This window comes from Belliella calami, from assembly GCF_022549695.1.
Taxonomy (GTDB): domain Bacteria; phylum Bacteroidota; class Bacteroidia; order Cytophagales; family Cyclobacteriaceae; genus Belliella; species Belliella calami.
The window spans coordinates 263815-321485 of the sequence record NZ_JAKZGS010000001.1; the positions used below are offsets into that span (position 1 = coordinate 263815).

A 57671-nucleotide genomic window follows, 5' to 3' on the forward strand; every position below is an offset into this window, starting at 1 on the left:
CATAAGTCCAAAAAAAAACTATGTGCAACTATGTTACTATGTGGTTCAAATTTTAAAACCACATAGACACATAGATCACAGAGAAAAAAACATAAGTCAAAAAGAAAAAAAACTATGTGCAACTATGTCCCTATGTGGTTCAAATTTTAAAACCACATAGACACAGAGATCACAGAGAAAAACATAAGTCCAAAAAAAAACTATGTGCAACTATGTTACTATGTGGTTCAAATTTTAAAACCACATAGACACATAGATCACAGAGAAAAAAACATAAGTCAAAAAGAAAAAAAACTATGTGCAACTATGTTACTATGTGGTTCAAATTTTAAAACCACATAGTAACATAGATCACAGAGAAAAACATAAGTCAAAAAGAAAAAAAACTATGTGCAACTATGTAACTATGTGGTTCAAATTATAAAAACCACATAGACACATAGATCACAGAGAAAAAACATAAGTCCAAAAAAAAACTATGTGTAACTATGTCCCTATGTGGTTCAAAAAAAACAGATAATTACATTTGAAAATGTAACTTTGTTTACAAACTTCAACTTAATCAAAAATGTCACAATCCAAAAAATACATTTCGGAATTGGAAGAAATCACAAAAGGTGTAAAAAATTCATTTTCTACACTTGAATACGATCTTCTCTTTAAAAAACCAGATGCAAGAACTTGGAGTATTGCAGAAAACTTAGAGCACTTGATTATTTTGAACAGTAGTTATTTTCCAATCTTTGAAAAAGTAAAAAAAGGTACACTTCAAAGAGCCTTTATTTCCAAAATTGGATTTTTCACCAAAATGTTTGGCAACATGATCTACAAATCTGTTTCTGATGGAGGAAAGAAAAAAGTTAAAACTTTCCCTCTCTGGGAACCCAAGTTATATTCCGATCAAGATGAAGCTATTCTGGAGAAGTTTTATGACCATCAAAAATTACTCATTCAGAAAATCCGTGAAATGGAGCCTTTTTTGGGAAAAGGAATAATCATCCATTCTCCCGCCAATAAAATTGTCGTTTATTCCCTAGACAAAGCTCTGGAAATAATTGTTGCACATGAAAAAAGACATTTGGAGCAGGCTCAAAGATTGATTATATGATGGTTTTGAAACACCAAAAAAAATAAACTACAACTAAGTAAAGTCTAGAATTCATTATTTGATCTGATTTTTTTTTAACTTAAAGATTGATAGCTGATAAAAAACGTCAAATATTTTGTGTTTAATCGGTTTTTTTCCGATTATTATATAAATTTTTTACAATATGGAATTTAAAGACCTTCTAACAGACTATCAAGAGCAACCTCTCACTAGGCAGGTAATATTATCTCTATTGAAAGATTATAAGAGACCCAATGACAAGATTTCTGAGCTCATAAAAGATGGAATGCTGATTGGCTTGAAAAAAGGACTATATGTACCTGGTCCAAAGAGCAAAATCATCAGGCCAGAGTTATTTTTAATTGCCAATCACTTATGGGGGCCTAGCTATATTTCTATGGAGACTGCGCTTTCTTACTGGGGAATGATACCTGAACGAGTATTTGAAACAACTTCAGTTACAATAAAAAGTGCAAAAGTTTTCAAGACTGAATTAGGAAAATTTAGCTATAAGAAAAGTCAATTACCATATTATGCTTTTGGTATTAAAACAGAACAACTTTCACCTCGGCAAGCTGTAATGATAGCTTCACCTGAAAAAGCAATTTGTGACAAAATAGTAATGACATCAGGAGTAAATTTAAGAAGTTCCAAGCAGGTGATGGAATACTTGACCGAGGATTTGAGACTTGAAGAAGAAGTCTTACTAAAGTTAAATGTAGACATAATCGATTCATGGATTTCAAATGCTCAAAAACAAAGTACTTTACAAATGTTTATTAAAACTATTCAAAAGTTATGATAAAGGAATGGATAGAGGAGTATAACCCAAAAACACAAGAGGAAGTATTTGCTGCACTTCGTGAGGTAATGCAAGAAGTAACACTTGCAGGTTTACAGCGTGCAGGTTTCTTCGAAAGAGCAGCTTTCTATGGAGGAACAGCTTTACGGATCTTTTATGGCTTGGATAGATATTCTGAAGACCTTGACTTCTCCCTTCTTGAAGTCAATCCAAATTTTTCTTTAGAGGTATATTTCGATGCTATAATTTTAGAATTCGAGGCATTAGGAATGAAAGTTACCATTAGCGAAAAAAACAAAGCACATAATTCTAATATAGATTCGGCTTTTTTGAAGTCTTCAACGGCCTGGAAAGAATTGACACTAGATGGGATCATTCCTCAATCAGGAATCAAAATCCAACCAAGCATAAAAATAAAGATTGAGGTAGATAGACAACCGCCTTTAGGTTTTGAAACAGAGGAAAAATTACTCTTACGACCTTTTTCGTTTTATGTCAAATGTTTTACTTTACCTAGTCTATTTGCAGGGAAGATGCATGCCTTGCTTTTTAGAAAGTGGCTAAAAAGAGTCAAAGGAAGGGATTGGTATGATTTGGAATGGTATATCAAAAAGGGAGTCTCTTTAGACCTTAATCATTTTTTACTAAGGGCTAAAGACAGTGGAGATTGGGTTGATGATTCTATTTCTAAAGAACATATTACCAATCTATTGATAGCTAAAATTGAAAATGTCAATTTTGACCGTATTCGGGAAGATATTGTACGATTTATCCCAAATGATTCAGGATTGGAAATTTGGAGTTCTAAGTATTTTTTGGACTTGATTGAAAAATTAAGGTTTAAAGAAATCTAAACCTGAGAACCTTCAGAATATTCTGATTTCTAAATTTGATTATCCGCTATTTTGCCAGTAAAGAAGATATAAACCATCAGGTTGCGGATAATCGTCAACTGGCAACGGACGACAGTCAGTATTGAAAATCCGTTGTTGGAGAAACTTTGTTTGACTAGTTCTGAAGTAGCTTCTATACATATTACTAAATAAGCCATTTTAATTTTCAGTCTCAAAAAAAATCCTCAGCTCAAAAAAGAACTGAGGAATTGAAAATCTGATATTAGAAGTCGAAAATTAAAGCCCTTTCAAACCTTCTTTAGCCAATTCAAAGTTTGGTTCCAATGCCAATGCTTCTTCGAATGCTTTTCTAGCATCTTCCTTACTTCCCTGTTCTACAAAAACCAAAGCTTTAAGATTCAAAGCTGCCGCTTTCATACTCACTTCTTGTGTTTGATTGTTTTCTATTGGGAATCCCAATTTTTGTTCAGCAGATTTTGAATTTTTCACAATCATATTGATTGAATTCAATGCTTCTTCATGCTTCTTCAGTGAATACTGTAAATAAGCCGATTTGTATAGCGCAAAAACATCATCAGTCAAAAGATGTAATCTTTCAAACTGCGTCAGCGCCCTTTCCATTGCTCCAATTTGCTCTAAAGAGTATGCTGCAATTTCCAATGCTTCGACGCTTCTGTCATTTACTTGCAAAACATCCAAAGCTGCCAAAGCTGCACCGCTGAACTGATTGCTATCATAATATAAAGAAGCTAGCAATTCACCATACCTTGAATTCGTTGGATTTCTTTCCAACAATTCCATCAGTTTCATTCTTGCTACTGCAAAATCGTTGTACCTCAATGCCAACTGATAGACCCTCTGATCTGTCTCATTCTTTTGTCTAACTGTCTCTGTGACCGGTGCAGCGGTATCAGTTTCTTGTGCGAAAGCTGGCGAAGCCGCCATAGTTAGAATGACAAGGAGTAATTTAAATCTGTTCATAATTTTGATTCTATTTGCTTTTCAGTCCTCTTTTTTCTGCTAAACGGTATAATAACTGTAAAGCCTCTTCTTTATTGTTTTGAATTTGTCCTTCGAGAATTGCCTCTTTGATTTCTTCTTTCAATTCGCCAATGATTCTCGATGGTTCGATGCCAAAAATAGACATAATTTCTTCTCCTGAAACAGGTGGTTGAAAATTTCTTACATGATCCTTCTCTTCGACCTCCAAAATCTTCTGTTCTACCTTGTCAAAATTAGCCAAATACTTTTGGACTTTATTGTTATTCTTGGAAGTCACATCGGCCCTACAAAGCTTCATCAAATCATCTACGTCATCCCCTGCATCAAACAACAATCTTCTTATGGCAGAATCAGTCACTTTATCACTTACCAAAGCAATAGGACGCAAATGAAGTCTCACCAATTTTTGAACATATTTCATCCGTTCATCCATTGGTAATTTTAACCGTCGGAATATCGCTGGAGTCATTCTTGCACCTTTGTCTTCATGTCCATGAAATGTCCAGCCAACTTTCTGATTGAAACGCTTGGTAGCTGGCTTGGCTATGTCATGCATGATCGCTGCCCAACGTAACCAAAGGTCGTCTGTAAATACAGTAATATTGTCCAAGACTTGAAGTGTATGGTAAAAATTATCCTTATGCGATTTATCTCCCACTGAGTCAACTCCCTGTAATTCGACCATTTCCGGAAAAAACTGATGCAGCAATTTACTGGCAAAAAGCAGTTTGAATCCATAAGAAGGTGTCTTTGACAAGATGATTTTATTCAGTTCTTCGATAATCCTTTCACCCGAAATAATACTAAGCCTTTCAGCATTTTGCATCAGTCCGTCAAAAGTATCTGCATCAATATCAAAATTAAGCTGCGTTGCAAATCGAACAGCACGCATCATCCTCAAAGGATCATCCGAAAAAGTAACATTAGGATCTGTAGGAGTTTTGATGATTTTCCTTTTGAGATCCTTTAACCCATCGAATGGATCTATCAACTCCCCAAATCTAGATTCATTGAGGCAAATAGCCATTGCATTGATCGTGAAGTCTCTTCGCTCTTGATCTTCCTGTAGCGTCCCATCTTCCACTATTGGCTTTCTGGAATCCAATCTGTAGGATTCTTTTCTAGCACCTACAAACTCGAGTTCGTAGTCATCCATCTTGATCATTGCTGTACCAAAATTCTTGAATACAGACAATGGAACATGCTTATCAAAGCTTTCAGAAACTTTGGTAGCGAGTGCAATCCCAGAACCAACACATACAAAGTCTAGGTCTTTGCAGGGTCTTCCTAATATCAAATCTCGGACATAACCTCCTACCACATAGGTCTCCAAGTCCATTTCATCGGCTATCTCCCCTATTTGTTTGAATATGGGTAAAGCTTCTAGTTTTTCTCTGAAATTCATCCTTTTATAATCTTCACATCTCCATCTGGACTCAGAAACATTTCTTTCACATCCGGACCAAACAATGGAAATCTTTCATTTGTCTCGAAGTCTGCACTTGCTGTGACTTCCCTCTCTTGATAGATCACAGGCTGACCAAAAGCAAAAAGCACTTTATTCCAATAATCGTTTCTGATCAATGAAAATTTAACTCTCCCTTCTACTATTGGACCCTTTTGCAAAACTCTGTTGACTGGGCTATGATAGATGGTAGCTTTGGTGGCATACTCTACAATATCCAAAGACACTTCAGAAAACTGCTCTGTAATGGATCTAATTTGAAATAGGTCAAAAAATAAAAACGTGCCATCAGCAGAGTCTTTTTCTACATTCCACAGATGGGGAATGATCAATTCAATGGTTTTAGAATTCCCCTCTTTGATCTTGACCCGACCATTCGCTTTTATATGTTTTGCAACTGCTGTATTTTCCACTTTTATCAAATTTTGTCAAAAATACGGGAGATTATCGGGAATTATAGTGGTTTTGTTCAAAAATTGGAAAGCAAGCGAATTGTGAAGAAAGAATTTTCTTCCCCAAATTTCCCCAAATCATCAGCGTATCCAATTATTTGCTTACCTTTGTATCCCATATGTATTAATAGGATTTAAATGTATTTAAACAGGCTTATTGTACAACACTGTAATAAACTAAGTAATTTTTAGACTTAATAATCAATGCTTTTACACCCTTTAATAAAAAATCCTGCTACCATTGGCAACAGGATTTTCCTAAATGAAAAGTTTATGGAGATTATATTAATGCTCTTTAAAACTAACAATTAATTTTAAAAATCAAAAATATTACACTTTAAACTTTAATTGAATAGTGTTCTTATTTCTCCCATTCTCGTATCTGTTAGCTCTTAAAATCCTTTTCCGATATCATTACATCATTTACTTCAAAGTCTTCTGTAATAGCTTTATTTTGGCTCATTTCAATCACCATATCTAACAACTCATAAAACAATTCTTTTTTCATAATTGCATATTCACCTTTATGAGTAATCTTTGAAAGAAGTATGATTTTTTCATCTTTGTTTTTGGCTTGAATATCAGTTATCAACTTTTGATAGTTTACACATTTACCAGTGCATTTTAATTGGTATTGAAAATCTTTAGTACTTAAATCAATACCTCTATCATCTAAGGCTTTTGAATTGTATCTATTGGTTAATATTTTTTGATTGTATTTAACTGATAACTCATTTGCTATTAATCTTTCGTAGCTGTGACCTTTGGCACGAACATTCAATTTCTTTTTTGGTTCTGATTTTTCAATCACTTGTAATCTATTTAATCTAATTGTAATTTTAAATTACCCTGCAATTATGAACTACAGGGTAATTGATTAATAGGGAGATTTAATTTTTTCTTTCTTCAATAACATCTGGTATGTCAGTAATTTTCTTTAATTTCTTGATTTCTTCTTCAGTAAGGTTTGGAATTACTGTTTCTGGTTCACTTGCTTTGATATTTTCTTCGTTCATAATTTTTATATTTTTTGTTTATTTGTTTATAAATACTTTACTTTTTTTATTTTATTTACTTTTTAATTTTTCCCATAAAATCTTCCCAAGAAATCCATCCTTTATCTTTATAATAATCTTCAGGGTTAGATGGAATGTGAATAGGTTTTTTTCCAGACTTACAGTAATTAATCCAAATTTGTTTCAATTCAAATTCTGTACAATATTGTTTTTTCTGCTCCATAATTTTTATCTTTTCTGTTTTTCTGTTTTTAATTGTTTCTACAAATTTTTAATCTAATGCCGTATTCGAGTCCTTTAATATATCTTTGATGATAATGATTTATACTTGAACATACATAATTAGGACTAATATCATATGAATCATTTTCATATAAAATATAATTTTGATTATCACTTAATAAATCATAAACAATACTTCCTGCACTTTCAGTATCTATTGATTTACTTGTTATGTATTTGTTAATTGAATTAGTCATTTTATTTATTTATATATAAATACTATTGTTTTTGTTTTTTACTCAATTTTCACAATAAATATTTTACTTATCTTAATTAATAGTACTACTTTAAACCAAAAGAAGATAACAGCTTTTACACCGTTATCTTCCGCATTTTAACATACATAGTATGTGGATGGAGTTACTAATCAATAATAAATTATTTACAGTTTCACTCCCAACGTAAATTAATTTACGTTGTTGATTATGTTATACCATACAAGTATTCACAACACACCGTCATCTTCTAAACATAACATCAGCAAAGGTAATTGATTATATATATACAAAGCAAATTTATATGTAATTAATTTTCAAGTATTTATATATAATATATAACTTCATTAATTACGCCACTTCCAACGCTGGAATATGTATATTGTATAGTTCTATTTCTTCTTTTGCTTTCTTCTTTAAAAGTTCAAATACTTTGATATGTCTTGCATCACCTTTTTCTAATTCTGTAAAATCAACTAACTTTTCACGGCTAATTATTAATTTATGTCCATCAATTTTTGTTATAATTGAAAGAAGATTAAAGTTGAAAAATGTTAATGGTATTTTTTTAATATATTCATTCAATAAATAATATTCATCAACCTTTGTAAAATCAACCAACCTAACCAATTCTTTAATAATATCAGTTGTTATTGGCTTACCTATTATGTTATCTACAGCACTAAAAAAAGCTTTATTTGCATACCCATCTAAGTAATTAATAGAAGTATCACTATTACTTGCAGAATCAGCCGTTTTTAAAGAGATTTCTTCAATTTCATCTACTTGTATCACTTCTGGTAAAGTCTCCTGTATGGGCTTTATTAAAGCTTGTTGAATAGGGTTAATTTCAGCTGTATTGATAGCATATTGATTATTAATATTAATTGTTGCTGTAATACCAAAATCATTAAAAGTTGAAATTAAAGCATCTTTAATCAAATCTAGGTTTGATTCATTACTATAAAGTGAATCGTGAATTGAAAGTACATCAATTTGGTAATCAATCTTATTTAAAGCTGTAAAAATTAAATTTGCTTCTTCCTGTTGCATTGAATGTGCTAATGCTTTATAATCATCTTTTTTTAATTCTTTAACAATCAAAAATACTTGGTTGAAATTCTTTTCAAATTTCTTACTGATTAGTGATTTAGATGATTTACTAAAAAAACATTTAAATACAGATTTTTTAATTTTTGTTCTATCATCAGATTTTTTCCATTTCATAAAAGTTTCATATAATTTACCATTTCCAACTAATCTAAAAAATTCATTAGTTCTTTTTGTTGGTTGAATATTATAATTAACTATATATTTTTTAATTACTTCTGAAATAAAAATCATTTGGCTGTTAACTATGTCAACAAATACCAAATTTTCATTATTCAATCTTAATTTACTTCTTAATGATGTAGGTAGGTTACAAAAATTATTGTAAATTCTTTTTCCCTTATTTCCTACTTTTTGAAAAGGATTATTAATTAATTCATCTAAAAATAATTTTTCAATATCAGTTAAACTATCTTGATTAATATGATTATGTTGAAGATTTGACATACATCTAAACAATCTTGATAATGTTTGTGAATCCTTTTGTACTCTAATATCTTTTTCTTGCTCTTTTTGCTGGATTAATTTACTTATAAATCTACTATCAGTAAATTCATATTGTTTGATATTTGATTTATCAATTAGTATATAACCATTGCTTCTAATTCCAACAAAGTATTTTGATGATTTTTCAATGATACCTAGGTTGATTAAATTATTAATGATTTGAATGTAGTAATCAACACCAATTATTTTACATAATAATTCTTTAGATAATCTACATTCAACATCTTGTTTATTTATTGTTTGATGAACGTAAATTTTATTGATTACCCAAAAATATTTTGGTAAATGATTCTTAATATGTTTTTTTGTAATACCTATTTCAAGAAGTCTTTCTGTTAGTTCTTCAGGTGTTGAAGGGGAATAAAATTTTAAGGTTTTCATTATGGTGTTTGTATTGATAAAAATAATTTATTTGAAAAAGTGTTTAAAAATAGTGATAGATACTAGCTACATATCTATCACTTAAATTACAATCAAACACCACATCAAATTGTATTATGTAATTAACCTTATGTCAATCACTTTCTTATTTATAAATACTTTAAAAAAATAAATAATATTAATTTCAATGTTAATTAATTGTTAATATTTCTTACATTATATTTATAATATTACAAAGCTAAATTATTGATAAACATTAAGCAAATAATATTACAATTATTATAAATATATTTATATAACATATATATTTTAATTAATTACTGATATGTTACATATCTAAAAAATAAAAAAAAAATAATAATATATATAATATACCTTATGTGTACGAAACTGGAAAAGGTATTTTGAGTTTCCATATTTTCTTTATATGTGTACGGAGTTTAAAATAATATTATCTTATATGTGTACGTAGTTTTATTTCTTTATATGTGTACGGAGTTTACTCTATATAGGGTAACATACAATCTTATATGTGTACTGACTTTTATTTTCTTTATATGTGTACGGAACTAATAATATTAAAATGAGTTTCCTTTATATATCTATACAGTTTTAAACATAAAAAAAAGGATACCTATTATGATATCCTTAATATTTACTGATAAATTAACTTATCGTTTATTTTGATGATTTTTTTAAATCAAGTGTAAACCATCTCATAAAAGTTTGATAATTAATATCATTTTCTTTTGCAAATTGTGTTTTACTCTTACCAGACTTTTCATAAGCATTTAAATAAGCAATAATATCACCATCTTCATATGTTTTTCTCTTTGATGATTTCTTTGAATTATCAGTTGGCGTTTTTTTAAGTTTAATACCAGAAAACTTTTCACCTCTTAATTGATTTAAAACAACTCTTAAGTCTTCTATTAACTCATCATCATCAACATCAACACCAGCTTCTTTTAATTTCCTCTTAGCCTCTATCTTTGGATTGATAGGTTTAACCATTATACCTTTTTCAGCAGCTTCTTCAGGCTTAATTTGATTCCCTTTGTCATCAATATAATAGATGTCTTGTTTAATTGTTGATAGTATTTCTTTCAATAAATCTTTCATATTTATATATTTTAATTGATATGATTTTAATTATATGTAAATGTAGATAAATAAATAATATACAATATATATAAGTAAAAAATAATTTACCTCATATTCAATACATTATAAAAAAAGTTATATTATTTTATTAAAAAATCTAAATTTTTAAAATTATGTAGTATTTATAATTGTTAAACAAATATTAATGAAAACTAATAATGATTTCAAATATGATTTAAAAGTAGGACAACAAAAAGAAAATGAATTAGCTTCTATATTATCTGATTCAACACTAGAAGTTAAATATGATAGATATTCTAACAATCTATTTTTTATTGAATTCTATAAAAAATTAAAGAACGGTAAATATAAAAGAACTGGATTAAGTAAAACAGAAGCAAATTATTATGCCTTATGCAAATCCAATTCATTTTTAATCATTCCAACATCAACTTTAAAGAACTTTTTGAAATCAATTTTTGAAGAAAAAAAGAAAGTAGGATTTAAATTAAAAGATATGGTAATGATAACTGGTACATATGCAGTTGGAATTATCATTGACTTAACAGAACTAAACAATTATTTATTAAAAGAAAGAGAAACAAACATATGAACAACAAAATTAAAACACCCTCACAGAAGCTAATATATACGCTTGTAGCCATTTATTATTTATCTGCATCATTTGCCATAGCAGGATTATTCAACCTCTTAGATACGCTAATACCGATTGAAATAAGTCAATTCTTGGTAAAGTATCTACCTGTTTTTTTGCTAGTATTTATCATACTACAATTGATAATAATTTTAGGTAATCACTTTAAAAAAAATGCAAAATGATTTGATTGAATTCGTACAAAAACTTGCCCATAAAGTAGTACAGAAAAATAATAGACATTATGAAGATGTAATTCAAGACACATTGATAACACTTTTTGAAGAAAACATAAATGAAGTTGATGGTAATGAATTAAGGGTTAACCACCTTCTAACCTACCATTTTAACAGATACCACCGTAAAGACCGTAAAGAGTTGCGTTATGGCAATATAAGTAAGTTTGATAGTGTTGAAGTATCAGTTGATAATATAGATGCAAACAAGCTAAATGATATCTATCTAGTGTATAAGAATCAAACAAAAATGAAAGCTGAAAATCTTGAACTATTTTTTAAGATTAAATTTTTGAAACTTAAATATAAAGATATCAATGCAGATACAGCAACAAATAGAAAGATTGTAAATAGGGTATTTTCTGATTTTAAAAAGTATCTAATCAAAAATAACATTGAATTAAACCACTTTTTTGATGAACAAAAATAAGTATAGTAGTGGTTTTGAAAATGAATTTTATCACACATCAGAATGGATTAAAATAAGAAACTATTATTTCCAAATAAACCCATTATGTGAATTATGCAATCAATATAATATAGTTACACCTGCCAAAGTTGTTGACCATATTTTGCCAAGAAGAATTTGCAAACAACATGAATTGAATATTGATAATTTTCAATCATTATGTCAAAAATGTCATAACCAAAAAACTATGATTGAAATTAAAGTAAATGATTTAGATACTTTTATTATTGAGCTGGATGAGGGTAAATTACAGCATATAACTAGACCCGAAAAGAAGCTGGTATTATTGAAGTTGTTAAAAAAATAAGGGGTTAATTTAACCCTTTATTTTTTTCATTGATTCTAAATATTTATCAATTATCAAAATCAATATATAATCCTGTTCATTTTTAATATTATCATCATATTTATCTAAAAATTCTTTTAAATTTTTTGTCCTTTCACCCATCACTTGATTATTCTTAAAAAGAACTTTTATTAAATCTAAACTTATTAAATTATCAATATAATTTGTTTTTTCTTGAAGTTGATAATCATTAACATTTATTAAATCTATCCACTCCTTTATTAAATCTCGAACATTATCATTAATAAGTTTTTCATTCATCAATTGATTTTGAACGCTTGTATTTGCAGTTGTCAACTGACTAATTTTAGTTTTATTGGTATTATTCTCTTCTTGTAAATTGGTACTAAAAGTCCTTATTCTTTCAATTTCAGCATCCTTTATATCAATATTTCTCCTTAAATCTTCAATTTCACTATTAAGTTGGTCAACTTTAATTGCTTTAGTTTTTAATAAATTATATTTAAATTCTGCTTCTGCAACTTTTTCTTTTTCCTTGAATTGTTTGGCTAATCTTTCATACAATCTTTCTTTACGTTTTAATATTAATTTATCAGGAAAATATTCAACTAAAAGAAAAAAACCATTTGATACAATAATTACTATAATGGCAACGCCTAATGGGTTTAATAAATTTGTCCAAATGTCAATATAATTTTCATTTATGTGTTTTAGCCTATAACTAACTTCTTGATTGGAGTAAACAAAGTACGCTATACCTTGCCAGTTCCAAACTAACCACAAAAATAAAAATGTGAAAAAGAATGGGTTTGATAATCTTTCCTTAAAGAATTCATTCAAATCTTTTAGCCAAGTCATGAGATACTATTTAGTTGAATTTTATATATTATTTTTTACTTACTTTCTAAATTTTTCTTGAGGTAAGTATCAATTATGAGTAACGCAATCACATGATTAGGTAAATTTTCACCATAATAATTCTTAATTGAATTCACCAAATTTATAATTTCAATCTCAAAACTAGAAGCATTGGAAGGTGTAAAAGCCTTTTCTATCAATTCATCAATCTTATTATCCTTAAAGAAATTTATACTTTTTAAACTTGTAATTTCCTCCCAAGTAAATTTCATCTCACTTGGCATTTCTTTAATATAAAATCGATTTACATAAAATTTTATAAAATTGATTATTTCTCTTTTGAAACTTTCACTTTGTGCTTCTAAATTGTTGAATTCTTCATTTTTGAGTTTTAGCTTTTCAATCAAATCAACCTCTCTATTGGTGATTTCTTTTATCTCTGTGGATTTTTCGTTGACGTTAGCATTTAAATTTAAAATAGTTGAATTTAATGTTTTTATTTCTTCTTGATGAAACTCAACTTGCTCTTTCAATTCATCAATTGTTTTAACACCTTTCAATGCTAATTCAAATTGAGCTTGTTCAACTGCATAATCTTTTCTAAATGTATATTCTTCTTTTAATTTATCACTGTTCTTTTTGATTCTCTTTAAAGAAAAATAATTTGTTGAATACTCTAATGCAAAGTAGATTATATCCGAAATTAATATTGAAACAATTGTAAATACTATAGGATATATAAGGTTATAGTTCCAATCTTTATAATTTAATACTATGTAGTTTAATGTGTCCTTAATATCATCCTTTGAATAGATAAAATATGCAATTCCTTTCCAGTTCCAAATAATCCAGAAAAATAAGAATGTTGTGAAAAAGGGATTTGAAACCCTTTCTTTTAAAAATTTCAAAATATCATTAACCCAACTCATATATTTTAGATTTTTTCTAAAAATAGTAAAATCTACTTAAATAATAAGGGTTAATTTAAACCCCTCCTATAATGCAGTTGTAGAAAGGTTTCCAGAATCATCTACAGATAATAACCACCTTGAATTATTTGGTGATTGTAATATGATACCATTTACTTCAATATTTTCATCTCTTTTTAAATATCTCTCATCACCCCAATCAACATCAAATTCTAAAATACCATCTAATGTAATTTCACCAGTCAACCCAACACCAGTATTTACATTTGTGACTGTTCCAACATTCCAAACCCTATCAGCATTCAAATCTTGGTCAATACCATTAATAGTTAAAGTTCTGCTATTGGGTACTAAATCCAACCTGTTTACAGCACCAAGATTTCCTGTTTTAATAGTGGTGTTTTTTTCAGCTCTATTGTATTTGAGTTTCTTGTTTATATTTATGTTAATCATATCAAAAAATTTTATTCAATCCAATTTCTACCCATTAACCAATGTCCTTTGGCATAATTAACCCCATCGCTCCAAACCTCTAATTTATTTGGAAAAGTTGGGTATGGTCTTCCATCCCAAGTCCAAGCAAATAACATATCAGTATCAATCATCTTATTTTGATAAACACTACTAATCGGATTATTTGTTGAATCATTCCAATACTCTAAAAATGCTTGATAATATCTTTCCTGTATCAAATCATCTCTTTCACTATTTGAGTACCTTGGTGCAGTGGATTCACTTGATTTTGGGTCTAAGAACTTATTAGGTTCATTCGTACCTTTATCTATTGCACTACACCCAAATTCAGTATATACAATTCTTTTACTTTGAGGTTTCCAAGATGTTCGTGTACCAGGAAATTCAAAAGCCAATCTATTAAAGTGATTATTCAACCACCAATTTTTATTGTCTTTAACCCTATAATTGAAATCATCTATTGGGGTTCTAATTTGATTCTCTCTATCACTATCATTGGCATAGAAATAATCATATAATTCACCACCCTCAATTTGAGATTTTAGATAATCAACATTATATATACTACCCCAAACATCTTTATCAAGGTGTTCACCATCTCGCCAATCACTTAATGGAATATAGTTATCAATACCAATAAAGTCACAATTTGGATTCATCCAAAGACTATCCAAATGATGCAATAAATCCCCTGTTCCGTCTTGTGGTTGATATGGTGTTACCTCAGTCCAATCACTTGCATAAGTCAACTCAACACTATCACCCATTATTAACCTACAATCATCTAACAGTTTATTAAATTCAGTAACGGCTGGGAATGTAGTCCTAGCACTCCTTAACCAAGTCAAACCCCTCATTTCCGTACCTACTGCAAAAGCATCAACACCACCAGCTACTACACAAAGATTTGCATAATGTAGAATCATTTTTCTATAACTGTCTTGTGGTGTTCCTGAATATTGAACTGTATCACCTACTATTTCAAAATCATCTACAGTACAATCACCAAAGAAATTAGATACCGCTGTATTGACAAAACTTGTGTTATCCAATTCAGGCATAACAGATATCCTACCTCTCCAAGGAAAAATAGGTTGTTCAAACTCTCCAGTTGGTGAAGGTAAACCATTGCCTTCTTTGATATCCATCAATATAAATGGATAGAATAGTACCTTATAACCTTGTCTTTTCAATTCCTGAATACCTTCAATTATACTTTTGTCGCTTGGTGTACCACCGTATGCCAATCCTTCAAAAGTGTTTTCATTGTCTTCACTTATAAATATTGAATCAATATCAATTAAGATATCACTTACAATTGGTGGTGTTAACCAACTATCACCAATGGACATTTGTAAATCTATTTGGGAATGAATACCACTATTAAATCTAAATTCAACCGTAAACCATTCATCAAGTTTGGCTGTATATATTTTTTGGTCAAGTTCAACAAAACCATTACCACCCTCAACCCTTGCCCATACTGTTTGATTATCAGTATTCAATGCCTTGACATTATATTTAATAATGTAATCAGTATTGGTTGATACGGTGAAATTGGTTGCAAACTTATTGAATCCTGTATTAACATGTTGAACCCTTATTGCAGTCATTTCACCCCTTAAACCTTCTGCAAAGTTTGGTGTAAGTGTAACATTAGAATCTGCATAGTATGAACCATTATAAAATGAAGTGTTAAAATATGATGGTACTTTTCCGTTTTCTCGGTTGTAATCCGATACTATCCAATCATTAGGTGTACTAGCACCTTCTTTATGTTCTGTCTTTGGTAGTATTTTACAAAAGTCTGCCCTTAAATCAGTACCAAACCAAGATACAATTAATGATACATATTTAGTTGCAGGAATATCCCTTTTTAGATTAGATACTGCAATTTCAAAATCACTTGTATTTGGTGAATCATCAACATTTTGGTTTTGGAACTTTGAAAAATCAGAATCATCAGTATAAGTTGTAATTGTAGTACTATAAACAGACTCGCCAGTACTTGGCAACATACACATACCAGTGATATAATCCTTTAACCTCCTTACATTCTGTTTATTCTCTATCAATTCAATTGAATATGTACCCTGTTTATCATTGTAATTGAATTTATGGATTGCATAATCTTTGCCACCAATATTTAAACTAGACAATACATTAAATTCAGGGTTGTCATATACTTTCAATTCACCAGTAATATATTCTTGTTGGAATCCCAATTGTTCCAAAGATTGTGTTAAAAGAAAATCATAGATATCTAAATTTTCAAGTTGTAAACCAGTGTAATCCCTTTTTCTCCTAACAAATGATTTAATCATAAATGGTGTACCATTACTTTTCAATAGAGAATATTTATAATTAGCTTCTTCAAGATTAATGTAAAAAAATTCTTTATCCCGATTCAAATTATAGTTAAAAACATTCCTATTTGTACCCCCTTCATATCTTAATTCTTCAAGACCAATATTATCAATTTTTACCATATCCAACTTGGATATTATCATCTTAACACCTTGAATTCTTATTTCATTTGAACTTGGTAAAGCGGATTCATTTGTTACTAAATATGGATGAAAGAACCTAAAAGTAAATTCATTTACCCCCACCAAAACAGGCATATCCAATGAATAATCAAGACCGTCAATTAATGTTCCCACACTTAATAAATCAAACCCTTGACTACTATTTACTTCAATATTAACAGGTCTTGTAATATATGTTGGTGGCACGTTCAAACCTTGGTTTACATTGTATTCAACATCATTATTAATTGCTCTTATGTTGTAATAGATTCTTATATCTGTGTTTTCTTCAACCTGCTTAATCTTGTTTTCAAGTATTAATTTATCATTGTCAGGCAATAAATTAAAGTCCTCATCACTAATCCCATAATCAATATCAAACCTAACATTGAAACTCAATCTATAATCAAATGAATTTGAGTTTGATGAAATCACAAAAGGTATAGAATTTTCAATGTAAACATCCCTATAATCTCTATCAGCTCTTGGTGATGTTCTGCTTCCTTGCATATCCGCTATAGTATAAAAATAGATTTCATCGTTAATAACTTCAATGGGTATTTGGATGAAAACATAGTGATTCATTTTAACTATGTTATCAAATTTATTGGCATCTAAATAATTTGGTGCAGAATCAAAATTGTGAAACACTTCCATTTTTTTCAGTGAATCCCAAAAGGTTGAAAACTTACTTTTATTTATAAATCTATGGTTTTCATCAATTTCAAAAGATTGGTTTACATTTATAGACTCTGAATCATTTTCAAAATCTACTAGTTTTGGGTTCTTGTTAAATTCAAAATTTGTTATCAATAATCTATCAATGTATAATAGATAGGTAAAATTGAAAGTACTTGCCAACCTTTCCAAAAACTCATATAAACTCAATGGGTTATTATCAGCATCAAATAACGAATTTCTATTAATATGTACCAAGTCCAAAAGGTTTGAATCAACATCAGTTGTATTTGCCAAAAAATCATTAAACAGAATATCACTTTCACTATTGATATTATGATAAAGTAACCTATTTACATTTGAATAGATTGAATATAAACTATAGACTTGATTGAAAGGTAAACCCAAATCATTTACATTATATACCTTTAATCTACTAATAGCATCATAAAATTTAAGTGTTAAAAATGGATTGTTATTATCATCCCCTTCGCTGTATTGCTCCGCCAAAATATAACCATTCCAAAGATTAACACCATTTCTATAGTATTTTAAAATGAAATCATCTTCATCCTGTATCTCTTTGAAATCATTAATCAATTCCAAAGATTCTTTCAATTCCAATTGAATGTAAGAACTTTTGAAGGTTGCAAATTGATATTCATCACTAGACTCATAAGCGTATTGAACAGGGTTTGCACTACCAACCAATTCAATAATATCACCCGAATAGTTCTTTTTTAGAATATCAATGATTGTTGTGTAATTACCCCTACTTGTATATTCCAGCCTATATTTTACATTATAATCCATATACTTTATTTATTTTAATTGTGCTGTATTGTGTCATAAAAAAAGAGGTGATAAAACCACCCCTTTTAAACAAATAATAAACTATATAATTATTTTTAAAATCTACTTCTGAAGCGTGAATTGTTATTTAATACACCAACCAGTGCATCACCCTTGATTTTAAATTCAACTTCATTTGAATCAGCACCAATATTTCTTTTATTGAAAAAATCACTTGAATAACTTCCACCGCTACCTACAGAACCACCACCGCTATTAATGCTTGATTGTGCTTTACCTGCCAAAGCTGTCATTGCTCCACCAATTGCAACTAATGCAGCACCAGCCGCTATTGTGGTAACAGGATTGAAACCGCTTATTATTGCTTTCTGCATAACACCATAAGCTATTGCCATTGAACCCATTTGGACTAAGAATTTACCAAATGAACCTAATATTTTTGCACCCATTCCTTCCAATGCACTTTTACCATTTACCAGTAAATTACCAAATCCTTCACCTAATTGGGCAACTGAACTTGAAATGAAATTTGCCATTTGCATTGTCCATTGGTTTTGATATTCCGATAAAAATTGTGCTTGTTGTTCCTTCATAAGTTTATAAGGTTCATTCAACTTTTGGGCAACTTTCATTGATGCATTAAATGCTTTATCACCACTGATTTGAATTCTTTTTGCAAACTCATCACCATCAATACCATCAAGATTAAAGTTTTGCATTTTACCCCCAAAATCAATTCTTACTATATGGTCTTTTAAAGTAAGTTCCTGTAATTTTTTTGAAAACTCAATCAACGCATTAGAGTTGAAAGCCTTCTTATATTGTTTCTCAACATTGATATACTCATCACTTAGTTTTGAAACACCATTCATTCTTAACTCAATCATTGCATTACTTAAAGCGTTAACCCTTGCAGTAATATTGTCATAACTTTTACCAAGTACATCAGAAGAAATTCCAATCTTTTTCAACTCATTATTCAAACTTGTTACTATATCTTTTGTCTTCTTTAATTGGGCTTCTAACGCTTCTGCATTGGTTGTAGTTGGTGTAAATATTTTACCCTCATTGGCTATTATATTTTGAAGCTCTGACACTAGATTATTAAGGTTACTTTCAGTTTCTTCAATTATTGGGTTTGGCAATTCCAAAGCATCTTTATATTTAGTTGCACTTTTCAAACCTATATTCATTACTGTTTGGGTAGTGTTCCCAAAAGCTTTTACACCTTCGATAAGTGCTTCCCAATAGGTTATTTCACTTGCCATTTGAGCTTGTTTTTTATGCTCCATTTTCAAGATTTCCAAATCCAATTTTACATTGGCAATCCTTTGGTTATATAACTTTACAAGCTCCTTTCTTTCTGCTTCTGTCATCTTTGATGCACCTTTAGAAGCTTCAGATAAGTCTTTTGTAATTGTCTCTGAATCCTGTTTAATCTTGTTTAGTTTGGTGGTAGATTCATTCAATCTATCTGCGTATTCTTTGTTTTTACCATAGTTTTTATTGAGGTATTCACCAGCCATATATAAAGCACCCAATACAGCAATAACGGCTGTAACAGGTGCAATTACTGCACTAAGCGCAACCCCAAAAGCTGTAGTAGCACCAGTAGCACCAACCATACCTACAGATAGTACTTTTAATTTTGCTATTGTAGCAACTCCCATTGTAATCATCTTACCCAATCCAAATAATATTGGTGGAATAGCACCAGCAAACAATCCAAATGTTACAATATTTTTTTGTGTAGATGCATCCAATCCAGTAAACCAATTGGTAATACTTTGTACACCATTAGCCAATGAATCAATTGTTGGTGCTAGATTATCACCTATTACAATCTGAATAGCTTCAAGATTACTTTTCATTCTTCTTAAAGAACCACCCAAACCGCTTTCCATTTCTTCACTCATTCTTTCTGCGCTTCCAGTAGCTTCACCCATCAAACCTTGGTATCTTCTTAATTCAGAAGTACCAGCATTAAGCATTATATTAACAGCTTTAATTGAACGTTCTTCAAACAATTTAGAAAGTGCAAAATCTTTACTTTGTTGGGTCATTCCTCTGGTAGCACCTTCAATATCTTGCATTATATCTACAGCTGACCTCATAGCACCATTGGCATCATAGATTTTAACACTTTGATTACCTATTGCAATTGCCCCATCAACACTATTCTTTGTTAAGTCCTTCAACATTGCATTCATTGCAGTACCAGCCATACTACCTTTAAAACCGTTGTTTGCCAATACAGATAATAAAGAAGCTGTATCTTCTATAGATTGTCCTGCACTAGCAAAATTAGGTGCGACATATTTAAAAGCTTCACCAAGTTGTAAAACATTGGTATTGGCTTTGGCTTGTGTAGTCGCAAAAACATCTGCTACGCTAGAAGCCTTATTTGCTTCAATTGAATATGCAGACATTGTATCTGTAAGTATATCGGATGTAGTTGCTAAATCTGTACTGGATGCACTAGCCAAAGCAAGTACAGAAGATGTTGATTGTAGTATTTGATTGGTGTTATAACCTGCCAAAGCCATATAACCCATTGCATCTGCTACTTCACCACCACTAAATCTTGTGGTTGCTCCTAATTCCTTTGCCTTGTTTTCAAGCTTTAAAAATTCTGCTCCAGTTGCACCGCTAAGTGCTTTAACCTTAAGCATTGAATCACTAAAAATTGAAGCTGTATTAACAGAAGCACCACCAATTAAAGCTAATGGTGCAGTAATTTTCATGCTTAAATCCTTACCTACATTTGAAAGATTTTGCCCAAATCTTTTTACGTCTTTTTCAGCAGTTGATAATGCTTTATTTAATTGACTTGAATTTGCACCTAAAAGGACATTTAGATAGGCTATTGTTTTACCTGCCATATATATCAAAAAATTTTACTCTTATTATTAATTAAAAAATAAGGGGTTAATATATAACCATATACTAACCCCTTTATACTATAACTTCAATACCTTTTGGAATACCAATTATTGAAACATACTTATCAAATAATTCTGGTGTAAGTTTGAAATCTGATTTTTCCCATTCAAATTTATATAGCTTTTTAGGGTTTTTAATTTTACCGTTATGTACTGCAACTGAATAAAAACTTGATAATCTATTTTGCTCTAAATCAAACTTTAATCTTTGTTCATTATTAGTTTCATATTCTTCAATAATTGCTAATAATTCTTTATCATCTAAATTCCAAAAATCATTTACACCCAAACCAATTACACCTACTACATAACCAAACAATTTATATATATAAACTATTTCAGCTTTTTTTTTGATGTTGAAGTTTCTTCTTTTTGTTCCTCAATTTTATTCAATTCAATACCTAAAAGTTCTTTGAAAACTTCTTTGTTTTGGTCAAATAACATTGAAGGGTTTTCATTTTCCATCTCATCAATTGAGATATAAAAATCAACAATATCGATTGGACAATCTTGTTTAATATAGAAGTAACCAGCGACAATACAACTGTATATGTATTCTAATATATCACTTGATAATGAAGGGTTATAAGCTCTGTTATTCCTATCTTCAAAATTCTTATAAGCGTATGCAGATTTTCTAAATTCAAAAGATTTACTAAGTAATTTAATTTTTTTGTTCATATAGTTTATTAGTTTAAAAATATGGGTACATATTAATCTATGTACCCTTTAAAAATTATTAGGCAACAGTCACAATTTTTAAACCGCCTGTACCTTGAATTTCAGCACTGTATGTAACTGCATCATTCTTAGGACTATCAATGTCAACAGACATAATATAACCATCACCTTCATATACTGTTTGTGTAGTTGCATTGTAACCAAACCTGTATTTAACTTTAGTGCCATTCATTAACATTTCTATCTTATCAGAAACATTACTTGATGCTGTTTGAATACCTTCAACAGAAAAAGTATAAGAATACTCACCTCTACCATCAAACTCTTTGCAGAAGTTATCTAATTCGTCCACGCTGTCTTTAGTGGTTATCTCTATTGCATCTTTGGAGATGGAAAAGCTACTAGAAACTTCAGCACCATAAGCTTGATAAGTAGTACCTGAAACTTGCATATATAAGGAAATAAAATTTCCAATCGATTGACTCATATTATTATTATTTTAAAAAATTCTTTAATTATTATATACATTATTTATTTATTATTCTTAAAAATGTGCTATAATCCTAACTGTTTTATTATAAACTTTTGCATCACTTTTATAACTTGTTTTGAAATTCAAAAAATCAATACTAAATTCTTTATTATCAATTATTGCTTTATGTGCTTCAAATAAATCCCTTAAAAGATTACATATATTTTCTAATTGAAAAAACCTATCTGAAAAAACATCAAATTCAATTATATATTCATCTACTTCAGCTTTTTCCAATTTATTAGATATTGGGGTTTCATCACTAACTATATATGTTACTAAGGGTAGATTGTCGTATTGATTTTGGTTTACCAAGGGCAAAAAATTATTATTGATAATTGATTGTAACCCACTATCATTATTAACCCTTAAAACTATGTATTCAATTAAATTCATATACTATTGATTATATTTTTAATCTCATTTGAAAAAACTTTAACAGCTTCATCTTTAGTATTCTCATACCCTCTATTGAAAAAATCATTTGTTGGCATCTTTCCAGTATTGGTTAGTTTCAAAAATTTACCCCCAATGTTTACAATGGATGGTTTGTTTAGGGTTCTTTCATCACTACCAAATTCAACTAAATGAGCGTGGGGTGCTAGTTTCCTATCAGCTCCCACCCTTATCAATGCACCGTTTTTTGAACCATAAGAGTTATCATTAAATACTTTGATTGACTTTTTTAAATTTCCTGTTTCAACTGGTGCAGTTTGTTTAACACCTGATTTAATTTTGTGTCCTGCTTTCCTTAATGCTTTCTTTATGGCATTGATGGAAACTTTATTATCAAGTTTTTTTAACTTTTTGATTAAATCACTTTCACCCCTTAAATCAATTTCAAAATCATTCATAAAGCTTAAATCTTGATTTATGTTGTGTAATTAGTTGTAACCCTTCCTCATATCCAATCTCTTTAATACCCTTGATTTCATATACTTTATTTGAATCCTCATCAAGTATCAAGTATGTATTATCAATTTCAAAATCTGGAAAATGAATAGTAAAAAATGTTATTTCAGAAACAATATTTTGATTCGCTTCAAACCTTTCAGTATTTACTTTATCATACTTTTCTGCATCACATTCATACACTTTTGTAAATGTTGAAACAGGTTCATTGTAACTGTTCTTTGTAGTTACATTTTCATAAAAAGAAATATATCTATTGAAGTTACCTATATACATTTTACATTAAAATTTTATTCTTATATGGCTGTAGAAGATATTCAACTACTTTAATGTTTGTGGTACTTCTACCAATTACTATATCTTGCCTATTACTGAATAAATCACCAATGATAATTAAACAAGCTTGTTTAAATGATTCGGGAATTACCAAGTAATCAGATTCTTTGGTATCATATATAATCTCAACACTATAAGCATCTTGAAAATCATCACCAAAAAGATTTATAAAACCCTTATCAAATTCATATTCAAAATCAATTGATAATTCACTTTCATCTTCAGCCAAAAGCTTTACAGAAAAAATTTCAACACCTTCATAATCATTAAGTTTAAGCTTAAAAATCAATTCATTATTCAATTCAAAAACCTCTCTAACCCTTGAAGCTATCAATGTTTTATTTACAATATTTTCAACCTGTACAGAAGCAACTTCAATCAAGTTTGAAATATACATATCATCTCTACTATGGCTTATCCTTAGATGCTTTTTTACCTCGTCCAGTGTTACCAGTTGATTGTTTAGGCTGTTTAATATTTGGTAATTCAATCTCATCAATTAACTCTATTTGATTATTAATTTTAATTTTCTCCAATTCATTTTCATTTGATACTTCAATTATTGAATCATTGAAATATCCTGAATATTTACCAGCTTTAATTATCTTTATTTTCATCTTCAATATCTTCTTTAGTTGTTACAATTTCCTGTAACTTTTGAACTGCATCCTGTATAGTGTAGATTTCTAAATCGTTATATATCTTATTTCCAATACCTTTTTCTAATACAATAATTAATAATTGTAATTCTTTCATATAGCTTAAATAATGCTTGTACTTTATTTATTTTTTTAAGTTGGTTATGTGGCAATAAAAAAAGGGATTGAATAAATCAACCCCTTCATTATATATTTACTTCATTATATATTATTCTGCATCCTTAATAATTGAAATTGCTTCAGGATAAGTGAAAGCAAAATCGTGGAATGTATTAGACACAATTTTTGTCTTAGCTTGTGAAGCCAATGTATAAGGGTCAACAATCAACTCCATTGCAGAAAAATTACCCAAAACAACTTTGGAGAAATCACCAAAAGCTAATGCACTTAAACCAGTACCATCACCTTTAACAAGATTAGATGGAACATAATTAGAAGCTACATAATCAAAGTCAGCTAATTTATCAGATAGTACCATTTTACCACTACCAGCATCAATTTTAGTTTGTTTCAATGCACCCCAAGTTTTGTAATTGATAAGGAATTTAGCCAAATCAATATCTTCACTTGCTTCACCTACTTTTTGAATCATTTCTAATACTTTTTCATAAGTCAAAGCACCACCATTAACACCCATTACTACAGGTATAGTACCACTAGCAGAAAGTAACAATTCAACAAATTTAGTATCTAAAGCTTTTCTAATTTTTCTTTGTAATGTCTCTCTTACAACTGATTCAGCAATTGAAGATTGCATTAACAATTTATTAGAAATTGCATATGGTGCAGCTAATCTTTTTGGTCGAAGTGGTACAGAACCAACTTCAAAATCAATATTTGCAACATTATCATTTTCATCAGCCCAAACAGCATCTACAGATGTTTTTTGCTTTGGCATATCAATATTATTTTCCAAACCATTGATTACAGTTAAACCCAATCTTTGAATTAAAGAACCTTCCATTAATTCATAAAGAAATCCTGATTTATCAGTTTGAACCAATTCACCACCTTTTGCACCTGAAGCACCAGTAACACTTAAATCTCTTACATATGAAGCAGGAATAGCTACAGAATATTCATTTGATTGATATACACCTTTTGCTCTTAATTCTTTTTCACCTTCATTCTGTACATCAGAATAAAAAGAATCTAATGGTTTTCCACTTCTAACTTGATTGATATGTTCAACCAAAGAATAAGTTCTTTTTTCTTCTTTCTTGAATGTTGGTGTATCAACCTTACCAGCCATTCTAATTTTAATATTTTCTTCTTTTTCCGCTTGAAGAATATCAACATCTAATTTTTCAATTTCCTTTTCCAAAGCATCAAATGAAACTTTTTCATCTTCATTAAAACCTCTTTTTTCATTATCTTTAGCATCAATTAATTTACCCATCTCATTTAGTTTTGAGTTTCTTAATTGCTTTAATTCAGTACTTTTCATATATTATTTATTTTAAAAAATTTTCTAATTTTAATTAATTACATATTATTTATTTTATATATAATATGTTGTGGCAATTTATTTTAGCAGTTTCAAAAATTTGTATTTGTAATTATATATATCAGAATCAATATTATATTCTTTTACTTCAATTTCTGTTTTATCCAAATCTTTTTTTATTTCTTCAAAACTTCTAACCATTGAAGATGTATTATCATAAGCAGGATTAGTAACAACTGAAACATCAGATATTTTAGCAAATTGTGTTATATATCTATAGTATTGATTACCTATTTTTTCCCAACGTTCCCCACTCCCATCACTAGGTAAATAGAATGCAAAAGAAGATTTATTAATATTTTTCTTTTGAATGTTTCTATATAAATCTTTTACATAACTTATTTCATTATCAACTTCAAATTTATATTTCAATCCTTCACTATCAATTTCCAATTGTAAGGTGTCTGTATCATTGCTTTTTCTTGCCAATACATAATTATGGTTGTGGTTTAAAAGCGCAACAACATCATCCATTTGGGTATTTTCATTAATTGCAGTAGGTTCTATTATCTCTTTAAATCCACCTAAATCTTTTGATTCTGAATTGAAGCGCAAACCATACCCTTCAATGTATTTACTTTCTTCAACTTCTGATATTCTAAATTCAATACCTTCTGTATTTCTTATTTCCTTTTTCATATTATTCACCATTCTCTAACTCATCCTCATTTAATTCCGCCTTGCTATATTCATTTCTTGCTTTACTATCATAGTATCTACCTATAATAGATTTAGGAATTAAATTAGCTTGTATATATGTTTCACCATTTACAACATCATTCATATCTTCCAGTTCTCTTATTTCTTCTGGTGATATCGCACCCATATAAAACAGTTGTTTATAATATTCTGCTCTACTTTTTGAATCACCTCTTAACAATGATTCAATATTACCTTTGAAATAATACCCATCATTTATTTGGTTCTTTGTTAATAGCTTGTGTTTTAACTCGCTTTCAATCATTGTTATAATGGGCGCTAAGGTTCTTTTATAAAAATCCAATTGCATAGCTTCAATACTATTGTATGAACCTGCACTTTCAGAAGCAACTATAAAAATTGGTACATTTAGAATCCTTGCAATTTCAGCTGTTTGAATGTTTCTAGTTTCAATTAGCTTTACTTCTTCAGGGGTAAAACTTATTGGTTTAAAATCAAATCCTTTATCAAGTACTAGTATTGATTTAGAATTTGAACCAGTAAAGTTTTTGGTAATAGATTCTCTAAACTCTTTCTTTTGTTCATTTTTTAACTCAAATTCAGAAGTAATAACACCCTTTAAATTAGCTCCGTCATTGTCAAATACTGATTTAGTATAATTGGTACTTGATAAAGATATTCCCAAAGTTGTTGCATATACTTTTATCGGATTGATACCAAAAGCACCAACACCAGTATTTTTAAAAACAATGCAATCATCACTGTGATAGGGTATATTATTAATTATATAGTATAATTCACCTTCATATAATTTAGCTTCTGATACAGCTGAATAGTGTATTAATTCCAAAGATTCAACATTACCAGTATTTTCATTTCTGTGAATAATTGCAATTGAAGTACCTTTATACAACATTTGATTTATCATCATTCTGAAAAAATCAAAAGCATTCAAATTTTTGTTTGGCTTCTCTTTAACAATGAAATATAAATCATCAGATTTTTGAATTTCTTTATCCTTAAAAAGTTTGAATGGAATTTGCCCAATTGAATTACTGATTGCATTTACACCGCTTGAATATGCTGTAATAGATGCAACTGTTTTATCACTTACTACAACATTGTTATTAACATCAATAGTATGTACACTTGGTGAAAAGAAATCTTGGTAAGTTGAAAAAGCAGTTTTAAATGATTCAAAAATATTCATATATAGATATAAAAAAAGGGGTTAAAGTATTAGTTATTATTCTTAAAAAATTAGATTACCATCATTACATTAGTTGAAAAAACAATTAACCCCTTTGGTTATTTATTTATAAAAAAAATGATTGTGGCATATATCATTTTTTAAGTTCGTTAATTTTGGTTTTAAGCTTAGAAACTACATCAATTGGGATTAACTTCAACTCGAAAAAATTTTCTGATATACTTATTATTTGTTGTCCTAAAAACACAGCATAAAAAATACTGTACAATGGCATAAACACTATACTGTAAATACCTGCAAATTTCAGTATAGATAACAATATCAATGCAGCAAAAAGAGTTAATAAAAATCTTGGAAACTTTTTAGAAACTAGTTTTTTATCTTCTATTTCTTTTGGTATTGGTAAACCATCCTTTTTTAATTTTACTATTTCCAGACTATACTTAATTGATTTCGCAACACCTGTTAAAAAATCAATGCAATATAAAATCATTAAAAAATAAATTCCACCTGCACTTACAAACAAATAATTAAAAACTAGATTAATCAAAAGTATCAATGGTATTAAATACTTTATTACTATCTCGCTGTTAACGTGCTTAAATACAGCTTCTATATATTCATCAAAACTTGAATACCCAAAAATCATTATTTCATTCTTTATTTAATTATTATTTATAACATAAAAAAACCATCACCATTATATTCATTTGATTCTTCTTCATTTGTCAAATCTTCAATGTATTGCCCTATGTTCATTATCAATGCTACAACAGCATCTATTTTATCAGATGATTTACCTTTAACAGGTTTGATATTTTCGTGATTGTCTTGAAATATTTTCAAGTTGCTTATACACCAGCTCAATACTTTATTATCATTGTGTTCTATTGTTTTATTTAAAACCATTGTTTCAAATTCTTTGGTAGCAGGGGAAAAAGTTTTAATATTTTGATTGAATTCTTTCATTGGTGCATCAATTATTTTACTCACTTCTTGACTCATATAATTACTCAAAAATCTATCATATGTTACTTTTTTGATATTGTATAAATTATTGATTTCATCAATTTTCTCTAGTACAAAATCAAAATCAGTTGTTTTACCCATTGTCAAAAACAGGTTATTACTTTCATCTTCTGCCCAATTTAAAAATACCCTGCCAGCTGAAATATTTTGTTTTTCAACCGCTGAATCCATTGGTAAAAAGTTAAATGACAATGTTCTAAATTTATTTCTTTTTTCAGTAGGTGGAAAAAGTAAATTGATACTTGTTAAATCTTTATTGCTTGATAAGTCATATGATAAATAACATTCGTCACCCAATAAATCATTATTAGTATATTCAACTTTACAATCATTCCAGTTTTTAGTTTTTATGAAACTATGAATATTATCTTCCCAAATATTCAAATGTAATTGCCTAAATGCTGAATATTGAGTTGGTATGTTTTTGGCTTTGTTGCATGCATTCAACAAATAATCCAATGTAACCCCATAGCCTAATGATGGATTAGCAAGTTTTAAATTATCAATGTCATCAATGGGTAATTCTGGATTTCCCTCAAAAATGAAAGGTAAAAAAGTATCATCTTCAATAACCCCTTCAATAATCTTTTTTGAATATGTATAGAGTTCATAACATATATGATTTCTATTTGTACCAGCAGTAGTAATTGTAAAAATTATTGGTTGAATTCTCGCCCCAATTGAAGTTGTAAGTACTTGGTAAAGCTCATCATTGGGATGTGCATGAAGTTCGTCTATAAGTGCAAAATGTGTATTAAATCCGTGCTTTGTTTTAGCTTCGCTTGATATTACTTTAAAAAAGGAATTGGTTTTTTGATACTTGATTGAATTCAGATAAATCTTTAATACCTTATCAAATTTAGGTTGTTTATCAATTATAGCTTTTACAATATCAAAGCTTAACCGTGCCTGTTCCTTATCAGCAGCAGCAAAATAACATTGTCCAAATTCTTCATTATCCAACAATAAAACATACAATGATACAGCTGAAGCAAATACGGTTTTTCCGTTCTTTCTAGGTATGAATAAAAAAACTTGCTGAAACTTTCTATACCCATCAGTTATTTTTTTCCATCCAAATAGATTACTTACCAGTTCCTTTTGCCAAGGCAATAATATAAGTGGTTGACCTGCTTTTTTACCATCTACTATTTTTACATATTTTTCAATAAATCTGATTGCCCTATTTGCTTCTACTTCATCATAAAAATATTTAGATGTATCTATTTTAGAAAAATCAATTGTGTAACTCATGAGTTATTTTGATTTAAAATAATCCATTTATATTCAGGTATTGCATCAAAACTTGGACACTCTTTTATTCTTTCCCAAGTATCAATTATACCATTACCATTAACATCTTTACTTATATCTCTATGACCTAAAATTTCAATCTTAGCAGTTGCATGATTTAATTCAATCCATTGTATAGCCTGAAAAATCGCATTTAAAATACCTGCTTTCTGTGCTTCTGTTCTTGTGTCTTCAGCTATCTTATAATTAGTTCTTGATACACCACCAATGTATGATATATGAATACTGTTAGTATTGTAGCCACGTACACCATTTACTATTTTTCCAAATTCAGTAATCTGATTTTCACCACCATCTAAATCAATGATGATATGATAGCCATTTGATTTCCATCCTAATACATTTTTCCAGTAGTTTTTTATTGCTTGTATGTTACCGTAACCAGCGGTACAGTGTAAAAAAATTCTATATGTCATTTATTATCTAAAAATTATTATAATTATAATGGATTACCTACCACTACAACTGCGTAAATAAACTCATTCTTACTAACTAAATCCCTATTAATATTTGTTGGTAATGTATTTGTATTATATACGCCAGTCATATGATAATTATTAATATTATTATTTGTATATGAAAATAATTCGCTGTATCCATTACCAGCAATAGTTGGTGGTGTAGTAATTACAGATGCATTGAATATAATACCAGCGAAATAAATACCTTCATCAAGTATAATTGAGGGAGAAAAATTAATTATACCCGAACCGAATCCAATATTTTTAAAACTATTTGTACTAATATTACTAATAACTAATTCATAATTACCATTATCATCTAATCTGTAAATAGAGATACCATTGTCACCGTTACTTGTGTATGTTGAATTACCTCCATTTTGGTGGAGTACAAAACCAGTAATATCACTTTGTCTTTTAATATAAAAAGGTATTAAATATAAATTACCTGACTGAAGCGGTGAAGAATCACTGATATTTATTAAAGACATATTTAATGTATAAGATATATATCCACCACCCAATGCCCTAAATCCTTTTATTTCAGCTGATAAACCATCATTACCATCCATTCCATCTTGACCATCAATACCTTTTAAACTTTCTAACCATTGTTGTTCATTTCCTTCATATCCATTATTAATAGCTATCTGATAAGCTGATAATCCATCATTACCATCATTACCATCTATTCCATCTTGACCATCAGTACCATTAGTACCATTGATACCATCTAATCCATCTATTCCATCTTTACCTTTTAAACTTTCCAACCAATCAGATTCATTTCCTTCAAATCCATTACTAATAGCTATCTGATACGCACTAAGACCATCCATACCATTAGTACCATCTAATCCATCTTGACCATCTATACCATTAGTACCATCTTTACCATCTATACCGTCCGCTAAATTATCCTCAACATTTTTAATCCGTTGGATGATGGATAAAGTATCAATTATTTCATTTCTGACTGTTATATTTATTTCATCTCTATTTACTATAACATTATAATTTTCCATTAAAAAATATATTTAAAAAAATTAATTTAAGTTTGTTGATGTTGAATTTACATTATATGTAATTGATGCAATAGTAAATTCATCATCATTTTTCTTAACTTTAACATCACTATAATATCTATTTTTATCAAGTTTAAAAGTATCTTTACTTGTTAATTTTATCACCAATATATTATCATTATTAATTTCCAATCTATTACCCAATGTTAATTTTATTGTTTGTGTTGGATGAGTTGGTGACGATGAGATATCCGCATAGATATTATCATAATTATTTAAATTAATTATATCCTCGTTAACATCTACAAAGGTTAATGTAAAACTTATACTATCACCTCTTTTTATATTAATATTAATCATATTCATTTTTTTTTACTTTCTAAAAATTGAACTCATCATTATCATCATTATTATTGGGTTTGAATTCTACTTTATTACGGCTTGATGGTGTCATACCAAATTGTTTAAGTACATCAAATACCTGTGAAAAAAGTTGTCGCTTATAACCTAATAATGGGTGCTGTTTGGAGACTAATTTATTACGGTTATTGAAATCTTGTATAATTTCACCTTCTTTATCAATCAACCTAGTAACCTTTATATATTCCCCATATACATCACTAAGCATAACCAATGCAGGTGCATCAAGCGATGTGAGTAAATTGTAACCCTGCAAACCAAGTTCTTCAATGAGATTTAGGAAAATCTTTTTCTTTTCACCTTTTAAAAAAGTAGGTGGTTTAAATGCTTGAACAGAATCAAATTTTACATCTTTGTTTTTGTCTCTGTCAGCTCTGTAAGTACCATCTATTTTTTTTATCTCATTTGGTTTCATTTATATAGTTTAGTTATGGGGTTTTAAGGTTAAATTTTTGACTTGGTTTGTTCGGCTCTAGGTGGAAGGGTTTTATGGAAAAATCAAAAAAATCTTCAATACCCCCTACCCATAGACTTTTTTACCCGAAAAAAACAGAAAAAACATCAATACACCTTTCATTATTTATTCCTGTAGGCTTTAATTGTGTCATTGATATTGTCTATTTACATTTAATAATTTACTCATAAAGACAATAATTATAGTTATATACTATCATTATCATCATTCATAATACTCTTTAATGCAATCATTATTTTTAGTTTAATTTCAGCTTCTTTATTCAAACTTATTTGTTTCTTTCTTAATGTATTAATTAGATTAATATTTGATTTGTTAGTGTTCATATATTGTTTATATATAAATACTTTATTTTTTAAAAAGTTTGATATTTATAGAAAATAATTTAAATATTATTTATCTATATACAGTATATATAATACTTAAGACATATATTTACATATATATTAATAAATGAAACAAATTATATATAATATGAACACTAACAACACTATAATCATCAACAGACTAATTAACCATTCATATATGTATGGCAAGAATGTAAAAACATCAGAAGCTAGAAATGAAGTTTGTAAGCTAATTAAAGCTAATTAAAGCTGGTAAAGCTGAAAAGTTAATTGATACAGAAGAAACATTAATGTACAAGTTAAGGGGTTAATTACCCCTTTAAAATAACTCTAAACTATATATAATATGAGAACTACAGAACAAAAAATTGAAATGGCTTTTAAATCTAAAAATGAAGCAATGATTGAAATGTTGGGTTTAAATCAAGATAGCAACATCTTTAATTATGGTTTGAAATTAATGTATGCCTTAAAATACAATTATGTTACAAGTGGGGAATATGATGATATATCAAAAAAATTACAGCGGTATTGTAAGCTTGAAGAAATTGAAACAAGTAATGAGATAGTAAGTTTGTTTTAAAAATAAAACCCCTAGAATAGTTTAGGGGTTTTTAATTTTCAACCAAGGAAAGTATAACTATTAAAATTATTTTCGGTTTTACTATTTACATAATTATCAATAAAACTTTTAATCAATTTCAAATCATTTATCTCATTATCTAGCTCATCAATTTGTAACTCTCTTTTATAATCTTTATCATCTAAATATGGTGTTGAAAGTTCATGTATTAAATTTCCATTGGATGAAAATCTAAGTCTAAAAACCCATTTAAACTCTCCATATTTTTCTTTGATTGTTATTTTTAAATCATTTCTTTCTTTTCCTCCTGCTATAATAATTGTATCTTTAGTTGATTTTTCTAACAAGCGGATAACAGCATTATATTTAATCATTAAATCATTTATTCTATTTAGAAATTTTAAGTGATTTTCTGATATCCTTTTTTCGTTCTGTCTTAATTTTTCAAATAGTGGGGTAAGTGTGTCCATAAGTTTTTTTTACTAAGATAAAAAAACGAATGAAAAATTAGTTAAAACTTTAATAAGAATTTGATTTTTTTCGCTAAAATTACGAATTCCTAAAAACTAATAAAATATGAAATATTTTGAAGCAATAGCATATAGAGAAAAAAACCTGCATTTAATTGGTCAGGATTATCAAGGTAATAAAATTAAAGAAATTACTATTTACCCCAGAGAAGAAAGCCTACTTAATGAATTTTTAAGCATATATATTACAAACAATTTTGACCCAAAATTTCCAGCAACTCTATTTGATTCTGAAAATTATGGGTTATTAATACATTGTGTAGAACCAACAGTTGAATTTGCTTATTGTGATATTTCTGATTTAGGTACTGCATACAAGATTGAACTACCAGAAGGATATTAAAAATTAATAGGGTTTAATTAACCCCATTACACTTTAATTTACATAAAAACACACTAGTGTAATCAAGAAACAAAATATAAAATAGTTTTCTATTTTGTTTTTCATTTTCAATACCTTCTTTCATTTTAATATAATTATTTAAAAATAAATTAAACCAGTATTCATTATCTAAGTCAAAATGTAAGTCAGAAAGATTAATGACTTTTGATATTTCATTAGAATAAGGATTTTTAAATTTTAATCTTACATTTTTCTCATCTAAAAATAATATTTTAAAATACCACTTCTTATTATTTAACCCTTCTTTAATTTCAAATATAACATCTCCATTATTACTATATCTAAATGTTTTTATTTCATCCGTGAAAGTCCTTTCAAATTCATACCCAATTGCTTTTAACTGTTTGAATATTTCTTCAGTTTTTTCACAAAACTCTTTTCTACTTTTTGAAATTCTATTTGTTTGAATTTCTAATTCATTAATTAAATCAACAATTTTTTCCATTGCTTTTGTTTTTTCTTAAATGTCTCACAACAATTAAGGAGATAAAAAATAATAAAAGCAAGCCAAGGTATTATTTTACATAAAAAAATATCAGTTTCTTCTTTTCATTGGTCACAAATTAAGATTAAAAATTCAAAATAATAAAGGGGTTTAATTAACCCCTTTTTGTTTGATTCTGTATATACCTTTTTTAATCATTCTAACCACTTTTTTATCATCTGATAATGTTACTTCATTTTTAAACAAAAACCTGTTAGAATCAAGATTGTATATACTTCCTTCTATTTTATACTTATTATCCAATTCCAGCACTTTGATTTCTTCTTTACCCTTTGTATTAAATTCATTATACATTCCAGTTAATTCAATTATCAGATTAGAATATGATAAAACTATATCGGTATCATCAAGATTATAAAGGGTGAAATCTTTGATTGAATTATCTGTTTCAATATTCTTAATAACTGATTCACCACCTATTTTTAAATCAACTACATAATCTAAAAGATTGTCAATGTTCAAACCTAAATACCTTACAGTATCTTCAATGCTTGAATGGTGAAGAAATTTACTAGCAATGTAAATATTATTGGTATGGTTATAAATCAGTGTACCAAATGTTTTTCTCGCTGAATGGCTTGAAATCTTTTCCGAAAGCTTAAATACACTTAATTGATTAGTATCATAGTTGTATTCTGTGATATCCCTATCATTTATAAATTTATTAATGTAATATCTTACAACTGTAGATTCAAATGATGTTTTGGCAGTTTTATCCTTTTTATCCTTAAAACTGTAAAATTCATAATTAAGCTTACTTGCAATCACTTTTGCTTGCTCAAACAATGGTATTTCAACTTTCTTTTTTGTCTTGGTGGAATAGAATGTAAGTTTATCACCTTCAAATGATTTTGAATGCAAATTAGCCAATTCGGATATTCTTAAACCTGTAAAGCTTCTCAATAGAAATTTACCCAAAGCATTTAAATACGTTGGTTTTTCCGTTAGTTTGTCATTGATGTAATAAGTGTAAAGAATATTCAACTCATTTATATCTAAATGTGATATTTCCCTATCATCTGCTTTATTATCTTTATTAAGGTTAACCTTTAACCTATTGATGTTTGTTTTATTTACTGTGTTATACCAGTTGATTACAGCATTTATTTTTTCAATCTTATTTACAACTGTACCAGCTCTATTGATTTTTTTAACCTTACCATTAATAGTTAATTCAGTTTTAAGAAAATCAACAAAATTATTTCTAAAATTATCTGCATTGTGTTCAATGTAATCTACAGTAACTTTATACTTATTATAGGCTTCATAATCCTCAATTGATTTACCTGTATATTCATAAGCTTCAATAGCTGATTCACTTTTACACTTTTCATCCCTGTATTTATAAACCCAATAAACCAAAGAATCAGATTCAACTTTTATGTATTGAATTTTCTTATTTTCCTTAATGGATTTGATTAATTCACCAATATCATCTGAAGTTGGTTCTGGATTGATTTTTAAAAGCTTATAATATTCATCCTCTATCAATTTAAGCTTTTTGTTTATTCTATCAGATTCAGGATGTTTTTTTAAAATAACTTGACTAGCTTGGTTAAATAGGCTTTCATCAACTTTTTCACCGATTCTTTTTTTAATCAATTTACCTTTTACGTATGTGATAAATGCAATGGCTTTGAGATTATTATTATCTTTGTGCCCATCAAGAAAGTAATGGTTATTCATATTATTACAGTTTACTTATGTGTTTATTACACCTGCAAGGTAAGAATTAAATCTTCAGTTCCAAAAATGTGTAATAATTAACTGTAATAAACAATCAAAAAACAGCTAAAAAAACAAGGGGTACAACGTTTAAAAAGCCTGTTTAAACCATTTAAAGGCTTATGATTCTTTGTACCCCATAGGAATCACAATAAATTATATCCGCACTATTCTTATGGGTTCATCCACCAAATACATCTTTATTACAGGAGGCGTCACCTCTTCATTGGGAAAAGGCATCATTGCAGCTTCTTTGGCTAAATTATTACAAGCTAGGGGCTTCTCTGTAACTATTCAAAAATTCGATCCATACCTCAACATTGATCCAGGAACTCTCAACCCTTACGAACATGGTGAATGCTATGTTACTGAAGATGGAGCTGAGACGGATTTGGATTTGGGACACTACGAAAGATTCCTAGATACACCAACTTCTCAAGCGAATAATGTCACTACGGGAAGAATTTACAACAATGTAATTACCAAAGAACGTAAAGGTGAGTTTCTTGGAAAAACTGTTCAAGTAATCCCTCACATCACAGACGAAATCAAGAGGAATTTTTTCAAACTAGGTGAAGATGGACAATTTGATGTCGTTATCACCGAAATCGGCGGTTGTGTCGGTGATATTGAATCATTGCCATTCATTGAAGCAGTAAGACAAGCTAAATGGGATCTTGGCCAAAACAATTTTTTGGTTATTCATTTGACTCTGATTCCATTCTTGGCAGCAGCAAAAGAACTTAAAACCAAACCTACCCAACATTCTGTAAAGCAATTGCTGGAAGCAGGGATTCAACCTGACATTTTAGTGTGTAGAACAGAGTATCACCTTCCTCAGGAAGTAAAGAAAAAACTGGCGCTATTCTGCAATGTTCAACTCAATTGTGTCATTGAAGCAATGGATGCCTCTACGATTTATGATGTGCCTTTGTTGATGAAAAAAGAGAAGTTGGACGAGAGGGTGATGAGCAAATTAAAGCTGACTTCCAAAACCAACACAGACCTTGAGCAATGGAAGGATTTCTTGGGAAGGTTAAAAAACCCAACGCAAGAAGTCAATATTGGTTTGGTTGGAAAATATGTATCTCTTCCAGATGCCTACAAATCCATCATAGAAGCCTTTATCCATGCTGGAGCTGCTTCGGAATGTAAAGTAAATCTCACATTGATTTCATCAGAAGAACTCCATGCTGATTCGATTCCAAAAAAACTTGAAGGGTTGGACGGTGTAGTAGTTGCCCCAGGATTTGGAGAGAGGGGATTGGAAGGAAAAATCGAAGCTGTAAGGTTTGTGCGTGAAAACAACATTCCATTCTTTGGGATTTGTTTGGGCATGCAGGTAGCAGTAATCGAATTTGCAAGAAATGTCTTAGGACTGGAAAAAGCCAACAGCACGGAAATGGATCCTGAATCTCCTGATCCCGTAATTGGCTTGATGGAAGATCAGAAAAACATCGAACTATTGGGAGGAACCATGAGATTAGGATCTTTCCCATGTGAATTGAAAAAAGGAAGTAAAGCATACCAAGCTTACGGAAAAGCCAAAATCAACGAGCGTCATAGACATCGATATGAGTTCAACAACGCTTACCTGAACAAATTCGAAGAAAGCGGAATGTTTGCATCTGGAATCAACCCTGATACAGAATTGGTAGAAATCATGGAAATAAAAAATCACCCATGGTTTGTGGGCGCTCAGTTCCATCCAGAGTACAAAAGTACAGTACTTACCCCTCACCCATTATTCGTAAGATTTATTAAAGCAACAATAGAAAATAAAAAGACAAAATAAATCCTCCTATATTTGTCGAAAATTGCATGATAACCCAAAGGAATGTTTTGGAATTGTCTTTCCAATTTATCCTTTGTGTTACCTTTGCTTTTGAATAGACAGTTTAATTTAAAATTATGGATAGAAACCAAGCGACAGGACTGATCCTTTTCGCAGCAGTAATTCTGGTGTATTCGATTTTCTTCACCAGTCCTCCCGAGCCCCAACTTCAAGAACCTACAGGTGAAGTAATCTCATCAGTTCAGGGAAATCCCACTGAAAACATTACACAAGAAGTGGAAGAAGTCGACAGCCTTCAAGACCTCAAAGCACAGATCCAATATGGCGTTTTCGCTTCTTTGGTAAAAGGCAACGAGTCTGAAGTGACTTTAGAAAACGATAAAATGATCGTAACCTTTTCTACAAAAGGTGCTGAAATCAAACAAGTCGAGTTAAAAGAGTATAAAACTTGGGATCAAAGACCTTTGATCTTGATGGATAATGAGAGTTCAGATCTCTCTTATCAAATCAACACAACAAAAGGAAGCCTGAGTTTGAATGAATTCTATTTCACAGCAAATACCAGTACTTCCCAAGTGGATGGCGAGTCTGTACCCACAATAGAGTTTACAGCTCAGACTAGCAGCGGTAAGATCACCAGAAGCTACAGTCTTCCAAATGAATCTTATGTATTGACAAAAAAATTGGCACTTGACGGCTTGACTTCCCAACTGGTGGATAGCAACATCAATATCATTTGGGATGCTAAATTGCTCCGTCAGGAAGAAGACATCGAAGAATCTAGGAGAAAAACCAACATAAATTTCTATAAATCATCTGAAAAGTATGATTACCTAAGCCAATCCAAAGACGAGACTTCAGAGCAAGTGTCTGAACCATTGAAATGGGTTTCTTACAGTCAAAGGTTTTTTACATCGGGGATTATTGCCGGAAATCAATTCAATTCAGGAAGTCTTGAGCAGGTCACTCCACAAGACACCCTTTCTGTAAAAAACATGAAGTCAACACTTGCCCTTCCCTTGGAAAATGGGAAAGCAGAATTGAGTTATTATTTTGGACCAAACAATTACAAAGTATTGAAGAAAATCACTCCAGGTTTTGAAAACAACGTGGACATGGGGTACTTCTTTGTAAGCTGGGTCAATAAATACATCATTGTGAATTTGTTCCATTTTCTGGAAAAATTCTTTAGCAATTATGGTATCATCATTATCATCATCGTATTTATCATCAAACTGGCATTGTTCCCATTGACATACAAGTCATATGTAGGAATGGCCAAGATGAGGGTGATCAAACCCGAGATTGATGAATTGAAAGAGAAATACAAAGACGATCCTACCAAGCAACAACAAGAGCAAATGAAGCTTTTTGGTCAATTGGGTGTAAGCCCGATTTCAGGATGTCTTCCGATGCTATTGCAAATGCCTTTCTTATTTGCAATGTTCTTCTTTTTCCCTAACTCAATAGAGATGAGACAGGAATCATTCCTTTGGGCACATGACTTGTCCACTTACGATTCCTTTATCAAATTGCCATTTACGATTCCATTTTATGGATCCCACGTGAGTTTGTTCACCTTGTTGATGACTGTATCACAGATTGCATACACACATTTCAACAATCAGTTGACTGCCGCACAAGGCCCGATGAAAAACTTGGGTTACATCATGCCAATAGGTTTTATGTTCATCTTGAACTCATATCCTGCTGCTTTGAGTTTCTATTATTTTGTATCCAACATGGTGACATTTGGTCAGCAGGCATTGATCAAGTTGTTTGTAGATGACAAGAAAATTAGAGAAAAAGTAGATGCTAGCAAAGTAAAAAATGCCAACAAAAAGAAATCTAAGTTTCAGCAGAAACTAGAAGACGCAATGAAGGCTGCTGAGTCAAACAAAAAGAAGAAATAATCTAAAATATGATGCAATAAACATCAAAATCAAAAGGGAGTCTTGAATTGAGACTCCCTTTTTTTGGTTTTAAGTACAAAGAAAACAACTGTTACACTCTTAATTATCAAAATCTTAGCACTATCCACAATATGATGTGGAAAACAAATAATTTTGGGTAAGGATATAAATGATATATTTGTGTATCTCCGAAATAATTAAATCAAACAAGATGATTGAGCTAACTTACTATGGGCATTCTTCCTTTTTGGTAAAAATTAATGATAAAAAACTATTGTTTGACCCATTTATCCGTCCAAATTCAAAAGCTGCCAGTGTAAATGTTTCAGATATCAGGGCTGATTATGTATTGATCAGTCATGGCCATGAAGATCATGTTGCAGATGCAGAAGAAATCACAAAAAACTCCGACGCCACATTGGTTTCGAATTTTGAGATTGCTACATGGTTTTCCAAAAAAGGAATCCAAAAATACCACCCAATGAATCAAGGTGGTTCAAAGATTTTTGATTTTGGGAAACTCAAATATGTCAATGCCGTTCACAGCAGTACACTCCCTGATGGAAGTGGTGGAGGCTTGGCAGGTGGATTCATAGTAGAGCATTCGGAAGGCTGCTTTTACTTTGCCGGAGACACAGCCTTGACTTATGACATGAAATTGATTGCAGCAGAATTCAAGATTGACTTTGCCATCATGCCGATAGGTGATAATTTTACTATGGGAATAGAAGATGCAATTCGAGCGGCGGATTTTGTCGGAACAGACAAAATCATCGGCATGCACTACGACACCTTTCCTTACATTGAAATCGATTTGGAAGTTGCAAAAAAAGCAGCGCTTCAAGCCAAAAAAGAATTGATTTTGCTTAATATTGGAGAATCTATTACCCTTTGAATCTAGAGAATGGGAAAAGTAATTGCAATTGCAAACCAAAAAGGCGGAGTAGGTAAAACAACTACTGCCATGAATCTAGCCGCGAGTCTTGCGGTACTGGAATATAAAACACTTGTCATTGATGCAGATCCTCAGGCAAATACTACCTCTGGCCTTGGTCATGACCCAAAAGAAGTAAGTACCAGCATTTACGAATGCATGGTGGATGGGATCGATATAGAGACCATTATCCACAAAACCGACATGGAATTCTTGGATTTGGTTCCCTCTCATATTGATTTGGTAGGTGCTGAAGTCGAAATGATCAATTTGGAAAACAGGGAAGAAAAAATGAAAAGCGTAATTTCCAAAGTTAAGGAAAATTATGATTTCATAATCATTGACTGTTCCCCATCATTGGGTTTGATCACTATCAATGCCCTGACAGCTGCCAATTCCATAATTATTCCAGTTCAGTGTGAGTATTTTGCATTGGAAGGTTTGGGAAAATTACTGAATACCATCAAGATCATTCAGACTAGGTTGAATCCAGATTTGGAAATTGAAGGGATACTGCTCACAATGTACGATGTGAGGTTACGACTTTCGAATCAAGTAGTAGATGAAGTCAGAATGCATTTCAAAGAATTGGTTTTCAATACAATAATACCAAGAAATGTCCGTCTAAGTGAGTCTCCAAGCTTTGGTTTGCCAGTAATTGCGTTTGATGCAGATGGCAAAGGGGCAGTAGCTTACCTGAACTTGGCACACGAGATAGCCGCCAAAAACGGAAAAGAGAAAGTAAATTGATAATAGAGCGATATGGCAGATAAAAAACCTACACAAAAGAAGAATGCTTTGGGAAGAGGACTGGGTGCTTTACTCCAAGATTCACCACAGAAAACACAAAAAGAAGAACTGATACCCACTCCTGTCGCTGCTAGTATCAATGAAATTCCATTGACAGAAATACAAGTCAATCCTTATCAGCCACGAACACATTTTGACAAAGATGCACTTCAGGAGTTATCGGAGTCAATCATTGTTCAGGGAATCATTCAGCCAATTACTGTCAGAAAACTTGCTGATAATGAATATCAGTTAATATCAGGTGAAAGGAGATTTCAAGCTTCTAAACTCGCAGGCTTGGAAAGAATTCCTGCCTACATCAGAACTGCCAACGATCAGCAAATGCTGGAAATGGCATTGATCGAAAACATTCAGAGAGAAAACCTAAATGCCTTGGAAATTGCACAATCTTACCAAAGGCTACTAGCTGAATGTGATCTGAAGCAAGAGGAACTTGGTGACAGGGTTGGGAAAAATAGGACTACAGTCAATAATTACCTCAGATTACTGAAACTTCCACCGGATATTCAGGCAGGTATAAGAGATCAGGTGATCAGCATGGGACACGCCAGGGCATTGATCAATGTAGAAGATATAGACAAGCAATTGGCTATCTACCGAAAAACTGTAGTAGAAGAGCTCAGTGTCAGAAAAGTGGAAGCACTTGTCAAAGCACTGAATGATGCTGATGAAGATTCCAAAAAGAAAGCACCATCTTTGGATCCTGTCAGGAAATACGAAATAGGAAAAATCCAGCAGAGGCTCGCAAATCATTTTGGCTCCAAAGTTCAGCTAAAAGCAAACGATAAAAACAAAGGGGAAATAAAAATACCATTTGGTTCTGCATCCGATTTGAATCGAATATTGGAAATTTTGGAGATAATATAAGCAGTGAATCCACATAATACCCTTCCTCTAATGTCAAAAAAATGCTTGGCAATGGTTTTTAGAAAAACCATTGCTGTTTTTGTTTTACTGGCACTTTACCTAACACCTTCTTTTGCTCAGACCAGTGGAGATACTGTCACAATAGAACTCAATGAAAAACTTCCCAAAGACCCAAAAGTAGCAACCCTCCTTTCCGCAATCTTGCCCGGTGCAGGACAAGTTTACAATGAAAAGGTTTGGAAACTACCTATCATCTACGGAGGCTTTGCCACCAATCTTTATTTCATCGATTTCAATAACAGGAGATATCAACTATTCAGGGAGGAACTTGGTAAATTCGATGATGGTGCTCCAAATCTAAATTTCCCAAACATGAATAGAGATGCGTTGGCAAGAAACGTTGATTTCTGGAGAAGGAATAGGGATTTGAATTTCGTGGTATTTGGTCTGATTTATATTCTAAATATTGTCGATGCTCAAGTGGACGCACACCTTTCGGGCTTTGACATCAGTGATGACATCAGTTTGCTATGTGAACCGTCATACGAATCCCTTTATGCTGGCGGAGGTTTGGTTGGCGTATCATTAAAGTTAAAATTCTAAACTATGAACATATTAATCTTAGGCTATGGAAAAATGGGTAAAATCATCAGCGAAATAGCTGAATCCCGAGGACATTCCATCGCTGCAAAAATCAACATTGACAACAAAAGTGAACTGGATAATTTGGATCCAAAAACAGTAGATGTAGCGATTGAATTTTCCCAGCCAGAATCCGCTGTTGAAAATATCAAATGGGCGATCTCCAATGGCATTCCAATCGTCTCAGGAACTACAGGTTGGTTAAACCAAAAACCCGAATTAGATAAATTCACAATTTCAAATAATGGGGCATTCTTCTACGCTTCCAACTACAGCATCGGTGTCAATATTTTCTTCAAAGTAAATAAGTATCTTGCGAAGCTTATGGGTGAGCAGACAGATTACAATGTCAGCTTGGAGGAAATTCACCACACAGAAAAAAAAGATGCTCCAAGTGGGACTGCCATCACCTTGGCAGAAGGTATCATCGACCAAATTTCCAGAATAGAAAACTGGAAACTGTCCGATGAACTGATCAATAATGAACAGTCTTTGCCAATCATTGCCAAACGCATAGATCCTGCTCCAGGAACACATATTGTGCGCTATCAATCTGAAATCGACGATATTGAGATTATACATACTGCCCACAGCAGAAAAGGATTTGCACTTGGATCAGTTTTGGTAGCCGAATGGATTAAGGACAAAAAAGGTGTGCTATCTATGGATGATTTCCTATCTTTCTAAAATTTTTGAACAACATGACTAAAGAAAAAAAGAAAAAATCGGCAACCAGAGAATGGGTTGACGCCTTGGTATTTGCAGTAATCGCTGCAAGTTTGATCCGTTGGTTGCTCCTGGAGCCCTTCACCATCCCTACAGGATCAATGGAAAAATCACTTCTAGTGGGAGACTTCCTTTTTGTAAGTAAAATGCACTACGGAACCAGAATCCCTAAAACACCCCTTCAGGTACCGCTTACACACCAGAAAATTTGGGGCACAGAATTGAAATCATATTCAGATTTGATTCAGCTTCCATACTATAGACTGCCTGGTTTTACTTCTATCAAGAGAAATGACGTCGTGGTATTCAATTACCCAGCAGAATACGAATACCCAGTCGATCTGAAAACCAACTATATCAAAAGGGCAGTTGCAGTTCCCGGTGATGTCTTGGAAATCAAAAAAGGTCAGGTTTATATCAATGGCGCATTGGGTGACAATCCAGAGAAAATGCAGTTCTCTTATGATGTATTGACTGACAAAAATCTATCCATGGAATTTTTTGAAGAATATGGCATCAACAGAGACGGATACATTGCCTTTTCCAATGGTGTTGGATATTTGGTATGGACTACAGAAGAAATCGCAAAAAACCTTGAGAAATCGCCAGCAATAACCAATGTCACCAAGAGGTTAGACAGAGAAGATATGGGGGAATCCTCAATTTTCCCTGACGGTGCATATTTTGGATGGAACAAAGACAACTGGGGACCTCTGGAGATACCAGGAGAGGGAACTACCATCCAAATCAACGAAGAAACCATGGCCAAATACGCCTTCACAATAGAAAAATACGAAGGCCTCAAAAACATGGAAGTAAGAGACAACAAGCTGATCATCGATGGTAAGGAAGTAAGCAGCTATACTTTCAAGCAGAACTATTACTTCATGATGGGTGACAACAGACATGATTCTTTGGATTCAAGATACTGGGGTTTCGTACCAGAAGATCATGTAGTCGGAAAAGCATGGTTCCTATGGCTTTCACTTGACAAACACAAATCAATGTTCAGCAAAATCCGCTGGAACAGGTTCTTTAATGGAATAGATTAAGGGAAGTGAGAGGCGAGATACGAGAGGATGAGAAAAGATGTCACCTCGACGACAGGAGAGGTCTCGTCCCTGTTTGAAACTGGAAAGTTAAAATTGAAGTTGGGGTGTGAAATTCAGTATGAGATTTCTCCCCGTAATTCTACGGGGCAGGCTCCTTTAGTCGAAATGACTCGCCTATAAAACGAGAGGATATGTATAAAAAAAAATGTCAACTATTTTCAGGACGCGACAGACCGAAACAGAGACGTTAAAACCACGGAGTGGTTGAACTTCAAATAGCCCCGGGTCGCAACCCGGGGAATAATGATGACTAATAGAGACCACAACCCCGAAGTGGGTTGAACTTCTTCATTTAAAAGAAAAAATGTCAACTATTTTCAGGACGTGACAAAGAACCAAGAGGTAAGATGCAAGTACTAAGTCATATCGAACAAAGTGAGATATCTCCAATATTCTCGATATGACTAGTCTAAAATGATTAGGGAAGTAAAATCTATTAGACGTGAGATTTGAGATGTGAAACAAAGACGTGAGACCTTTGAGGTTTTATAAAACCTCGAAGGTCTTTAACTTTATCTAACTATAATTTTAAGAATGTAGCGAAGCTTTGATTATATATAGACCAAGCTATTTCGGAACGTAACATAAAAAACCCAAAAAGAGAGCCTAGGCTCTCTTTTTTGTTACCATTTTATCTCCTCCAAACCCTTTTCCTTTAGATATTGATTGGTTTTGGAAAAATGTCCACAACCTAAAAATCCCCTGTGGGCTGAAAGTGGACTGGGATGTGGAGCATGGAGTTTAAGGTGATTTGTTTCATCGATAAATGAAGCTTTCTTTTGGGCATAAGCTCCCCAAAGCATAAAAACCACATTGGATTTTTGTGCAGCTATCTCCTTGATTACCGCATCTGTGAAATCCTCCCAACCTTTCTTTTGATGCGAACCCGCTTCATGTGCCCTGACTGTCAGCGTCGCATTGAGCAGAAGGACACCTTGATCCGCCCAGCGGGTAAGATTTCCATTGGAAGGCATAGACTGATCCAAATCTTTGTTGATTTCCTTGAAAATATTCAACAAACTTGGAGGAAATGGGACACCCTCCCTGACAGAAAAAGACAATCCATGGGCTTGTCCCGGACCATGATAAGGATCTTGACCCAAGATCACTACCTTGACCTTGTCAAATGGGCAATGGGCAAAAGCATTGAAGATCTCACCACCCTTCGGAAAAATCTCATGATTGGCATATTCATTCTTTACAAAATTGATAAGTTCCTCGAAATAAGGTTTTTCAAATTCTTTTTTCAAAACTGATTTCCAACTTTCTTCAATTTTTACGTCCATTATATCTCTGATTTATTGTTGTGTTTTGGGTAGAATGATATAGATTTGCTAATAGTAGGTTCAAACCAATCCAATTATGGTCAGTGCTATTACAGAAGGTGTCAAAGTAAGCGTTGAAGTTACTTATCAACCAGAGTTCTCCAGTCCCCATCAGCAGCATTTTGTATTTACTTACAAGGTAAATATAGAAAACAACAGTCCTCATACCATACAATTGTTACGAAGAAAATGGGAAATTTTCGATGCAGGTGATGAAATGAAGATAGTGGAAGGTGATGGAGTGGTAGGGCAACAGCCTATACTTGAGCCAGGAGGATCCCATCAATATATTTCTGGATGTAACCTAAAATCCGGTTTGGGCAAAATGCGAGGCTCTTACATAATGGAAAAAATCCAAGATGGAAAAATCTTTCAAGTGACTATTCCTGAGTTTCAGATGATTTCCCAAATTTTCAACAATTGATTTGAGAAATAAAATTCACCCATTCCTTTCTTATTTGAAATATTGGCTGATTCAGGAGGATAAGTATGCAGTGCAATCACCTTCTGTTTACAATATTTATACTGGACTTCTCTCCTATTTGACCGAGAACAAACTCTCAGATTTGGATTTGGAGGGAATCAGAAACTCCCTTCTAAGAGACCATAGCAAATTGGAAATTGAAGATTTTGGAGCTGGATCCAAAAAACTCCAAAGCAACCTGAGAAAAACCTCCTCTGTTACAAAATACAGTACTTCCTCTAGAAAACACAGCCAACTCTACCAATATTTTTGCCAGCTTACCCCATCCGAGGTTGTATTGGAACTTGGTACTTGTGTTGGAATCAATTCCCGATACCTTTCCAGATCATGTCCAAAAGGTAAGCTTTATACTTTTGAAGGCTCAACATCTTTGTTCCGCAAAGCTCAAGAACATCAGGTTGAGCCGAATACTAGCTACATTTTAGGAAACCTTGACACAACATTAACCAACTTATTGAAGAAGGAAGAGAAAGTTGATTTCGCGTTGATTGATGCAACACACACATATAATGGCACCAAAAGCTATTTTGAGACTATTCTTCCTTACCTATCTGATCGCAGCATATTGGCAATTGCAGACATTCATTGGTCCAAAGAAATGGAAAGCATTTGGCAAGAAATAAAAAAACATCCCAAAGTTAGTCTCAATCTTGATTTCTACGAGTGTGGTATTGTGTTTTTTGATATGGCTTTGCCAAAAGAAAGCTATGTATTAAAATTTTAAACCTCTTTTTTCTTTAGAAGAATAAAAACCTCAGCACCTCTCCTAGGCGGAACTGAGTTGTAACAAGGTTCCAGAATTTTAATTTCAAAATGGTTTTCAAATATCGATTTATATAAATCTATGTCACCACCAAACGGAGGTCCTTCTTGTTCAAAGTACCTATTGAAAAGCACCCCCATCAAGACACCGTCCTTTTTCAGTAATTGATGCATTTTCTTCACATAGTCAATTCTTTGGCTGGGGGACAATGCACAGAAAAATGTTTGCTCAATGATCAGGTCATAATTACCTTGGTGCAAAAAAAAATCTTGGTGATGCAGGTTAGAAGGTGGAAAAGTAGGCTGATTTTCAATAAATTTATCCAAAGGATATTTGGATAAATCCAAAATATGTATGTTTTTGAAACCAAATTCTAATGCATAGGCAGCTTCGTGTGCGTTTCCTGCACCGGGTATCAAAACCTTGAGATCTTTATTTTCAATTTGGTCTAAATATTGCTTAATGGGGAAAGTAGCTTGCCCGACATCCCAGCCGATCTGATTTTGAAGATATCGAGAGGTCCAGTATTGCTCGTCCAGTGAAAGATTCATTATTATTTATTTAATTCGGTAAAAATACAAGGATATATATCATGAACACCAACTTTGAAAAGGAAAAACCAAAGAATTCCGAAAAAGGAAAAAACATACTAATAATCGTTTTGATTATCCTGGTTATAATCAGTGGGATCAAACTTTATTCGGATTCGGTGGACCGAAGCAAAAAATCAGAGGAAATCTTGATTTTATCCGAGGAAAACAATGAAATCAATAAAAGGTTGGATTCTGTTACTTATCAACTTGATTTACGAATCCAAGAAATCGAAAAACTTGGAGGAGATATCAGTTCTTTGGAAGAGATACGTGAGCAGCTTATCTCAGAACGTAACTCAAACAAAAAGAGAAGTACTGAGGAGATTAATGCATTGAACAACAAAATCAACTCGTTTACCAGCGTACTTCAGGAAAAAGACAAGGAAATCGTAAAACTACGCGAAGTTAACCAACAACTTTTTGCAGAGAATGAAGACTTGAAGTCAAGCCAAGCAGAGATTGAGGAAAAAGTCGTCAAGCTCAACATGAAGACTGAGGAACTGGAAGAAAAAGTCAGCATTGCTGGAAGATTGAAAGCCGAAAACATCCTAATCGCTGCTGTAAATTCCCGCGGTAAAGAAAGAGAAGACGGTTTTCGAAACAGACAATTAGAAAGATTAAAGATTTCATTCAATATTGCTGATAATAAAGTTGCAGAAAAAGGACCAAGAGATATATATGTACAGATAATTGCTCCGAACAACCAGCCAATATTTGACATTGCGAGAGGCTCTGGAACATTTATGATAGATGGAAGAGAGGAGTTTTACACTGTTCAGCAAGACATTCTTTTTGACAATACCCAGCAATCCCTGACCTACTTTTATGAAAAAGGGAGCAAATACAATTCAGGGAAATACGAAGTAAGAATCTATGCTGATAATTATCAGATTGGAAAAGGAAGTTTTGAAGTAAAATAAAAAAGGGGGATTTTATCTTTCTGGGATATATTATTAAGCTAATATGATTATCCGGTTGTGTACCAGTACGTATATTAAAACATATAAATCATGCTGATAATCGTCAACAGACAACGGTTTATGGTCAACTGCAGATGGATTTGAACTGAATACATTATATTAAGTGGCTACTTGTAAGTAGGCGGATATACATATAAGCTGATAGTAAAAAGACCTGATGGGAGTAATTCCGTCAGGTCTTTGCTTTTGGAATGTCTTTAGCTTCAATACTCAATATTTTTTGTTTTTTAATGATTAAATCTAACTACGAAAGTTATTTTATGTGACAAACATGAATTTAAAATAGAACAAAGATTGGATAAAAGCGAATAAAACTCTAATTTTGCGGTCTGTTTAAATAAAATACAATTAAACAATAAAAAAATGTTCCAAAAAAATTATGAAACGGTATTCATACTAACTCCCGTTTTGTCTGATGTTCAGATGAAGGATACCGTAGACAAGTTTGTAAACTTGTTAAAAGAGCAGGGGGCAGAAATCGTAAATGTTGAAAATTGGGGTCTTAAGAAAATGGCTTATGCTATTCAGAAAAAAAGCACCGGTTTCTACGTTTTGATCGAATTCAAAGCTGAGCCAACTTTGATCAAGAAGTTTGAGCTTGAAATCAGAAGAGACGAGAAAGTATTGCGCTTCTTGACTACAGTATTTGATAAGCATTCACTAGCTTATGCTGAAAAAAGAAGAAAAGGTGAATTTAACAAAAAAGCTGAAGCTAAGGAGGAGCAAGCCTAATGACACTAAGAAACGAACCAATCAATAGAGTAGAGAATAGAAAGAAATATTGTCGATTCAGAAAGAACGGCATTAAGTATATTGACTACAAAGATCCTAACTTCCTTTTGAAGTTTGTGAACGAGCAAGGAAAAATCCTTCCAAGAAGATTGACCGGTAACTCTGCGAAATTCCAGAGAAAAGTGGCTAACGCTATCAAGAAAGCAAGACACTTGGCATTATTGCCATTCGTAGCTGATGGGTTGAAATAATCCATACCTGATCGATTATTTACAAATTAAAAATTTATCAAAATGGAAGTTATCTTAAGAACAGATATAAAAGGTTTAGGATACAAGAATGATCTTGTAGCTGTAAAACCTGGATATGGCAGAAACTACCTTATCCCTCAGGGATTTGCTGTTTTGGCTACACAATCCAACAAAAGAATTCTTGCTGAAAACATCAAGCAAGCAGCTCACAAAGCTGAAAAAGTAAAAACTGAAGCAGAAGCTATCGCAACGAAGCTTTCTAGCCTTACATTGGAAATCAAAGCCAAAATCGGTGAGTCTGGAAAGATCTTCGGGAAAGTTACTACACTTCAGATCTCTGACGCTTTGGCAAACCAAGGTATTGAGATCGACAGAAAGAAAATTTCAATCAATGTCCCTGTACAAACAGCAGGAGAATTTGAAGCTGAAGTTGATCTTCATAGAGAAGTGAAAAGCAACGTTAAGTTTGTTGTTGTAGCTGAATAGTCTAAACGCTCAAAATCAAAAAAGGCTTTCTCTTGCGGGAAAGCCTTTTTTTAATGCTTTAATTTGTTGTGATCTTCTCTAAGTCTTCGATAAGTTTCTTAGATACAGCTTTTGAATTCTCTTCTCTTTTTGCCTTCAAAAGTCCTAAGGCTTCCTTACTTTTTTCTATAACTCCCTCTGGATTATTGTCGAATTCATAACTTTTCCAGCACCAACTCAATTCAGCATGAAGCTTTTCATCAAGTTTCAGTTTCTCTAATTTCTCTAGGGTGCTAACCACCGTTTTTTCTAGATTTTTGATTGCCATTTTCCTAACTTAAATAAGATTATAAAATAAATACCTCAACAAATTAGCGTAGAATATTTTGAAATAGCAAAATTGTAATATATTTATTAACAGTATCTTAATAGAATAACTACAAATAAATCAAAAACAGTTTGCCAAATCTAAATCAAAAACGTCTATATGAACTACAAATTAGGCAAATGGTATGAAAGTAAGCGGATAGTCATAAAACACAATTAAAATCATCCTCAATAAACAAAAGTGACAAAACAATCAAGACTTCAAAGAATTCAAATTGCCAGCATGGAAAGAAAACAGACATTACAAGAAGAATTTGCAAATAGTATTAGCCACGGAATCGGCATATTGTTTAGTGTGGTAGCCATAGCGCTGTTAGTAACTTTCTCGGTATTGAATGGAACAGCTATTCATATAGTCAGCTGTAGCATCTTCGGAGGCTCTATCATGCTTTTATATACATTCTCTACCTTATATCATGCTGTCCAAGATGTAAAGGTAAAAGCTTGGCTTAGAACCTTAGACCATATAGGAATCTACTTTCTAATTGCCGGTACATATACACCATTTTTACTATTGGTTGTCGGAGGGACTTTAGGTTGGGTGTTTTTTACGATAATCTGGAGCTTGACAATCTTTGGGATCATTTACAAGACATTGTATTTCCATAAATTCAAAAAGGCATCACTGATCCTCTATTTGACTATGGGCTGGCTAGCGATATTTGTTGTCCAACCACTCTATCAGAACCTAAGCGCTACAGTCCTTTCCCTTATCGCATCCGGTGGTATAAGCTATACGATTGGGACAGTTTTCTACACCAAACGAAGTATGATGTTTGGACATACTATATGGCACTTATTCGTCCTAGCAGGTACAATTTTACATTTCATTGCCATAATGTTTTTGATTCAGGGTTTGTGAAAAGCTGAATGAAAAATAAATGATATTTTTCACCTTGAAATCTAGGGATTTAAGAAAAATAGCACAAAATCTTTTACCTTAGATTTGCATAAAATAGAAAGTACACCTACATTTGTGACACCTTAAAGAAGAGCAATCAACTGAAAGCGAAATTGGCCGATGGTGTAACTGGCAACACGTCTGGTTTTGGTCCAGAAGAGTCCAGGTTCGAGCCCTGGTCGGCCAACTTATTAATTATCAATCTGCGAAAGGGCGTTCTAAACGCCCTTTTTTGTTTTTATCCCACACCTAGATAGTAGCTAGTGATTTTTTGTAGTTAGGATTTCAACATGGTTACAACTTACCGAGCAAAGAAATCAATTTTCAACCTTCCGTTTCGCTTTCCAAGTACTCTAAATCATTCTTGAAACACCCATCATCCTAAAAATCTATCAAAGTAAAAAGCTATTCTATCATCAATTTCTTGGCTTGATTACCTATAATTCAAGTCAAATTCGATTATTATGTGCCTTTTTTTGACAAAATCTATGTTTTTGTTAAAATCCTTTATACGCATATATGGAATTAAGGAAATTTGGTTTTAAATTCAACTTTAGAAAAACAACTAAAATTTAAACGAAGTAAACTATGAGCAGATTTGAGACACTTAAATCAATGATTTCCGAAATGGAAGATGATTTCACTAAGTTTTATGAAAAAGGAAATAAAGCTGCAGGAACAAGAGTTAGAAACAGCATGAACGAAATCAAAAAACTTGCTCAGGAGATCAGAGTAGAAGTTACTGAAATCAAAAATTCAGCGAAATAATTTAAATAAGAACACCTTGAATTACTTCAAGGTGTTCTTATTTAAATTATTAGTATGTTCATATGCACACAAGTGTCTATATTTATTATTCATCTAATTTTGTTTTTGCCATTTTTTCCCTTGGCTATATTAATTTTATAAACCACATCTTTGAATCATTAAAGACAGTTAAATATTTTATTTTTTTAAGAATAATTCCGAGAATATATTACTGATAATTAACAGGTTAAACTTTAAATAAAAGTATTCATTAGGCTTTCCTTGCTACAAAGCATTGTATCAACGGAATCTTTTCCTACATTTGTGCTACGATTGATCAAAAAGTCAATTTTCGGGGTGTAGCGTAGCCCGGTATCGCGCCTCGTTTGGGACGAGGAGGTCGTAGGTTCGAATCCTGCCACCCCGACCAGCGTGAATTTTAATTCACGTAAAAGCATGTAAATCAAACGATTTACATGCTTTTTTTTTGTTTTTACCGATACAAAAAACACACATCTGATTTCAATAAAAACGAGACCAATTCGGTGAGCTAAATTAAGTGTTTTTAGTATCTGAAATATTACACTTTGGACATGAAGGGGCATTATAATTTGCGGAATTAGTCAACAGAAGACAGCACACGAGAACTTAAAATCGTTTATCCAACAACCTATTGTTTGGCTAGATCCAAGATAGAGGTTACACATATTAAATTTTCACTTTAGGAATCCAGTTGAACTAAAATCTTTACTAGTACTGCCACTTTAACATTGGTACTTTTGCAGTAAATCATGAGAAAATTTAAAATTTATTTAGTGAGAACAGTAAGAGTTTTCAATTTAGAAGCATAAGATTCTTGAAAATGTTATTAATAATATACTTGTCAAATATTATGGATTTTAATTTTGAAACCGATTTCATTTGTTATATTTTAGATTTTTGAAAATGAATCTAAAAATCATATAACCTATGAACCTAAAATCATCAAAACCTATTTTAGCTCTATCAGCCGCTGCAGCGTTAATATTTTCTGCATGTGGGAACCAACAAAATTCTGAAGAAACAGAAGAAGTCAAAATTGAAGAAACTACACAAAGCAAATTTCTTTCAGAACCATTGATAAGCCATATCTATACAGCAGACCCATCTGCGCATGTTTTCAATGGCAAAATATACATTTATCCATCACATGATGTAGAGTCAGTAGTCGAAGAAGACGACTCTGGAGCGCATTTCAACATGAGAGATTACCATGTATTCAGCATGGAAACGATAGACTCCGAACCTAAGGATCATGGTCTAGCGCTCGATGTGGATGATGTACCATGGGCCAAAAGACAAATGTGGGCTCCTGATGCAGCTGAAAAAGACGGTAAATTTTATCTTTATTTTCCAGCAAAAGACCATGATGATATTTTTAGGCTTGGCGTGGCTGTGAGCGACAAGCCTGAGGGCCCTTTTGAGGCACAGCCAGAACCAATGAAAGGTTCTTTCAGCATTGACCCTGCTGTGTTTCAAGATGGAAATGAATACTATATTTATTGGGGTGGAATCTGGGGTGGACAGCTGCAAAAGTGGAGAACAGGCGAATACCTATCTACTGGAGACTCTCCCTATGACGACGAACCTGCCGATGATGAACCAGCTATCAGCCCAATGATTGCCAAACTTAGCAATGATATGCTCGAATTTGGGGAAGCGCCAAAAGAAATAAAGATCCTTGACAAAGATGGATCACCGATTTTGGCTGGAGACCATGAAAGAAGATTCTTTGAAGCAGCTTGGGTTCACAAATACAACGACAAATACTACTTCTCCTACTCTACCGGCGACACACATAATATAGCTTATGCTATCGGTGACTCTCCATATGGACCATTTACTTACCAAGGAGTGATCTTAAAACCTGTTCAAGGATGGACAAATCATCACTCTATAGTAGAAGTAGATGAAAAATGGTACATCTTTTACCATGATACCGAGCTTTCAGGTGAAACACATTTGAGAAATTTAAAAATGACGGAAATGACCCATAATGCAGATGGGACTATCGAAATGATTGAGCCAATTTTGAAGTAAATGATTTTCATAAAATCTGCCAATTGTCAATACTATCATTTGCTGTATAGAAAATCAGTTATTGATTATGAGATGATCGTATAGATGCATAAAAAAAGAAAATATACGTTTAAAACTGACTAAGGATTCACACAACAAAAGGCCCTTCCAAATTAACTGGAAGGGCTTTTTATTAGATTGTCTTCAGATTACGTCATCCAACAAATTTCTGAAAACCAACACAGATTCTATCAATCGATCAATTGCTTTTTAATTTTGCTATTACAAGAATGGGATTGTCACCATTTTCGGTTTTGTCCTTCAGTTTTCTTATAGGTTCATTCTTGGATAATATAAACTTCTGAAAATTAACAGCCTCCTCAGAAGTTCCATGCAATAGATTTGGATCTAAGGTATAATATATGTCGTCACCGTCCATGCCATACATTAGACTCATCATACCAAAATCTGGCATATGCGTAAAGCCACGAGTATCATAAATTTTATCTAATTCCTTATTAAACAAAACTGTATGCATACCTTCAGTCCCACTGTAATATTGAAAATAAATCCATCTATCTGATTCAAAAATTCGATCAATATTGTAAATATATTTAGATTCCTTTAAGGCAAACATTTGGTCTCTTGAAGACAATCCCTCAATACTTTTAAGAAATTCTTCCGTGATTGTATAATTTCCAAAATCAAAACGATACTTAAGACTATAGCCTTCCATATCAACTTCATAGATGACATTTTCAAACATCGGATATACATATGCTTTGTTCTGATAAGAATAGCTACCGTGAAAAGGTGATGTAATAGAATGGTCTATGGTAAAACTCTTTTCTATAAAATTGTCCTTAAAATTTAAATCATTATCTAACGTTTTTACATAATGTTTATGGGATTCAGAATTCCTATTCCCAAAATAGAAGCAAAAACCTTTTCCATCAATTGGTATAATTGATTCTAAAGGGTCATTATATTTTCTTTTTGACAAGAACTGCAAAGTAGAATCATACATTAATAACTCCATCCCTGTTCTTTGGTTATTAATCATTAAATAACCATTAATTTCGTCAATTATAAATTGATCACAGCTCGAATATTGGTCAGGACCAGAGCCAAAACTTCCCAATTTTGAAAGAAATGTCCCATCAGCATTAAAGCAAAGAACCTTATCCCTATCCTGTATAAAATATTTATTGTTAAAGTATTTTACACTATGGATATCCCCAATTAGTGATTCATTTGTAGTTTCCAATGGCAAAAAAATGACTTCTTCAATGACTTCTGATATTGGTATTTTATTATTCTCCGTCGGATCCAGAACGAAGGTTTTTGTATCCACCATACTTTTCGTTATCTCTGTAGAATTACAAGAAATAACGAGTATAGCGATCAATATATTTAGGTATTTTGACATACAAAATTATTTTTTATGATTATCCGCAATCATGCCACTAATCAATCAAAAGATTGTTTTTTGGCAAACTGATACAAATAGATATTGGATATTTATTGATATTGGTTCGAAGTCACAGGTTAATTCAATTATTTAGATTCTACTGGTATGAAAACGGATATACATATTATTTTTATTAAAGTGGCTACAACAAAATCAATAAGTCTTTTTCAAGTAAATATCGATAAATTGTATAGGTGGTAGCAGACTTCGTGGCACATGTCTGTTGAAACACTAAATAGTTTAATTGACTTGCAAAACGTGATAAATACCACATTGGCTGAAATCACTTGAACAAAGTTATTGTCCCATCTTTTCTCATTGTATTTTTGGATTAAAACCAAAGTGTTCTTTAAAATAGAGAGGAGTAACCAATAAAGATTATCCGCTATAATTCATGTGACAAATTCACATATTTGTATCATAGCGGATAATCATCTTTCTATATAAACTGATTCAAGATATTCTCATATCTCTCTTGCTTTCCACTTGTTTTCTTAGGTTCACCAACTGCAAGTGCATGGGCTCTAAGGTCTTCAAGGGTAAGTTTGCCATTTTCGAATTCACTACCTTTTCCAGCATCAAAAGAAGCATATCTTTCTTTTCTCAAGGTCTTGTAGTCAGATTTTTGGATAATTTCATCTGCAATAATCAATGATCTTGCAAATGCATCCATACTTCCAATGTGTGCATGGAACAAATCTTCCATATCTGTAGAGTTTCTCCTGATCTTCGCATCGAAGTTCACTCCTCCTCCATCGATTCCTCCTCCTTCGAGAATCACCAACATAGATTCAGTCAACTCCTGCAAGTTGATAGCAAACTGATCGGTATCCCAACCATTCTGATAATCACCTCTGTTTGCATCTATACTACCCAACATCCCTGAATCTACAGCTACCTGCAATTCATGCTGGAAAGTATGTCCAGCCAAAGTAGCATGGTTTACTTCCAAGTTCAATTTGAAATCCTTGTCCAACCCATGTTGTCTCAAGAAACCAACAACCGTCGCTGCATCATAGTCATACTGATGTTTTGTTGGTTCCATAGGCTTTGGCTCGATCAAGAAATTCCCTTTGAAGCCTTTTGATCTAGCATAATCTCTAGCCATGGTCAAGAACTGCGCAAGGTGAGATGTCTCACGCTTCATGTCAGTATTGAGTAAAGACATATAACCTTCTCTTCCACCCCAGAATACATAATTTTCTCCACCAAGC

At 31.6% G+C, this 57671-nt stretch carries 64 protein-coding genes and 2 tRNA genes (1 of these 66 running past the window's edge); 27 read left to right on the forward strand and 39 right to left on the reverse strand.

Annotated elements, in window-relative coordinates; translation table 11 throughout:
* The first annotated feature begins 568 nt into the window (after positions 1-568).
* From MM236_RS01010 to MM236_RS01020, 3 genes are all read left to right on the forward strand, one after another.
* Positions 569-1108 carry a DinB family protein gene (locus MM236_RS01010; RefSeq protein ID WP_241273061.1) on the forward strand — a complete coding sequence of 180 codons (540 nt, stop codon included), beginning with the start codon at positions 569-571 and terminating at the stop codon, positions 1106-1108.
* A 163-nt stretch (positions 1109-1271) separates the two neighbouring features.
* Positions 1272-1910, forward strand: a complete 639-nt coding sequence (locus MM236_RS01015; RefSeq protein ID WP_241273062.1) for a type IV toxin-antitoxin system AbiEi family antitoxin domain-containing protein — start codon at positions 1272-1274, stop codon at positions 1908-1910.
* The gene (locus MM236_RS01020) at positions 1907-2764 is read left to right on the forward strand and encodes a nucleotidyl transferase AbiEii/AbiGii toxin family protein (RefSeq protein ID WP_241273063.1); all 858 of its coding nucleotides are present in this window, start codon (positions 1907-1909) and stop codon (positions 2762-2764) included. Before MM236_RS01015 ends, MM236_RS01020 begins: the two co-directional genes overlap by 4 nt.
* A gap of 276 nt (positions 2765-3040) precedes the next feature.
* On the opposite strand, the gene MM236_RS01025 is transcribed toward MM236_RS01020, so the two are convergent.
* From MM236_RS01025 to MM236_RS01055, 8 genes are all read right to left on the reverse strand, one after another.
* Positions 3041-3745: a tetratricopeptide repeat protein gene (locus MM236_RS01025; RefSeq protein ID WP_241273064.1), complete on the reverse strand. Its 705-nt coding sequence runs from the start codon at positions 3743-3745 to the stop codon at positions 3041-3043.
* A gap of 10 nt (positions 3746-3755) precedes the next feature.
* Positions 3756-5171, reverse strand: coding sequence for a CCA tRNA nucleotidyltransferase (locus MM236_RS01030; protein WP_241273065.1), 1416 nt, complete (start codon positions 5169-5171; stop codon positions 3756-3758).
* Positions 5168-5644 carry a hypothetical protein gene (locus MM236_RS01035; protein WP_241273066.1) on the reverse strand — a complete coding sequence of 159 codons (477 nt, stop codon included), beginning with the start codon at positions 5642-5644 and terminating at the stop codon, positions 5168-5170. The genes MM236_RS01030 and MM236_RS01035 overlap by 4 nt, the downstream gene beginning before the upstream one ends.
* A 424-nt stretch (positions 5645-6068) precedes the next feature.
* Positions 6069-6494 (reverse strand): hypothetical protein, encoded by a 426-nt coding sequence (locus MM236_RS01040; RefSeq protein WP_241273067.1) that lies wholly within the window; start codon positions 6492-6494, stop codon positions 6069-6071.
* Positions 6495-6573: 79 nt separating this feature from the next.
* A complete protein-coding gene (locus MM236_RS19665; protein WP_255742196.1) occupies positions 6574-6699 on the reverse strand; it encodes a hypothetical protein in 126 nt (41 codons plus the stop codon).
* A 55-nt stretch (positions 6700-6754) separates the two neighbouring features.
* On the reverse strand, positions 6755-6922 hold the full coding sequence (locus MM236_RS01045; protein WP_241273068.1) for a hypothetical protein: 168 nt from the start codon (positions 6920-6922) through the stop codon (positions 6755-6757).
* A 625-nt stretch (positions 6923-7547) separates the two neighbouring features.
* Positions 7548-9194: a hypothetical protein gene (locus MM236_RS01050; RefSeq protein WP_241273069.1), complete on the reverse strand. Its 1647-nt coding sequence runs from the start codon at positions 9192-9194 to the stop codon at positions 7548-7550.
* 678 nt (positions 9195-9872) lie between these two features.
* Positions 9873-10316: a hypothetical protein gene (locus tag MM236_RS01055; RefSeq protein WP_241273070.1), complete on the reverse strand. Its 444-nt coding sequence runs from the start codon at positions 10314-10316 to the stop codon at positions 9873-9875.
* Positions 10317-10503: 187 nt separating this feature from the next.
* On the opposite strand from MM236_RS01055, the gene MM236_RS01060 reads away from it, so the two are divergent.
* From MM236_RS01060 to MM236_RS01070, 3 genes are all read left to right on the forward strand, one after another.
* Positions 10504-10911, forward strand: a complete 408-nt coding sequence (locus tag MM236_RS01060) for a hypothetical protein (protein ID WP_241273071.1) — start codon at positions 10504-10506, stop codon at positions 10909-10911.
* A 216-nt stretch (positions 10912-11127) separates the two neighbouring features.
* Positions 11128-11619 carry a hypothetical protein gene (locus tag MM236_RS01065; RefSeq protein ID WP_241273072.1) on the forward strand — a complete coding sequence of 164 codons (492 nt, stop codon included), beginning with the start codon at positions 11128-11130 and terminating at the stop codon, positions 11617-11619.
* Complete coding sequence (locus MM236_RS01070; protein ID WP_241273073.1) at positions 11606-11965, forward strand: HNH endonuclease; 360 nt, start codon at positions 11606-11608, stop codon at positions 11963-11965. Before MM236_RS01065 ends, MM236_RS01070 begins: the two co-directional genes overlap by 14 nt.
* A gap of 9 nt (positions 11966-11974) precedes the next feature.
* On the opposite strand, the gene MM236_RS01075 is transcribed toward MM236_RS01070, so the two are convergent.
* From MM236_RS01075 to MM236_RS01185, 23 genes are all read right to left on the reverse strand, one after another.
* Positions 11975-12823: a coiled-coil domain-containing protein gene (locus MM236_RS01075; RefSeq protein ID WP_241273074.1), complete on the reverse strand. Its 849-nt coding sequence runs from the start codon at positions 12821-12823 to the stop codon at positions 11975-11977.
* Between the two features lie 35 nt (positions 12824-12858).
* A complete protein-coding gene (locus MM236_RS01080; protein ID WP_241273075.1) occupies positions 12859-13752 on the reverse strand; it encodes a hypothetical protein in 894 nt (297 codons plus the stop codon).
* Positions 13753-13818: 66 nt separating this feature from the next.
* A complete protein-coding gene (locus MM236_RS01085) occupies positions 13819-14205 on the reverse strand; it encodes a hypothetical protein (protein ID WP_241273076.1) in 387 nt (128 codons plus the stop codon).
* A gap of 11 nt (positions 14206-14216) precedes the next feature.
* The gene (locus MM236_RS01090; RefSeq protein ID WP_241273077.1) at positions 14217-18050 is read right to left on the reverse strand and encodes a GTA TIM-barrel-like domain-containing protein; all 3834 of its coding nucleotides are present in this window, start codon (positions 18048-18050) and stop codon (positions 14217-14219) included.
* A 290-nt stretch (positions 18051-18340) separates the two neighbouring features.
* Positions 18341-21127 (reverse strand): phage tail tape measure protein, encoded by a 2787-nt coding sequence (locus tag MM236_RS01095; protein ID WP_241273078.1) that lies wholly within the window; start codon positions 21125-21127, stop codon positions 18341-18343.
* A gap of 73 nt (positions 21128-21200) precedes the next feature.
* Positions 21201-21506, reverse strand: a complete 306-nt coding sequence (locus tag MM236_RS01100; RefSeq protein ID WP_241273079.1) for a hypothetical protein — start codon at positions 21504-21506, stop codon at positions 21201-21203.
* Between the two features lie 14 nt (positions 21507-21520).
* Positions 21521-21868: a hypothetical protein gene (locus MM236_RS01105; RefSeq protein ID WP_241273080.1), complete on the reverse strand. Its 348-nt coding sequence runs from the start codon at positions 21866-21868 to the stop codon at positions 21521-21523.
* 58 nt (positions 21869-21926) lie between these two features.
* Entirely contained in the window at positions 21927-22355 is a 429-nt protein-coding gene (locus tag MM236_RS01110) for a phage tail tube protein (protein ID WP_241273081.1), read from the reverse strand.
* 57 nt (positions 22356-22412) lie between these two features.
* On the reverse strand, positions 22413-22796 hold the full coding sequence (locus MM236_RS01115; protein WP_241273082.1) for a hypothetical protein: 384 nt from the start codon (positions 22794-22796) through the stop codon (positions 22413-22415).
* On the reverse strand, positions 22793-23254 hold the full coding sequence (locus tag MM236_RS01120) for an HK97-gp10 family putative phage morphogenesis protein (RefSeq protein ID WP_241273083.1): 462 nt from the start codon (positions 23252-23254) through the stop codon (positions 22793-22795). Before MM236_RS01120 ends, MM236_RS01115 begins: the two co-directional genes overlap by 4 nt.
* The gene (locus tag MM236_RS01125) at positions 23247-23588 is read right to left on the reverse strand and encodes a phage head completion protein (RefSeq protein ID WP_241273084.1); all 342 of its coding nucleotides are present in this window, start codon (positions 23586-23588) and stop codon (positions 23247-23249) included. The genes MM236_RS01120 and MM236_RS01125 overlap by 8 nt, the downstream gene beginning before the upstream one ends.
* Position 23589: 1 nt before the next feature.
* Positions 23590-24144 (reverse strand): head-tail connector protein, encoded by a 555-nt coding sequence (locus tag MM236_RS01130; RefSeq protein WP_369415178.1) that lies wholly within the window; start codon positions 24142-24144, stop codon positions 23590-23592.
* The gene (locus MM236_RS01135) at positions 24056-24265 is read right to left on the reverse strand and encodes a hypothetical protein (RefSeq protein WP_241273086.1); all 210 of its coding nucleotides are present in this window, start codon (positions 24263-24265) and stop codon (positions 24056-24058) included. The genes MM236_RS01130 and MM236_RS01135 overlap by 89 nt, the downstream gene beginning before the upstream one ends.
* A complete protein-coding gene (locus tag MM236_RS01140) occupies positions 24246-24404 on the reverse strand; it encodes a hypothetical protein (protein WP_241273087.1) in 159 nt (52 codons plus the stop codon). Before MM236_RS01140 ends, MM236_RS01135 begins: the two co-directional genes overlap by 20 nt.
* Before the next feature lie 111 nt (positions 24405-24515).
* Positions 24516-25754: a phage major capsid protein gene (locus MM236_RS01145; protein WP_241273088.1), complete on the reverse strand. Its 1239-nt coding sequence runs from the start codon at positions 25752-25754 to the stop codon at positions 24516-24518.
* 78 nt (positions 25755-25832) lie between these two features.
* Positions 25833-26453 carry an HK97 family phage prohead protease gene (locus tag MM236_RS01150; RefSeq protein WP_241273089.1) on the reverse strand — a complete coding sequence of 207 codons (621 nt, stop codon included), beginning with the start codon at positions 26451-26453 and terminating at the stop codon, positions 25833-25835.
* A gap of 1 nt (position 26454) precedes the next feature.
* On the reverse strand, positions 26455-27684 hold the full coding sequence (locus MM236_RS01155) for a phage portal protein (RefSeq protein ID WP_241273090.1): 1230 nt from the start codon (positions 27682-27684) through the stop codon (positions 26455-26457).
* A 133-nt stretch (positions 27685-27817) separates the two neighbouring features.
* Positions 27818-28333 (reverse strand): phage holin family protein, encoded by a 516-nt coding sequence (locus MM236_RS01160; RefSeq protein WP_241273091.1) that lies wholly within the window; start codon positions 28331-28333, stop codon positions 27818-27820.
* Positions 28334-28359: 26 nt separating this feature from the next.
* Positions 28360-29967 (reverse strand): terminase large subunit, encoded by a 1608-nt coding sequence (locus MM236_RS01165; RefSeq protein WP_241273092.1) that lies wholly within the window; start codon positions 29965-29967, stop codon positions 28360-28362.
* Positions 29964-30443 (reverse strand): peptidoglycan recognition protein family protein, encoded by a 480-nt coding sequence (locus MM236_RS01170; protein WP_241273093.1) that lies wholly within the window; start codon positions 30441-30443, stop codon positions 29964-29966. The genes MM236_RS01165 and MM236_RS01170 overlap by 4 nt, the downstream gene beginning before the upstream one ends.
* A 23-nt stretch (positions 30444-30466) precedes the next feature.
* Positions 30467-31513, reverse strand: a complete 1047-nt coding sequence (locus MM236_RS01175) for a hypothetical protein (protein WP_241273094.1) — start codon at positions 31511-31513, stop codon at positions 30467-30469.
* A gap of 21 nt (positions 31514-31534) precedes the next feature.
* Entirely contained in the window at positions 31535-31873 is a 339-nt protein-coding gene (locus MM236_RS01180) for a hypothetical protein (protein ID WP_241273095.1), read from the reverse strand.
* A gap of 19 nt (positions 31874-31892) precedes the next feature.
* Positions 31893-32348, reverse strand: coding sequence for a phage terminase small subunit P27 family (locus MM236_RS01185; protein WP_241273096.1), 456 nt, complete (start codon positions 32346-32348; stop codon positions 31893-31895).
* A gap of 753 nt (positions 32349-33101) precedes the next feature.
* Between MM236_RS01185 and MM236_RS01190 the strand changes: the two genes are divergently transcribed.
* Positions 33102-33338: a hypothetical protein gene (locus MM236_RS01190; protein ID WP_241273097.1), complete on the forward strand. Its 237-nt coding sequence runs from the start codon at positions 33102-33104 to the stop codon at positions 33336-33338.
* Positions 33339-33376: 38 nt separating this feature from the next.
* Here MM236_RS01190 and MM236_RS01195 read toward each other — a convergent pair whose 3' ends face one another.
* On the reverse strand, positions 33377-33808 hold the full coding sequence (locus MM236_RS01195) for a hypothetical protein (protein WP_241273098.1): 432 nt from the start codon (positions 33806-33808) through the stop codon (positions 33377-33379).
* A gap of 106 nt (positions 33809-33914) precedes the next feature.
* Between MM236_RS01195 and MM236_RS01200 the strand changes: the two genes are divergently transcribed.
* Positions 33915-34211: a hypothetical protein gene (locus tag MM236_RS01200; RefSeq protein ID WP_241273099.1), complete on the forward strand. Its 297-nt coding sequence runs from the start codon at positions 33915-33917 to the stop codon at positions 34209-34211.
* Between the two features lie 13 nt (positions 34212-34224).
* Here MM236_RS01200 and MM236_RS01205 read toward each other — a convergent pair whose 3' ends face one another.
* Both MM236_RS01205 and MM236_RS01210 read right to left on the reverse strand, forming a co-directional pair.
* Positions 34225-34716, reverse strand: a complete 492-nt coding sequence (locus tag MM236_RS01205) for a hypothetical protein (RefSeq protein ID WP_241273100.1) — start codon at positions 34714-34716, stop codon at positions 34225-34227.
* Positions 34717-34866: 150 nt separating this feature from the next.
* Positions 34867-36462 carry a tyrosine-type recombinase/integrase gene (locus tag MM236_RS01210; protein WP_241273101.1) on the reverse strand — a complete coding sequence of 532 codons (1596 nt, stop codon included), beginning with the start codon at positions 36460-36462 and terminating at the stop codon, positions 34867-34869.
* 214 nt (positions 36463-36676) lie between these two features.
* Here MM236_RS01210 and pyrG point away from each other — a divergent pair, with 214 nt between their 5' ends.
* From pyrG to lepB, 8 genes are all read left to right on the forward strand, one after another.
* Positions 36677-38296, forward strand: coding sequence for a CTP synthase (pyrG, locus tag MM236_RS01215; protein ID WP_241273102.1), 1620 nt, complete (start codon positions 36677-36679; stop codon positions 38294-38296).
* Positions 38297-38412: 116 nt separating this feature from the next.
* Positions 38413-40209 carry a membrane protein insertase YidC gene (yidC, locus tag MM236_RS01220; RefSeq protein ID WP_241273103.1) on the forward strand — a complete coding sequence of 599 codons (1797 nt, stop codon included), beginning with the start codon at positions 38413-38415 and terminating at the stop codon, positions 40207-40209.
* Between the two features lie 211 nt (positions 40210-40420).
* Entirely contained in the window at positions 40421-41104 is a 684-nt protein-coding gene (locus tag MM236_RS01225) for a metal-dependent hydrolase (RefSeq protein ID WP_241273104.1), read from the forward strand.
* Positions 41105-41113: 9 nt separating this feature from the next.
* Positions 41114-41893, forward strand: coding sequence for a ParA family protein (locus tag MM236_RS01230; protein ID WP_241273105.1), 780 nt, complete (start codon positions 41114-41116; stop codon positions 41891-41893).
* Between the two features lie 12 nt (positions 41894-41905).
* Positions 41906-42820, forward strand: a complete 915-nt coding sequence (locus MM236_RS01235; protein ID WP_241273106.1) for a ParB/RepB/Spo0J family partition protein — start codon at positions 41906-41908, stop codon at positions 42818-42820.
* A gap of 51 nt (positions 42821-42871) precedes the next feature.
* Positions 42872-43423: a DUF5683 domain-containing protein gene (locus tag MM236_RS01240; RefSeq protein ID WP_241273107.1), complete on the forward strand. Its 552-nt coding sequence runs from the start codon at positions 42872-42874 to the stop codon at positions 43421-43423.
* Positions 43424-43426: 3 nt separating this feature from the next.
* On the forward strand, positions 43427-44149 hold the full coding sequence (dapB, locus tag MM236_RS01245) for a 4-hydroxy-tetrahydrodipicolinate reductase (protein WP_241273108.1): 723 nt from the start codon (positions 43427-43429) through the stop codon (positions 44147-44149).
* A gap of 14 nt (positions 44150-44163) precedes the next feature.
* Positions 44164-45240, forward strand: coding sequence for a signal peptidase I (lepB, locus tag MM236_RS01250; protein WP_241273109.1), 1077 nt, complete (start codon positions 44164-44166; stop codon positions 45238-45240).
* Between the two features lie 683 nt (positions 45241-45923).
* Here lepB and ung read toward each other — a convergent pair.
* Positions 45924-46586: a uracil-DNA glycosylase gene (gene ung, locus MM236_RS01255; RefSeq protein ID WP_241273110.1), complete on the reverse strand. Its 663-nt coding sequence runs from the start codon at positions 46584-46586 to the stop codon at positions 45924-45926.
* A 76-nt stretch (positions 46587-46662) separates the two neighbouring features.
* On the opposite strand from ung, the gene apaG reads away from it, so the two are divergent.
* Together apaG and MM236_RS01265 are read left to right on the forward strand one after the other, a co-directional pair.
* Positions 46663-47049, forward strand: coding sequence for a Co2+/Mg2+ efflux facilitator ApaG/CorD (gene apaG, locus MM236_RS01260; RefSeq protein ID WP_241273111.1), 387 nt, complete (start codon positions 46663-46665; stop codon positions 47047-47049).
* 1 nt (position 47050) lies between these two features.
* The gene (locus MM236_RS01265) at positions 47051-47833 is read left to right on the forward strand and encodes an O-methyltransferase (protein ID WP_241273112.1); all 783 of its coding nucleotides are present in this window, start codon (positions 47051-47053) and stop codon (positions 47831-47833) included.
* Here the strand turns inward: MM236_RS01265 and MM236_RS01270 are convergent.
* The gene (locus MM236_RS01270) at positions 47830-48423 is read right to left on the reverse strand and encodes a class I SAM-dependent methyltransferase (RefSeq protein ID WP_241273113.1); all 594 of its coding nucleotides are present in this window, start codon (positions 48421-48423) and stop codon (positions 47830-47832) included. The two genes, MM236_RS01265 and MM236_RS01270, sit on opposite strands and share 4 nt — an antisense overlap.
* A 41-nt stretch (positions 48424-48464) precedes the next feature.
* Between MM236_RS01270 and MM236_RS01275 the strand changes: the two genes are divergently transcribed.
* The 4 genes from MM236_RS01275 to rplI all read left to right on the forward strand — a co-directional run bounded on the left by MM236_RS01275 (position 48465) and on the right by rplI (position 50914).
* Positions 48465-49385, forward strand: a complete 921-nt coding sequence (locus MM236_RS01275; RefSeq protein ID WP_241273114.1) for a DUF8428 domain-containing protein — start codon at positions 48465-48467, stop codon at positions 49383-49385.
* Between the two features lie 423 nt (positions 49386-49808).
* Entirely contained in the window at positions 49809-50177 is a 369-nt protein-coding gene (gene rpsF, locus MM236_RS01280) for a 30S ribosomal protein S6 (protein WP_241273115.1), read from the forward strand.
* Positions 50177-50428: a 30S ribosomal protein S18 gene (rpsR, locus tag MM236_RS01285; RefSeq protein ID WP_241273116.1), complete on the forward strand. Its 252-nt coding sequence runs from the start codon at positions 50177-50179 to the stop codon at positions 50426-50428. Before rpsF ends, rpsR begins: the two co-directional genes overlap by 1 nt.
* Positions 50429-50470: 42 nt before the next feature.
* Positions 50471-50914 (forward strand): 50S ribosomal protein L9, encoded by a 444-nt coding sequence (gene rplI, locus MM236_RS01290; RefSeq protein WP_241273117.1) that lies wholly within the window; start codon positions 50471-50473, stop codon positions 50912-50914.
* 58 nt (positions 50915-50972) lie between these two features.
* Here the strand turns inward: rplI and MM236_RS01295 are convergent, their stop codons facing one another.
* Positions 50973-51221, reverse strand: coding sequence for a hypothetical protein (locus tag MM236_RS01295; RefSeq protein ID WP_241273118.1), 249 nt, complete (start codon positions 51219-51221; stop codon positions 50973-50975).
* Positions 51222-51503: 282 nt separating this feature from the next.
* On the opposite strand from MM236_RS01295, the gene trhA reads away from it, so the two are divergent.
* From trhA to MM236_RS01320, 5 genes are all read left to right on the forward strand, one after another.
* Positions 51504-52142, forward strand: coding sequence for a PAQR family membrane homeostasis protein TrhA (gene trhA, locus MM236_RS01300; RefSeq protein ID WP_241273119.1), 639 nt, complete (start codon positions 51504-51506; stop codon positions 52140-52142).
* Between the two features lie 153 nt (positions 52143-52295).
* Positions 52296-52368, forward strand: a tRNA-Gln gene (locus MM236_RS01305).
* A gap of 401 nt (positions 52369-52769) precedes the next feature.
* Positions 52770-52949: a BF3379 family histone-like protein gene (locus MM236_RS01310; protein ID WP_241273120.1), complete on the forward strand. Its 180-nt coding sequence runs from the start codon at positions 52770-52772 to the stop codon at positions 52947-52949.
* A gap of 332 nt (positions 52950-53281) precedes the next feature.
* A tRNA-Pro gene (locus tag MM236_RS01315) sits at positions 53282-53358 on the forward strand.
* 539 nt (positions 53359-53897) lie between these two features.
* Positions 53898-55007, forward strand: coding sequence for a glycoside hydrolase family 43 protein (locus tag MM236_RS01320; protein WP_241273121.1), 1110 nt, complete (start codon positions 53898-53900; stop codon positions 55005-55007).
* Between the two features lie 238 nt (positions 55008-55245).
* Here the strand turns inward: MM236_RS01320 and MM236_RS01325 are convergent, their stop codons facing one another.
* Positions 55246-56415, reverse strand: coding sequence for a DUF4934 domain-containing protein (locus MM236_RS01325; RefSeq protein WP_241273122.1), 1170 nt, complete (start codon positions 56413-56415; stop codon positions 55246-55248).
* A gap of 481 nt (positions 56416-56896) precedes the next feature.
* Positions 56897-57671, reverse strand: the 3' portion of a protein-coding gene (gene xylA / locus MM236_RS01330) for a xylose isomerase (protein ID WP_241273123.1). 539 nt of this gene lie beyond the right edge of the window; only the last 775 of its 1314 coding nucleotides appear in the window; the start codon falls outside the window, past its right edge — the gene reads right to left on this strand; the stop codon is at positions 56897-56899.

Coding starts and splice junctions, on each gene's coding strand:
- MM236_RS01080 (WP_241273075.1), bottom strand. CDS start 13,752: ATGAGTTGGGTTAATGATATTTTGAAATTTTTAAAAGAAAGGGTTTCA.
- MM236_RS01130 (WP_369415178.1), bottom strand. CDS start 24,144: ATGAGATTGAATTACCAAATATTAAACAGCCTAAACAATCAACTGGTA.
- MM236_RS01045 (WP_241273068.1), bottom strand. CDS start 6,922: ATGGAGCAGAAAAAACAATATTGTACAGAATTTGAATTGAAACAAATT.
- MM236_RS01275 (WP_241273114.1), top strand. CDS start 48,465: ATGAACACCAACTTTGAAAAGGAAAAACCAAAGAATTCCGAAAAAGGA.
- MM236_RS01195 (WP_241273098.1), bottom strand. CDS start 33,808: ATGGACACACTTACCCCACTATTTGAAAAATTAAGACAGAACGAAAAA.
- MM236_RS01175 (WP_241273094.1), bottom strand. CDS start 31,513: ATGGAAAATTATAATGTTATAGTAAATAGAGATGAAATAAATATAACA.
- rplI (WP_241273117.1), top strand. CDS start 50,471: ATGGAAGTTATCTTAAGAACAGATATAAAAGGTTTAGGATACAAGAAT.
- MM236_RS01095 (WP_241273078.1), bottom strand. CDS start 21,127: ATGGCAGGTAAAACAATAGCCTATCTAAATGTCCTTTTAGGTGCAAAT.
- MM236_RS01310 (WP_241273120.1), top strand. CDS start 52,770: ATGAGCAGATTTGAGACACTTAAATCAATGATTTCCGAAATGGAAGAT.
- MM236_RS01060 (WP_241273071.1), top strand. CDS start 10,504: ATGAAAACTAATAATGATTTCAAATATGATTTAAAAGTAGGACAACAA.
- MM236_RS01140 (WP_241273087.1), bottom strand. CDS start 24,404: ATGAAAGAATTACAATTATTAATTATTGTATTAGAAAAAGGTATTGGA.
- dapB (WP_241273108.1), top strand. CDS start 43,427: ATGAACATATTAATCTTAGGCTATGGAAAAATGGGTAAAATCATCAGC.
- MM236_RS01085 (WP_241273076.1), bottom strand. CDS start 14,205: ATGATTAACATAAATATAAACAAGAAACTCAAATACAATAGAGCTGAA.
- MM236_RS01165 (WP_241273092.1), bottom strand. CDS start 29,967: ATGAGTTACACAATTGATTTTTCTAAAATAGATACATCTAAATATTTT.
- lepB (WP_241273109.1), top strand. CDS start 44,164: ATGACTAAAGAAAAAAAGAAAAAATCGGCAACCAGAGAATGGGTTGAC.
- MM236_RS01235 (WP_241273106.1), top strand. CDS start 41,906: ATGGCAGATAAAAAACCTACACAAAAGAAGAATGCTTTGGGAAGAGGA.
- MM236_RS01015 (WP_241273062.1), top strand. CDS start 1,272: ATGGAATTTAAAGACCTTCTAACAGACTATCAAGAGCAACCTCTCACT.
- MM236_RS01070 (WP_241273073.1), top strand. CDS start 11,606: ATGAACAAAAATAAGTATAGTAGTGGTTTTGAAAATGAATTTTATCAC.
- apaG (WP_241273111.1), top strand. CDS start 46,663: ATGGTCAGTGCTATTACAGAAGGTGTCAAAGTAAGCGTTGAAGTTACT.
- MM236_RS01295 (WP_241273118.1), bottom strand. CDS start 51,221: ATGGCAATCAAAAATCTAGAAAAAACGGTGGTTAGCACCCTAGAGAAA.
- MM236_RS01010 (WP_241273061.1), top strand. CDS start 569: ATGTCACAATCCAAAAAATACATTTCGGAATTGGAAGAAATCACAAAA.
- MM236_RS01155 (WP_241273090.1), bottom strand. CDS start 27,684: ATGAATATTTTTGAATCATTTAAAACTGCTTTTTCAACTTACCAAGAT.
- MM236_RS01225 (WP_241273104.1), top strand. CDS start 40,421: ATGATTGAGCTAACTTACTATGGGCATTCTTCCTTTTTGGTAAAAATT.
- MM236_RS01270 (WP_241273113.1), bottom strand. CDS start 48,423: ATGAATCTTTCACTGGACGAGCAATACTGGACCTCTCGATATCTTCAA.
- MM236_RS01050 (WP_241273069.1), bottom strand. CDS start 9,194: ATGAAAACCTTAAAATTTTATTCCCCTTCAACACCTGAAGAACTAACA.
- MM236_RS01105 (WP_241273080.1), bottom strand. CDS start 21,868: ATGAACAAAAAAATTAAATTACTTAGTAAATCTTTTGAATTTAGAAAA.
- MM236_RS01210 (WP_241273101.1), bottom strand. CDS start 36,462: ATGAATAACCATTACTTTCTTGATGGGCACAAAGATAATAATAATCTC.
- MM236_RS01145 (WP_241273088.1), bottom strand. CDS start 25,754: ATGAAAAGTACTGAATTAAAGCAATTAAGAAACTCAAAACTAAATGAG.
- rpsF (WP_241273115.1), top strand. CDS start 49,809: ATGTTCCAAAAAAATTATGAAACGGTATTCATACTAACTCCCGTTTTG.
- MM236_RS01320 (WP_241273121.1), top strand. CDS start 53,898: ATGAACCTAAAATCATCAAAACCTATTTTAGCTCTATCAGCCGCTGCA.
- MM236_RS01125 (WP_241273084.1), bottom strand. CDS start 23,588: ATGTATATAGGTAACTTCAATAGATATATTTCTTTTTATGAAAATGTA.
- MM236_RS01025 (WP_241273064.1), bottom strand. CDS start 3,745: ATGAACAGATTTAAATTACTCCTTGTCATTCTAACTATGGCGGCTTCG.
- pyrG (WP_241273102.1), top strand. CDS start 36,677: ATGGGTTCATCCACCAAATACATCTTTATTACAGGAGGCGTCACCTCT.
- MM236_RS01200 (WP_241273099.1), top strand. CDS start 33,915: ATGAAATATTTTGAAGCAATAGCATATAGAGAAAAAAACCTGCATTTA.
- MM236_RS01230 (WP_241273105.1), top strand. CDS start 41,114: ATGGGAAAAGTAATTGCAATTGCAAACCAAAAAGGCGGAGTAGGTAAA.
- MM236_RS01160 (WP_241273091.1), bottom strand. CDS start 28,333: ATGATTTTTGGGTATTCAAGTTTTGATGAATATATAGAAGCTGTATTT.
- MM236_RS01075 (WP_241273074.1), bottom strand. CDS start 12,823: ATGACTTGGCTAAAAGATTTGAATGAATTCTTTAAGGAAAGATTATCA.
- MM236_RS01150 (WP_241273089.1), bottom strand. CDS start 26,453: ATGAAAAAGGAAATAAGAAATACAGAAGGTATTGAATTTAGAATATCA.
- yidC (WP_241273103.1), top strand. CDS start 38,413: ATGGATAGAAACCAAGCGACAGGACTGATCCTTTTCGCAGCAGTAATT.
- trhA (WP_241273119.1), top strand. CDS start 51,504: ATGGAAAGAAAACAGACATTACAAGAAGAATTTGCAAATAGTATTAGC.
- rpsR (WP_241273116.1), top strand. CDS start 50,177: ATGACACTAAGAAACGAACCAATCAATAGAGTAGAGAATAGAAAGAAA.
- MM236_RS01325 (WP_241273122.1), bottom strand. CDS start 56,415: ATGTCAAAATACCTAAATATATTGATCGCTATACTCGTTATTTCTTGT.
- MM236_RS01030 (WP_241273065.1), bottom strand. CDS start 5,171: ATGAATTTCAGAGAAAAACTAGAAGCTTTACCCATATTCAAACAAATA.
- MM236_RS01110 (WP_241273081.1), bottom strand. CDS start 22,355: ATGAGTCAATCGATTGGAAATTTTATTTCCTTATATATGCAAGTTTCA.
- MM236_RS01205 (WP_241273100.1), bottom strand. CDS start 34,716: ATGGAAAAAATTGTTGATTTAATTAATGAATTAGAAATTCAAACAAAT.
- MM236_RS01190 (WP_241273097.1), top strand. CDS start 33,102: ATGAGAACTACAGAACAAAAAATTGAAATGGCTTTTAAATCTAAAAAT.
- MM236_RS01020 (WP_241273063.1), top strand. CDS start 1,907: ATGATAAAGGAATGGATAGAGGAGTATAACCCAAAAACACAAGAGGAA.
- ung (WP_241273110.1), bottom strand. CDS start 46,586: ATGGACGTAAAAATTGAAGAAAGTTGGAAATCAGTTTTGAAAAAAGAA.
- MM236_RS01170 (WP_241273093.1), bottom strand. CDS start 30,443: ATGACATATAGAATTTTTTTACACTGTACCGCTGGTTACGGTAACATA.
- MM236_RS01185 (WP_241273096.1), bottom strand. CDS start 32,348: ATGAAACCAAATGAGATAAAAAAAATAGATGGTACTTACAGAGCTGAC.
- MM236_RS01180 (WP_241273095.1), bottom strand. CDS start 31,873: ATGATTAATATTAATATAAAAAGAGGTGATAGTATAAGTTTTACATTA.
- MM236_RS01115 (WP_241273082.1), bottom strand. CDS start 22,796: ATGAATTTAATTGAATACATAGTTTTAAGGGTTAATAATGATAGTGGG.
- MM236_RS19665 (WP_255742196.1), bottom strand. CDS start 6,699: ATGAACGAAGAAAATATCAAAGCAAGTGAACCAGAAACAGTAATTCCA.
- MM236_RS01240 (WP_241273107.1), top strand. CDS start 42,872: ATGGTTTTTAGAAAAACCATTGCTGTTTTTGTTTTACTGGCACTTTAC.
- MM236_RS01135 (WP_241273086.1), bottom strand. CDS start 24,265: ATGAAAATAAAGATAATTAAAGCTGGTAAATATTCAGGATATTTCAAT.
- MM236_RS01065 (WP_241273072.1), top strand. CDS start 11,128: ATGCAAAATGATTTGATTGAATTCGTACAAAAACTTGCCCATAAAGTA.
- MM236_RS01120 (WP_241273083.1), bottom strand. CDS start 23,254: ATGAATGATTTTGAAATTGATTTAAGGGGTGAAAGTGATTTAATCAAA.
- MM236_RS01055 (WP_241273070.1), bottom strand. CDS start 10,316: ATGAAAGATTTATTGAAAGAAATACTATCAACAATTAAACAAGACATC.